Here is a 56,927-nt window from a genome sequence, read left to right on the forward strand (position 1 = left end):
CGACTTTGCCTCGCGCACGCTGGACGGTTTACTCGGTGAAGACCGGGTAGGGCTGGGCGAAGAGATTGGTCGCGCGGTGCAGCGCGACCTGCAAAAACTCGACAGTGGCGTGGAGATTCTCGCCACGGTCGTCGAAGCCATTCACCCGCCGGCCGGTGCCGCCAATGCCTATCACAGTGTGCAAGCCGCGCAGATTGGCGCGCAGGCATTGATCTCCCGCGAGCGTGGCGCCGCAGCTGAAGCCAGCAATCAGGCGCAGTTGCAGGCCAGCCTGGCTCGCGATCAGGCCAGCGCCAATGCGCGAGAAACCAGCGCAACCGCGCAGGCGGCCGACTTGAAGTTCAGCGCCGAGCAAAAAGCCTACGCCAGTGCCGGCCAGGCTTTTGTGCTGGAGCAATACCTTGGCCAGCTCGGCCAAGGCCTGAGCAAAGCGAGATTGCTGATACTCGACCACCGTCTGGGCGGCAGCAGCAATGCGCCGACCATCGACCTGCGTACGTTCACGCTGCCGGCTGACCCGACGCCTGCGCGCACCACCGCTCAACCAGGAGTCGCCCATTGAGCCAGTCGCACACACACGATCATCATGACCACGGTGGCCACGATCACGGTCACGGCGGGCATCACCATCACCACGGACATCATCACGTTGCACCGGAAGAGGCGGGGCCTTTTCCTTGGCGGCGGATGGGCTGGGCAGTCTTAGTGGTAGCGTTTGCCATTGCGGCGGCGAGCCTGGTGCAGGTGCGTTCCGGCGAGGCCACGGTTATTACACGCTTTGGCAATCCATCGCGGGTACTGCTTGATCCGGGTTTGAGCTGGCGATGGCCGGCGCCGTTCGAGGCGGCGATTCCGGTGGACCTGCGTTTGCGCACGACGTCCAGCGGCTTGCAGGATGTCGGCACTCGTGACGGTTTGCGCATCATCGTGCAGGCCTACGTGGCGTGGCAGGTGCAGGGCGATGCGGACAACGTGCAGCGATTCATGCGTGCGGTGCAGAATCAGCCGGACGAAGCCGCGCGGCAGATTCGTACCTTTGTCGGCTCGGCGCTGGAAACCACCGCGAGCAGTTTTGATCTGGCGAATCTGGTGAACACCGATGCCAGTCAGGTGCGTATCGCCGATTTTGAAGCGCAGTTGCGCCAACAGATTGATCAGCAATTACTCGCGACGTATGGCGTGCGGGTTGTGCAAGTCGGCATCGAGCGTTTGACCTTGCCGTCGGTGACGCTCACCGCCACGGTTGATCGCATGCGCGCCGAGCGAGAAACAATCGCCACTGAGCGCACAGCCATCGGTAAACGTGAAGCCGCGCAAATCCGTTCCGCAGCCGAGCGCGATGCGCGAATGGTGCAGGCTGACGCGACAGTAAAAGCGGCGGAAATCGAAGCGCAGTCTCGTGTCGAAGCGGCGCAGATTTATGGCCGTGCGTACGCCAGTTCACCGCAGCTCTACAATTTGCTGCGCTCACTGGACACCCTCGGCACCATCGTCACGCCAGACACCAAACTGATTCTGCGCACCGACGCCGCGCCATTCCGGGTATTGGTCGATGGCCCGCCGACCCTCGACAGCAAAACCGGATCGCAGCCATGAATGAAGAAGTTCCACGTGGAACACATGCGCTGAACAGTCCGTGGATTCAGGCTGGGCGTTTGGCATTTTTTGCCTTGTACGCGGTGACGCTTCTGGCGGCATTGGCCTGGGTGTTTTCCAACGTGCGGCAGATTGATCCGCAGAATCGCGCAGTGGTGTTGCATTTCGGCGCGCTGGATCGCATCCAGAATGCCGGTCTGCTATTGGCCTGGCCGCAGCCATTCGAACAAGTGATTTTGCTGCCGGCAGCCGATCGGGTAATCGAGCGTCGCGTCGAGAATCTGTTGCGCAGTGATGAGGCGCTGAAGGCCGATCGGGTCGCTTCCTTTGCCACCCCCCTGAGCGATGCGCTGGCGGGATCTGGTTATTTATTGACCGGTGACGCCGGTGTGGTGCAGCTGGATGTGCGGGTGTTTTACAAAGTCACCGACCCTTACGACTTCGTGTTGCAGGGCGAGCATGTTTTGCCGGCGCTGGATCGCTTGGTGACACGCAGCGCGGTGGCGCTGACGGCCGCGCGCGATCTGGACACCATTCTGGTCGCTCGCCCGGAGTTGATCGGCGCTGACAATCAAGCCGCGGAACGTCGGGAAAAACTGCGTGGCGATCTGGTGCAAGGCATCAACAAGCGCTTGGCCGAGTTGAAGGCAAGCGGGCAGGGCATCGGCATCGAAGTGGCGCGGGTGGATGTGCAATCGAGTCTGCCGGATCCGGCGGTCAGTGCTTTCAACGCGGTGCTGACCGCCAGTCAACAGGCCGACAAAGCCGTGGCCAATGCGCGCACCGACGCCGAGAAACTGACCCAGACCGCCAACGAACAAGCCGACCGCACGCTGCAAGTCGCTCACGCGCAGGCCGGTGAGCGCTTGGCCAAAGCCTCTGCCGATACGGCCACGGTGTCGAGTCTGGCCAACACTACCGACCCGCAAATGCTCCTGCGCCTGTACCGCGAGCGCATGCCGAAGATTCTCGGCCAGGCCGGATCGGTGACCACGGTCGACCCGAAAGACGATTCCCGCCTGATCATTCAGGGAGCCAGTAAATGACTGCGACAACCGCCGCACCGAGCCTGTTGTCTTCGGCCGAACAACGCCGCGCTGCACGGCAACTAACCTTGGCCATGCTTGCACTGGGCCTGCTTGGTCTGGGTTTGATCTGGCGCTGGCAGATGCCCGAGCAAACCGGTGTCAGTCAGTTGCTGCTTGGGTTTGCATCGTTATTGGTGGGCGTGCCGGTGATGCGATCGGCGTGGTACAGCCTGCGCTATCCGAGCCTGCACGGCATCACCGATCAACTGATCGCCCTGGCGATGCTCGGCGCCTGGGCGACCGGTGATCTGCTGACGGCGGCATTGCTGCCGATCATCATGATCTTCGGCCATGTGCTGGAGGAGCGCAGCGTCATCGGCTCGCAGGAGGCGATCCATGCCCTTGGCCAACTGACGCGCAGTCATGCGCGCAAGGTTCAGGCTGACGGCTCGATCATCGAAGTGGACAACGGCACGTTGAAAGCCGGCGACACCGTTGAAGTCCGCGCCGGTGATCGGATTCCCGCCGATGGTCGAGTCTTGTCCGGTCAGGCCAGTCTCGACACCGCGTCGATTACCGGTGAATCGGTGCCGGTCGAGGCAGGCGTCGGCCTGTCGGTGTTTGGCGGTGCGATCAACCTCGACGGCTTGCTGCGTATCGAAGTGACGCGCACCGGTGGCGAGTCAACGCTGGGCAAGGTCATTGCGTTGATGCAGAACGCCGAACGCTCGAAACCGCCCATCACCCGCTTGCTCGAACGTTACGCCGGCAGTTACATGGTGCTGGTCTTGCTGCTGGCGGCAGTGACCTGGTTTATCACTCACGATGCGCAAGCAATGCTCGCGGTACTGGTCGCCGCCTGTCCGTGTGCGCTGGTGTTGTCGGCCCCGGCCACGGCGATTGCCGGTGTGGCGGTGGCCGCACGTCACGGCATTCTGATCCGCAGTTCGGCGTTCCTCGAGGAACTGGCCGATCTGACCTCGCTGGTGGTCGACAAGACCGGCACCCTGACTTACGGCACTCTGCGCCTGCAGTCGATCAACAACCCGCGCGCAGAGTCATCCGTGATCATCGCGCTCGCCGCCAGCCTCGGCGCGGCGAGCAGCCACCCGGTCAGTCGTGCGCTGGCAGGGTTGGTCAGCCAGGAAGAGTGTTTACCCCTGACTGATATTCACGAGCGCCAAGGCCTCGGCGTGGTGGCCATGACCGCGCAGGGCGAAGCCGCGCTGGGCCGCCCGGAGTTGTTCGCGCAACTGGGCATCACCACGACAACGGTTCCCGATCACGACGGACCCATCGCCGGTTTGGCATTGAACGGTGAATTCCTCACCTGGCTGTTGCTCGCCGACACGGTTAAACCGGAAGCCCGTTTCGCCCTCGACGAATTGCGCGAGTTGGGTCTCGGCCGGCAATTGTTGCTGACCGGTGATCGCCAAAGCGTGGCGCAATCGCTGGCCAGAGACGTCGGCTTGCATGAAGTCGAAGCCCAAGCCTTGCCCGAGGACAAACTCAATCGCGTACTCAAGGAAATCGACAATGGCTTCCGGCCGATGGTGGTCGGTGACGGCATCAATGATTCCCTCGCGCTCAAGGCGGGCGTGGTCGGCGTGGCCATGGGCGCGGGCGGAGCGGACATCGCACTGGCCTCGGCCGATATCGTCTTGATCGGCAGTGACCTGCGCCGTCTCGGTACGTGTGTACGGCTCAGTCGCCAGTGTCGCAGAACGTTGCAGGTCAACGTGATCATCGGCTTGGGCTGGACGCTGGCCATCGTCGTGTTCGCTGCATTCGGTTGGCTGGGTGCTGCCGGGGCGATGATCGCTGCGCTGTTGCACAACCTCAGCACATTGCTGGTCCTCGGTAACGCCGGGCGCTTGCTGCGCTTTCAGGAACCGCTGCTCAAACTCGAAAAAGACCTTTGAAATTATTTTTCGATCCTCTGTAACGCCGTTGGGGCCGCTCTCTCTAGTGCTATGTCGGGACTGAACAACCTTCCAGCCGACACCCCTGACGATTACCGAGGATAAGAAAAATGACCATCAAGACCACTGCTGCTGGTGCCGCTCTCGCTTTGGCCGCCGCCACAATGTTTGCCGGTGTTGCTACTAATGCGATCGCTACCGATGCCCAGGTTCATTGCTACGGCGTGACCGCTTGCAAAGGCCAGAACGACTGCAAAACCAAAGACCACGCCTGCAAAGGCATGGGCGCCTGCAAAGGCCAGGGCTTCAAGGCGATGACTCAGGCGGCGTGCGAAAAAGCCGGTGGCAAGGTCGGCGAATAACTGACCGGCAAGTGTTGCCGCAGTGGCTTGCGCCACTGCGGCCACTTTTTATCAGGAGTCCGCACATGTCTGTTTCTCTTCCTTTTCTGGGTTATGGCCTCGGTTTACGCAGCGCTTACTACCAGCAGATCCTTGAGCAGTCGCCGGATGTCGACTGGTTCGAGGTGGTTTCGGAAAACTTCATGGTGCAGGGCGGCAAGGCTCTGTATTACCTCGATGCCTTCGCCGAGCGCTATCCGTTGGTAATGCATGGCGTATCGTTGTCCATCGGCGGGCCGCATGCCCTCGATCCGGATTATCTGCAACAACTCAAGCAATTGGCCGAACGGGTCCGACCGGCATGGATCTCTGATCACCTGTGCTGGAGCCGCGGCAATGCCCATCAGTTACACGACCTGCTGCCGTTGCCCTACACCGAAGAAAGCCTGGTTTACATCGCTGCCCGTGTGATGCAGGTTCAGGACATTCTGCAGCGCCCGTTGGTGCTGGAGAACGTCTCCAGTTACGTGCGCGGTGCCTCGGACGAATTCACCGAGTGGGACTTTCTCGCAGCGCTGAGCCGCGTGAGTGGCTGCGAATTGTTGCTGGACGTGAACAATGTATACGTCAGTTCACGTAATCATGGCTTCGATCCATGGGCCTTCATCAGCAGCCTGCCCGTTGATAAAGTCCGCCAACTGCATCTGGCGGGGCACAGCGATTACGGCGATTACGTGATCGACACCCACGACCATCCAGTGAGCGATCCGGTCTGGGCACTCTATCAACGCACACTCGAACATTTCGGCCCGGTGGCCACGTTGCTGGAACGCGACGATCATTTTCCGCCCTTCGAAACGCTGCTTGATGAACTGCAAAAAGCCCGTCAGCTCGGCAACAAGGTTCTGGCGGGGAGACAGCCATGCTCCTGAAAGAGTGGCAACTGGCGTTTGAAGCGTTTCTGCTCGAAGAAGTCCCCAACGCGAATCCGACGTTGAGCGAGAGCCTGATCGGTGGCCCGACACTGGATGTCGGCACGGGGCTGGCGATCTATCACAACGCTTACAAAGCGCGTTTGCTGGACGTGTTGCGCAATGACTTTCCAACGATCCTGCATTGGATGGGCGATGAGGAGTTCGACGGCCTCGCGACTGCGTACATCCGCCAGTCTCCGTCAGCGCATTTCAGCCTGCGCTGGTTGGGCAAAGGCTTCGAAGGCTTTGTCCGCGAGCATCTGGTGCCGAAACAGAGCGCACCGCTGGCCGAACTGATTGCGCTCGAATGGGCCTTCACACTGGCTTTCGATGCGCCGGCCGCCGAGCCGCTGACAATTGAGACCATGGCGGCCCTGGCCCCGGAGGAATGGCCGGAATTGCGCGTCAGAGCGGTGCCGTCGATGCAGTGGCTGAAGTGCCGCTTCAACAGCCTTTCTCTATGGCGCTCGGTAAAGGAAGAAACAGCGTTTCCTGACAGCGTGCCCCTTGAAATCCCGCAGATCTGTCTGATCTGGCGCAATGGGTTGATCTGCAATTACCGCAGTCTCGACCCGGCCCAAGCCTCAGCTCTCGATGGCGTGCTCAACGGTGGCTGGAGTTTCTCCGAACTGTGCGCCGAGTTAGCAGTCACTTATGGTAAGGGCGCATCACTTCAAGCTGTGACCTGGTTGAAACAATGGATACAGGACGGTTTGCTGGAGCGTCTGCAACGATAGACAAGGTTAATCAAATCGATAGCCTGCTATTTTTCTGTGATGGTCTACCCTCAGATCAGACGTCTGAAACAAGGGGGATTTTTCATGCTCGCGCAACTTCCACCGGCCTTACAGAATCTGCAGCTTCCGCTTCGCCTGCGACTCTGGGATGGCCATGAGTTCAATCTGGGGCCGGCGCCCAGCGTCACCATTGTGGTCAAGGACCCACAAATGGTCACCCAGTTCAGCCATCCAAGTCTTGATGCGCTCGGAGCGGCATTCGTTGAAGGCAAGCTTGAACTGGAGGGCTCGATCAGCGAAGTGATCCGCGTCTGCGACGAATTGAGCAGTGCCTTGCTTGATGAAGAAGACGGCAGTCAGCCGGTGCGTACCTTGCACGACAAGGAAACAGACGCCAAAGCCATTTCCTATCATTACGACCTGTCCAATGCGTTCTACCAGCTCTGGCTGGACAGCGACATGGCCTATTCCTGCGCGTATTTCGAAACCGGTAGCGAATCCCTCGAGCAGGCACAACAAGCCAAATTCCGCCACCTGTGCCGCAAACTGCGCTTGCAGCCGGGGGAGTATCTGCTGGATGTCGGCTGTGGCTGGGGTGGGCTGGCCAGGTATGCCGCGCGGGAGTTCGGCGCGAAGGTCTTCGGCATCACCCTGAGCAAGGAGCAACTGGAACTGGCCCGCGAGCGGGTCAAAGCCGAAGGCCTGGAAGACCTGGTCGAACTGCAATTGCTCGACTATCGCGATTTGCCTCAGGACGGGCGTTTCGACAAGGTGGTCAGCGTCGGCATGTTCGAACACGTTGGCCATGCCAATCTGGCCGAATACTGCAAAACCCTGTTTGGCGCGGTGAAGGAGGGCGGTCTGGTGATGAACCACGGCATCACCGCCAGACACACCGATGGCCGTCCGGTGGGACGCGGTGCCGGGGAATTCATCGAGAAATACGTATTCCCCAACGGTGAGTTGCCGCACCTGGCAATGATCTCGGCCGAGATCAGCGAAGCCGGTCTGGAAATTGTCGACGTCGAAAGCCTGCGCCTGCACTACGCACGCACGCTGGATCACTGGAGCGAGCGGCTGGAGGACAACCTCGAAGCGGCTGGCAAGCTGGTGCCGGACCAAGCGCTGCGCATCTGGCGCCTGTACCTGGCCGGCTGCGCCTATGCGTTTGCGCGCGGCTGGATCAACCTGCACCAGATCCTCGCGGTGAAGGCACATGCAGATGGCAGCCATGAACTGCCGTGGACTCGCGACGACATCTATAACCCTTGATCCTTGTTGAGTCCTCTCCCGGTGAGAGGACTCTCAAAGAATCGGTGAAATCAGCCGGGCGATCCGCATGCCGATCTGTTGAAGGCGGTGGATCTCCCGGCTTTCTTCTTTGGCGACTTCGTAGGCTTGCGCGAAATCGGCGACGAGCATGTTTTCCACGCTGGCGGCGAAGTCAGTGTCGACGGTCAGCAGCATCACTTCGAAATTCAGCCGGAACGAACGGTTGTCCAGATTAGCGCTGCCGATTGCGCTGATCTCGCTGTCGATCAATACCACTTTCTGATGCAGGAAACCGGGTTCGTAGCGGAATACCCGCACGCCGGCGCGTACGGCTTCAAAGGCGTAGAGGCTGGACGCGGCGTAAACGATGCGGTGATCGGGACGCGACGGCAGCAGCAATCGCACGTCGACGCCTCGCAACACGGCCAATCTCAGGGCGGCGAATACGGCTTCATCCGGGATGAAATACGGACTGGTGATCCACACCCGTTCGGTCGCCGCGTGAATCGCCTCGACAAAGAACAGCGAGCAGGTTTCGTAGGCATCCGCCGGGCCGCTGGCGAGCAATTGGCAGAGCACGCCATCATCCGGATACTCGTCGGGCAGGATCAGCGGCGGCAGGGCGCGCGCGGCCCAGAACCAGTCTTCGGCGAAGGATTCCTGCATGCACGCGACCACGGGGCCGCGCACCTTCACATGCGTATCGCGCCAAGGCGCCAGTGGTGGTTTTTCACCCATGTATTCATCGCCAACGTTATGTCCGCCGACAAAACCGACGACGCCGTCGACCACGACAATCTTGCGGTGGTTACGAAAGTTGACCTGAAAGCGATTGAGCCAGCCGCTGCGTGTGGCGAAGGCTTTGACCTCGACGCCGCCATCACGCAGCGTCTGCACATAGCCGTGGGGCAGGGCGTGACTGCCGATGCGGTCGTAAAGCAGATGAATTGATACGCCTTCAGCAGCCTTGCGCAGTAGCAGATCACGTAAGCGTCGACCGAGCCGATCATCGTGGATGATGAAGAACTGGATCAGCACGGCTTCTTTCGCTTGGTCGATGGCGTGGAAAATCGCCTCGAAGGTGGCCGCACCGTTGATCAGCAATTGCACTTCGTTGTTCGCCAGACACGGCATGCGCCCGAGTTTGGGCATTGCGCGCAGCGAGGCGTAGGCATTCGAGGCGCGCGCGGTCAACGCCTCTTCCACCCACGGGCGCCAGTTCAACTCGGAGATGGCCTGACGCATCTGTTCGTTGGCCTGGCGCCGTGCCTTGATGTAACCATCAAAAGTGCTGCGCCCGAACACCAGATACGGAATTAGCGTGAGATAGGGAATGAAGATCAGCGACAATGCCCAGGCGATCGAACCTTGGGCCGTGCGCACGGTGAGCACCGCATGCACGGCGGCGATCAGACCGAGGGTGTGTATCAGGGCGATCAGATAACCGAAAATGTGCGGTCCAAAATAATCCATGGGGCAGCCTTGCTCCGCAAGATTCTAATGCCTTAACAGACCATGTTCTGTCGCGAATGTCGCTATTTAATTGGGGCATGAACCGAAGCAATCGGCCGACGTCTAACGGCCACTACTGATCAGGAGTTTTTCGATGAACGTTCGTCTGCTGGGTTTGGCGCTGGGCCTGGGTTTGGCATTGCCGGTGGTTGCGCAGGCGCAGATGCTGCAGCCGGGACTGTGGGAAATGACATCGAGCAACGTCAAGGTCGATGACCAGCCAATGGATGTGCAATCGATCCTCGGTCAGTTGCAGGGCCAGATGACCCCGCAACAGCGCGCGGCGCTTGAGAAAAACGGGATCAATATCGGCGGCAAGGGCATTCGTGCCTGCCTGACGCCGCAGCAGGTGGCAACCAACGATATTCCATTGGCCGACCCGCAATCGGGCTGCAAACAGCAGATCACTGATCGCACCGGTAATCAGTGGAAATTCCGTTTCAGTTGCCCGAAAGCGCAGGGCACCGGGGTGGCGACATTCCTCAGTGATCGTGAATTCACCACCGTGGCCAACGGCACGTTCAACGCGATCGGGATCAACCAGAAGGGCAGTCTGGAAACCCGAGCAGTCTGGCTGGGTCAGGACTGCGGCGCCGTTAAACCCCGCGCATAAAAAGGTCGCCTGCAGGCTGGCTCCCACAGGGAAATGCATTCCACATGTGGGGCGAGCCTGCTCGCGAAAGCGTCCTCGAAATCAGCGCATGAACCTCAGCGCCAACCCCCGACACCCGTCATTCACCTGACCTTCCCGCCAGGCAATTTGCCCTGAGACAATCGTCGTACTCACCTGATGGCGAAAGCTGCGTCCGGCAAACGGTGTCCATCCGCACTGCGACAGGATGGGTTGCCGATTCACCTCCAGGGCTCGCGGCTCGACCAATACCAGATCTGCCCAGTACCCCTCACGTAGATACCCACGATCGGGAATCGCAAACAGATCCGCGACTCTGTGACTGGTCTTTGCCACCAGCGTGGTGATTGGCAGCATATCGTCCGCGACCAACTCCATCAGTGCCGGCAACGCGTGCTGCACCAATGGCAAACCCGCAGGTGCCTGGGCATAAGGTCGCTGCTTTTCATCCCAGGTATGCGGTGCGTGGTCACTGCCGATCACGTCCAGCCGATTGCTGTTCAGCGCCGTGCGCAACGCGTCGCGATCGGCCAGGGTCTTGATCGCTGGATTGCATTTGATCAAGTTGCCGAGGTGGGGATAGTCGCGATCATCAAACAGCAAATGGTGCAGGCAGACTTCAGCCGTGATGCGTTTTTGCGCCAACGGTCTGTCCTCGAACAACGCCAGTTCACGCGCCGTGGTCAGGTGTAAAACGTGCAGACGCGTGCCGTGACGTTTCGCCAGATCAACCGCCAGTGAAGAAGAGCGATAACAGGCCTCGGCATTACGGATCAACGCATGCGCCGCGGGCGGCAAGCGATCGCCGAACAACTCATGCAAGTTGGTTGCATTGGCATCGATGCTGGGCGTGTGTTCGCAGTGAGCCAAGAGGATCGTCGGCACCTCGGCGAACAGCCGCTCAAGAGTCTGCGGATCATCCACCAACATGTTGCCGGTCGAGGCGCCCATGAACACTTTCACGCCTGCCACTTCGCAAGGATTGAGCGCCGCCACCGTGTCGAGGTTGTCCTGACTCACGCCAAAGTGAAAGCCGTAATTGGCCACCGAGCTGATCGCTGCCCGGCGCTTTTTATCCGCCAGTGCGTCGAGGGTAAGAGTGGCCGGCTGGGTGTTGGGCATGTCCATGAAACTGGTGATGCCTCCGGCGACCGCCGCACGGGATTCGCTATGAATGCTGCCCTTGGCTGGCGCACCGGGTTCACGAAAATGCACCTGGTCATCGATCATCCCCGGCAGCAGCCATTGGCCCTTCGCATCGATTTCCACCTTGGCATTTTCGCCTTCGATGCTGCGGGCAATCTTGACGATACGCCCGTTGCTGACCAACAGATCGCCGTCGAGCTCGCGTCCTTCGTTGACCAGCCTTGCGTTGCGAATCAGCACGCTGCCCATGGTTCAGAACTCGTTCTGCAAGGCTTTGTAGCCACGTACCAGATCGACGTTGGTGCGCGCCACGTCTTCGGAAAACTCCGAGGCGCTGATGCTCACCGGTGGAAATTGCGAGAGATCGGTGTTCGGGCCGATGCGAGTCGTGGAGGGCACATAGAAGGCATCCGGCAAATCCCGACCGTCGACCACCGAGTTGTGCCGCACCACGCAACCGTTGCCGACGACGCAATTGAACAGCACGCTGTTGAAACCGATGAACACGCGATCGCCGACGACGCAGGGGCCGTGCACGATCGAGCGGTGGGCGATTGAACTGTACTCACCGATGGTCACTGCCGCGCCGGATTTGGAATGGATGACCACGCCGTCCTGGATGTTCGAGTTGGCGCCGATGATGATCGGCTCCATCTCGCCCGAGGCGTCCACTTCGTCGGCGCGGATGACCGCGTAGGGACCGACGAAAACGTTCTCGCCGATCACCACCTTGCCGCAGATGATCGCGGTTTTATCGACGTAGGCCGACTCGGCAATGTGCGGTAGATCACCTGAAGGATTCTTACGGATCATGGCTGGCTCAGTGCGTCGTAAAGGGTGTTGAGGTTGTATTCGAACAGACCGGTGAAAGTGCTGGCCGGACCGCTGGCCGCGAGGGCATCCGAGTAGAGCGTGCCGCCAATGTGCGCGCCGCTTTCGTCGGCGATCTGTTTGAGCAGGCGTGCGTCCTTGATGTTTTCCATGAACACCGCTTTGACGTGGGCCTGGCGAATCTGGGTAATCAGCGCCGCGACTTCGGCGGCGGAGGGGTCGCGTTCGGTGGACAGACCTTGCGGTGCCATGAAGTCGATGCCGTACGCCTGACCGAGATAACCGAAGGCATCATGGCTGGTGACGATCTTGCGGTTGCCCGGTGGCAGCGCACCGAGTTTGGCCTTGGCCTCAGCGAGCAGGGCGTAGATCTGCTTCAGGTAGGTTTGGCTGTTGCGTTCGTAGTCGGCTTTATTCGCCGGGTCGGCAGCAATCAGGGCCTTGGTGATATTGGCGACATACAACTCGGCGTTCGCCAGATTGTGCCAGGCATGCGGGTCGGGAACGGTCTCGCCGTCTTCATCCAGCGAGCGTGGAATCACGCCGTGGCTGGCACTGACGATCGTGGCTTTGGTCTCGGTGCTGGTGACCAGACGATCCAGCCATGGCTCGAAACCCAAGCCATTTTTTATGATCAGTTTGGCTTTTAGCAGGGCTTTGGCATCGTCTGGCGTTGGTTCGTAAGTGTGTGCGTCGGCGTCCGGGCCGACCATGTTGGTGATCTGGACATGCTCGCCGCCGACCTGATGGACCATGTCGGCGAGGATGCTGAAGCTGGTGACCACGGGCAGTTTTTCCGCGGCCGACAAGGACATCGACAGCATCAGGCTGAACAGCACGAGTAGAGCGCGCATCGGGAAACACCTCATTGGGATGTGAGCAAAGGCGGGCGGCGCAACAGACCGTGCACCGGTCCGAACACCACGGACAACAGATAGCCGAGGCCGGCGACCAGGACGATGGCCGGGCCGCTCGGCTGCGAGTAGTAGAACGACAGCAGCAAGCCGAAACATACCGAGAGACAACCAATGACCGCTGCGATGGCAATCAGGATCGGCAAACGGCGGCTCCAGAATCGCGAAGCCGCGGCGGGAAGCATCATCAGCCCGACCACCATCAGCGCGCCGATCGCCTGAAAACCGATCACCAGATTGAGTACGACCAGCGTCAGGAAGACACCATGGGCGAGTGGGCCGAGGCGGCTGACGGTTCTCAAAAACAACGGGTCGAGAGTGTCGAGCAACAGCGGCTTGTAGATCAGGGCCATGGCGATCAGGCTGAATCCCGACACCCACAACATGCCGGTGAGGGTCGGTCCGTCGACGGCCAGTGCTGAGCCGAACAGCAGGTGCAACAGATCGAGGCGTTTGCCGGCGATGCCGAGGATCAGCACGCCACTGGCCAGCGAAATCGGATAGATCGCAGCGAGGCTGGCGTCTTCGCGCAGACCGGTGCGGCGGGTAATCCAGGCGGCGAGACCGGCCATGCTCAGCCCTGCGCCCAAGCCTCCCAGCGTCAGTGCGGGCAAGCTCAGTCCGGCAAACCAGAAACCCAAGGCCGCGCCGGGAAGGATGCCGTGGGCCACGGCGTCACCGATCAGGCTCATCCTTCGCAGGATCAAGAACACGCCGAGTGGCGCGGTGCTGCACGCCAATACGAGGCCGCCGAGCAGGGCGCGGCGCATGAACACGAACTCATTGAACGGTTGCCAGAGGTGGGCGACGGTGAGCATCAGGCCACCTGTGTGTGAGGTGTTTGCTGAATGAGTTCTGCGCTCGCGCCAAACACGCAGTCGCGGTTTTTGATCAGCAACGTTTCGGGAATGTGTCGGCGCACGGCGGCAAGGTCGTGGCACACCACGACCAGTGTTCGACCTTCGCCATGCCAGGCGTGGATGTGCTGCCAGAGCAACTGCTGACCGAGTTCATCGAGTGCGGCGTGGGGTTCGTCGAGCAACAGCACGGGCGCATCGGTCAGGCTCAGTCGAGCGAGCAGGGCGCGTTGCAGTTCGCCACCGGACAGGGCCATGAGGGGACGGTGCTCGAGTCCGCTCAGGTGCCAGTTCGCCAGTGCGTCTTTCAGGCGCTGGCTTCGTAGTTGAGTCGATAGCCTGCGTCCCCAGAATCCGGCGGCGACCAGTTCTTCGAGACTGATGGGGAATTGGCGATCCAGATGCTGTTGCTGGGGTAGAAAGGACAATCCGCTTTGACGTGGAACACTCAGGGCGACTGTACCTGCCAGAGGCTTCTGCAATCCGGCGATCACTTTCAGCAGGCTGCTTTTGCCACAGCCGTTGGCGCCGATGATCGCCGTCAGGCTGCCGCTGTCTAGCTCAAGGTTCAGGGGCGCGGTCAGTGCTTGGCCGGGTGCGCCCCAACTCAGGGATTGGCAGCGGATCATGCTTGCTCACGCTGCCAGTGGCTTTCAGCGACGGCGTCGTGGGCGTGCAGACTTTCGGCGTGGATCACTCGCAGGTGAAAAGCGCTGACCCCCGGAGTACGACGCAACGCCAGATTCAGTCGACGTGCCGCGTCTTCGCAGAACATCAGGTTCTGCCCGTTGGCGAGGGCGAATGCTTGTTCGTCGGCGCGCTTCACGGCGGTTTGTACTGCGGTGCCGAGGGCAGCTTCAGCGTCATTGATGATCACGCTCATAGGTAACTCATCAATGAATTCGTCGAGATGAAGGTGCAGTTGTGCAGTGCTGCGTTGACTATGTGGCGTGGCAATGATGCCTTGGGTCGAGCCCAGCCAAGCCAAAACGTCTGCGTGCTGAAGGGCTTTGTTGGCGAAGTCGTCGATGAATTGTTGCTGGATCAGTTGTCGCGCCAAGGCCGCAGAGCAAGGACAAGTTGAGGAGTAGGGCACTTCGATTTTGAGTTCCACGTGGAACACTTCATTTATCAGACTGGCGAAGATGCTCGCGGGGTAAGACTTCCAGCCTGCCAATGGACTGATAAGCGCCGGCCGCTTTAGCAGTAAATCGGTATGGATATTCAGGTAGGCGCGGGTGGATAAACCCTCGTGGCTTTGCAGGAAACGCTTGAGCACCTGATGCAGTAGCGTGGGGGACAGGTTCTTCTGTTCGAGTGTTTCCAGAGCCAAATACAACCGCGACATATGAATGCCGCGTGCTTCGCCATCATCAAGACTGACGCCCGCATCAGCCTTCGCGCTCACGCGCTCACCCTCTAACAAAACAGGTAACGCGATGCCCCGCATGCCCACCCATTCAAGTGGCAAAGCCTGGCGTGCGACCTGCGCGGCGATATCCGGAAGTGTCATCGAATTCATGTTCGGGACCATCGTGTTGATTGAATTGAATGTTACATTATAACAATTCAAATCACGATGCCTTTTTCATGAACAGGTTTTCATATGCACAGACGCCATCTGCTTAATCTGATCCTGGCCAGCGCGGCCTTCGCCCTCCCTTTCAGTGCTTCTGCCGCGCAGATTCGCAATGCCCGGCTGTGGCGGTCGGATGAAAAGCTGCGATTGGTGTTCGATCTAAGCGGCTCGGTACGCTACAAAACCTTCACCCTTACGGCCCCGGAGCGGCTGATTATTGATGTGTCCGGTGCGAGCGTTGGCACAGATTTCAGCCAGCTAGCGCTGAACGGCACGGTCATTCGTTCGATTCGCTCCGGGATTTTTGGCTACGGTGATACGCGGATTGTTCTGGATTTAAGCAGTCCGGTTCTGCTGAACAGCTTTCTTTTGGCGCCACAGGATGGCCAAGGGCATCGACTGGTTTTGGATTTGGTCAGCGCAAAATCCGAGCTCAATGTCCCAATGGTTCCACGTGAAACACCTCCAATGAAGGCACATCCCCGGCGAGACATCATGGTTGTCGTCGATCCAGGGCATGGTGGAAAGGATCCGGGCGCAGTTGGCGCCAAGGGCGAAAGGGAAAAGGATGTGGTGCTTTCCATCGCGCAACTGCTTGCCAAACGCCTGAAAAAAGAGAAAGGCTTCGATGTGAAACTGGTGCGCAACGACGACTTTTTCGTGCCGTTGCGCAAACGTGTGGAGATAGCCCGTCAGCACAAGGCTGACATGTTTATTTCAGTGCATGCCGATGCAGCGCCGCGTCTGACCGCTTCCGGCGCGTCGGTGTATTGCTTGTCTGAGGGCGGTGCGACATCGGCGACGGCGCGTTTCATGGCGCAGCGGGAGAACGGTGCGGATCTGCTCGGCGCTACCAGTCTGCTCAATCTGAAAGATAAGGATCCGATGCTGGCGGGAGTGATTCTCGACATGTCGATGAACGCTACGATCGCCGCCAGTCTGCAATTGGGCAGCACGGTACTTGGTAGTTTGGCTGGCATCACCACACTGCATCAGAAACGTGTGGAGCAGGCAGGATTCGCGGTTCTGAAATCGCCAGATGTACCTTCGATTCTGGTGGAGACCGGCTTCATTTCCAACGCGCGCGACAGTCAACGGCTGGTCACGGCGCGACATCAGCAGGCCGTGGCCAACGGATTGTTTGAAGGGCTGCAGCGTTACTTTGCAAAGAACCCGCCCATCGACAGCTACCTTGCCTGGCAGCAAGCGCAGCAAAGCACGCCGGTTTAACAGCCGGTAATACGGCTGCAGGTGAATTTCGCACTGCTGCCGCCCGAGCTGGAGAAGCGATTGATGGTCGTCCAGCCGACACGTCGGGTGTAGCCAACCCAGGCTTCGCCATCAGAGGCGATCCCGGTAAAGAAGGTCAATTGGCCGAAACGGCTGTTGGTCTGCGCCCAATAACGTTGGCCATTCTTCTCAAAACCGCGCAGATACAGCGTGTTGCCGGCTGTGGTGACGCTATAAGCGTTGCCGTCGGCGTCCACGCACGCCAGCAGATTAGCGCTGCGCGTGCAGCTGGCGAGAGCGGGAAATTGAGCGCAGGCGTTGCCGGTCAGTAATAACCCAAGGCTCAACATTGAGCATTTCAGCGCATTTTTCATGGTGATTTCCGGACTCGGTATTGGCAGAGCTTCCGGCTCTTTGTCGATCAAGACAAGAGAAGGCTGGTTTCTTACTGTTGTTATACTATAACATAAATCCACATTAAGCCTGGGCAGGCCGATTTCAAAGCGTTGGTTTTCTACGTGATCCACCGTGGGAAGCGCGAAAACGCCACGCGCAGCAAAAGCGCTGATTGGCTGCTTTCTAAAGAGGATTATCCAATGTCAGCAGAGTTGCCCGTCACCGTACTTTCAGGATTTCTCGGCGCCGGAAAAAGTACACTTTTGAATTACGTACTACGTAATCGGGAGGGTTTGCGCGTCGCTGTTATCGTCAATGATATGAGCGAGATCAATATTGATGGCAGCGAAGTCCAGCGTGATGTCAGCCTGAATCGTTCAGAAGAAAAAATAGTCGAAATGAGTAACGGCTGTATCTGCTGTACGTTACGCGAGGACCTGTTGGAGGAGGTCAGCAAGCTCGCTCGTGAATCTCGCTTCGATTACCTGCTGATTGAATCCACCGGGATTTCCGAGCCACTGCCCGTGGCAGAGACGTTTACCTTCCGCGATGAGCACGGTCAGAGTCTCTCCGACATCGCGCGTCTGGACACCATGGTCACTGTAGTCGACGGTGTGAACTTCCTGCCGGACTACCAGGCAGCGGAAAGCCTCGCCTCCCGTGGCGAGATCCTTGGCGAAGAAGACGAGCGCTCCATCACGGATCTGTTGATCGAACAGATCGAGTTCGCCGACGTGCTGTTGATCAGCAAGATCGACTTGATCAGCCAGCGCGAGCGTGAGGAGTTGATCGCGATCCTCCAGCGTCTCAACGCCCAAGCGGAAATCATCCCGATGGTAATGGGCGAGGTGCCGTTGGAAAAAATCCTCAATACCGGACGTTTCGACTTCGAAAAGGCCGCCCAGGCGCCGGGTTGGCTGCAGGAGTTACGCGGTGAGCACGTGCCGGAAACCGACGAGTACGGCATCGCCTCCACAGCTTATCGCGCCCGCCGGCCCTTTCACCCGCAACGCTTTTTCAGCTTCATCGACCGTCCTTGGCTGAACGGTAAATTGCTGCGCTCCAAAGGCTTCTTTTGGCTGGCGAGCAAACCCACCGACGCCGGTAGCTGGTCGCAGGCCGGTGGTTTGATGCGCCACGGCTTTGCAGGGCGCTGGTGGCGTTTCGTGCCAAAGGAGCAGTGGCCACAAGATCAGGAAAGCACCGCCGCGATCATGGAAAACTGGACGCCGAGCGTAGGAGACTGCCGCCAGGAACTGGTGTTCATCGGTCAGAACATCGATTTCCTGCAGCTCTCAGTCGAACTGGATGAGTGCCTACTCACCGATGAGGAGATGGCACTCGGTGTAGAAGGCTGGCGTGCGCTACCGGATCCCTTTGGCCCTTGGCACGAAGAGGCTGCCTGATGCTTGCACTCAAATTGCAGCAAAACCGCACCCGCCATCAGCATCAAGGCCCGACACCCAAAGCGCTGGCGCGAATTCTCGAGGACGATACCAACCTCGCCGTCTGGCAACGCCAACTGCCGTTGCACATCAGCGAATTCGCCCACCTGCTGCTGTCGCTCAATGAGCCCTTGGCGGAATCGTTGTGCCTTGAGTTGCCGGATGAGGACGCTGAACCCGATCTCACCGGCCTGGCATCAGGCTTCCGTGATCTGGAAGGCTACGAGGGTTTTATCGCCGACCTGAAATGGCTGGTCAGCGCATTCGCCTGCTTACTGGGGGCAAAGCGTGTAGGCCTGCGTCTGCGGGTGCTCGATAAAGCCATGTGTCCACGCTTCCATGTCGATCACGTGCCGGTGCGCCTGATCACGACTTATGCGGGTGTCGGCAGCCAATGGCTCAAGGAGGGTGTGATGGATCGCAGTCAGTTGGGGCAGGTCAACGCCGAGCCACACGTGCAAATACAGCAACTCAACAGCGGCGACGTGGCGTTGCTGAAAGGCGAGAAATGGCACGGCAATGAAGGCTTCGGCCTGATCCACCGCTCGCCGCAACCGGCTGTGGGCGAACGCCGTCTGATACTGACCCTCGACTGGCTCGGCTAACGACTCAAGGCTTGAGCCACTTACCCTGGCTCTGGCCTTCGCAGTACGGCTTCAGGTACGCCGCATCCGTGGCCACACCGTAATAGTGGATGTCCTGGCGATAAGGCATATTGGCGACTTGTGCGTTGCTGCATACGCCAAATGCACCGCTCGGGCACTGGTCGACGTACTGCACTTCGACTTTCTGCCCGGCCAGCGTCGGCTGACAGAAACCGTCGTTGAACAGTTTCTCCGGGATATTGCGGTTCTGCTGACAGACCTTGACGTCGAGCCGCTCGCCCTGACTGTGCACCACGCAGGCCTGAGCCCATGCTTCACTCGACAGCAGCGCCAACAGCAACGACCATCCCCTCCAACGCATCTTCGAATCTCCCAAGAAAGCTTCCGGCCATGTTGCAGAACATTCCTACCCATGTCATTGCTGGCCCTTTGGGCGCCGGCAAGACCAGTCTGATTCGCCAACTCATGGCCCAGCGCCCGGAAGGCGAGCGTTGGGCGGTGCTGATCAACGAGTTCGGCCAGATCGGTCTCGACGCCGCCCTGTTGACGAGCGACGCCGATGGTATCGCACTGGGCGAAGTAGCCGGCGGCTGCCTGTGTTGCGTCAATGGCGCGCCGTTTCAGATTGGCCTGGGGCGGTTGCTGCGCAGGGCGAAACCGGATCGACTTTTCATCGAGCCGTCCGGACTGGGGCATCCGGCGCAGTTGATCAAACAGCTGAACGAGGCGCCGTGGCGGGGTGTGCTGACGGTGCAGCCTTGTGTGCTGGTGCTGGATGCTCAGGCGCTCCGGGCGGGGAAAGCATTGCCGGCAGCGCAGCAGGAAGCGTTAGCCAGTGCCGGGTTGTTGCTGTTGAACAAGGCGGAAAACCTTGATGAAAATGAGCGGCAGAAAATCGCCGGTCAGCTCCCGCCGGTCCGGCAGATCTGGACGCAGCAGGCGCGACTCGCCTTGAGCGAGTTACCGGGGCTGGCGGCGCGAGCGGTTATCGGTGTGGATAATCTGGTGGTGCCCCAAGGATTGGCGCAGATGCCGGCCGTCTGGAGTGACCCGACGATGCCGATTTGCCTGAGTCAGGCGCAGGAAGGCGGCTGGAGCATTGGTTGGCGCTGGCATCCGGGGCAGAGGTTCGACAAGCGGCGCATTGCCGATTGCCTAGGGAATCTCGATTGGATCAGGGCGAAACTGGTTATCCACAGTGCGGATGGCTGGGTGTCGGCGAATGCGCTGGAGAATGCAGCGTTGAGCTGGCAGGCCAGTGAATGGCGAAAAGATTCGCGAATCGAGCTGATCTTCAGTGAAGTGCAGGATGTTGAGGTGCTGCAGAGAACGCTGTCAGCGTGCCGGGAAGGTCAAGATCAATAGATCACAGCCATTGGCAGGCTTTTACGGCTTCCACTTGGTGTGTTCTTGCCGCCACTGGCTCAATTCGATCACTTCAGCCCGCGGCTTGTGCACTTCCACCACCGGCGGCGTGTCGTCGAACGGCGCCGGGTAGGGCGCCAGTTCGATCTGCGCGCTGTGTGCGCCAAACTGGGTGATGGTGCCGTTATGCCGGGTTTCGCCGGTCACGGTGAACTCGAAGTTGTACACCCGCGCCAGTCGTCGGCGACCGTTGGCGTCCTTGATGAAACCGATCTTCTTCAGGGCCACGTTGCCGTCGAGCAACTCGACCCGCACGTTCAGGCAATGCTGTTTGACCCGCTCCAGCGCGCGTTCGCGCAAGCCGTGGTTGTGCCACAGCCAGGCGCCGGCAGCGGCGAACAGTATCAGCACGAAGATGTTTTCCAAGGTCAGCATCAACATCGAACTCCAAAAGATAGCGTCAGCTTAACTGCGTCGCCGGTCTGTCGTACAGGCTGCGTTTCGTCGCATACTGCGCGGCTTGAATTTCAATCGTTTTACGGAATGACCCGAATGAAACGTACGCCTCATCTGCTCGCCATTCAGTCCCACGTGGTGTTCGGCCACGCCGGCAACAGCGCCGCGGTTTTTCCGATGCAGCGGGTCGGGGTCAATGTCTGGCCGCTCAACACCGTGCAGTTTTCCAACCACACCCAGTACGGCCAATGGGCCGGCGAAGTGCTGACGCCGCAACAGATTCCCGAGCTGGTCGAAGGCATCGCCGCGATTGGCGAGCTGGGCAATTGCGATGCGGTACTGTCCGGTTACCTCGGCAGCGCGGCGCAGGGCCGGGCGATTCTCAGTGGTGTCGAGCGGATCAAATCGGTCAACCCGAAGGCGCTGTACCTGTGTGATCCGGTGATGGGCCATCCGGAAAAGGGTTGCAGCGTGCCGACCGAGGTCAGCGATTTCCTGCTGGAAGAGGCGGCGGCCGTGGCGGACATCATGTGTCCGAACCAGTTGGAGCTGGACAGCTTCTCCGGGCGCAAGCCGCAGTCGCTGTTCGATTGCCTGGCGATGGCGCGGGCGTTGCTGGCGCGCGGGCCGAAAGCAGTGCTGGTCAAGCATCTGGATTATCCGGGCAAACCGGCCGATGGTTTCGAGATGTTGTTGGTGACTGCCGACGGCAGCTGGCATCTGCGCCGTCCGCTGCTGGCGTTTCCGCGGCAGCCGGTGGGCGTGGGCGATCTGACGTCCGGGCTGTTTCTGGCGCGGGTGTTGTTGGGTGACAGTCTGCTGGCGGCGTTCGAATTCACCGCGGCGGCGGTGCACGAGGTGTTGCTGGAGACTCAAGCTTGCGCCAGTTATGAGCTGCAACTGGTGCGGGCGCAGGATCGCATTGCGCATCCGCGGGTGAAGTTCGAGGCGACGGCGATCAGTCTGTAATCGCCTAATCGTTCAAAAAGATCGCAGCCTTCGGCAGCTCCTACATGGGAATGCAAAACCCTGTAGGGGCTGCCGAAGGCTGCGATCTTTTGCTTTTGATCTCAGGCGTCGCCCTTGATCTCCTGATAGCGCTTCTCCAGCTCCTGGCGAATCTGCCGACGTTGCTGCGCCTGCATATAGCGACGCTTGTCTTCACTGTTCTGCGGTTGCAGCGGCGGCACGGCGGCCGGCTTGCGCTGGTCGTCTACCGCGACCATGGTGAAGAAGCAGCTGTTGGTGTGGCGCACCGAGCGCTCGCGGATGTTTTCGGTGACCACTTTGATGCCGACTTCCATCGAGGTGTTGCCGGTGTAGTTGACCGACGCGAGGAAGGTCACCAGTTCGCCGACATGGATCGGCTCGCGGAAAATCACCTGATCCACCGACAGCGTCACCACGTAGCGGCCGGCATAACGGCTCGCACAGGCGTAGGCCACTTCGTCGAGGTATTTGAGCAGGGTGCCGCCGTGGACATTGCCAGAGAAGTTGGCCATGTCGGGGGTCATCAGTACCGTCATCGACAGCTGGGCGTTTCCGGGTTCCATAACGTTCTCACGGATCAAGGCTGATTACTGGAAGCACCTCTGCGGGTGCCTGGTCGCTTTTCAAAAGCACCGTTATCGGGACGCCGGGCGACTGGCCGCCGTCACGCCGGAATCGATCTGTTTCCATATATTGCACCGCCTTCCAGCCGCAAGTCGCGGTGTTAACCTGCAAAAGCCCCTTACAAAGGCAATTCCCACACGAAAAGCGGATTTTTACTTCGCTCGCCCAGACCTTTCTGACGTCTGCTGGCGAGCCTCGTCATTCAAGGAGCCCACGCCATGCATGCCATCAGCTTTATTCAGGATCTGGCAGTGATCATGTTGGTCGCAGGTGTGGTGACTGTGTTGTTTCATCGCTTCAAACAGCCGGTGGTACTCGGCTACATCGTCGCCGGCTTCATCATCGGCCCGCACACCCCGCCGTTCGGCCTGATCCACGACGAAGAAACGATCAAGACCCTCGCCGAACTCGGGGTGATTTTCCTGATGTTCTGCCTCGGCCTGGAGTTCAGCCTGCGCAAGCTGTTCAAGGTCGGCGCCACGGCGTTTATTGCGGCGTTCCTCGAGATCGTCCTGATGATCTGGATCGGCTACGAAATCGGCCGCTGGTTCGACTGGAACACCATGGACTCGCTGTTCCTCGGCGCGATTCTGGCGATCTCCTCGACCACCATCATCGTCAAGGCCCTCAATGACCTGAAGATGAAAAACGAGCGCTTTGCGCAGTTGATCTTCGGCGTCCTGATTGTCGAAGACATCCTCGGCATCGGCATCATCGCGCTGCTGTCGAGCATCGCCGTCAGCGGCACGGTCAGCTCCGGCGAAGTGTTTTCCACGGTCGGCAAACTGTCGCTGTTCATGATCGTCGCGCTGGTTATCGGCATCCTGTTGGTGCCGCGTTTGCTGGCCTACGTGGCCAAATTCGAAAGCAACGAGATGCTGCTGATCACTGTGCTCGGCCTGTGTTTCGGCTTCTGCCTGCTGGTGGTCAAGCTTGAATACAGCATGGTGCTTGGCGCCTTTCTGATCGGCGCGATCATGGCCGAGTCGCGACAATTGCTGAAGATCGAGCGCCTGATCGAGCCGGTCCGCGACCTGTTCAGTGCGATCTTCTTTGTCGCCATCGGCTTGATGCTCGATCCGCTGATTCTGCTCGAATACGCGTGGCCGATTGCGGTAATTACCGTAGCCGTCGTACTCGGCAAGATGTTGTCCTGCGGTCTCGGAGCGTTTATCGCCGGCAATGACGGACGCACCTCACTGCGCGTGGGGATGGGCCTGTCACAGATTGGCGAATTTTCCTTCATCATCGCCGCGCTCGGGATGACCTTGCAGGTGACCAGTAACTTCCTCTACCCGGTCGCCGTGGCGGTGTCGGTGATCACCACGCTGCTGACGCCGTATCTGATTCGCGCGGCGGATCCGCTGTCGATCAAGCTGTCCGGTGCCGTACCCAAACGTTTGGGGCGTGTGTTGGGCATGTACGGTGAGTGGCTGCGCAGCATCCAGCCGCAAGGCGAGGGCGCGATGCTGGCGTCGATTATCCGCAAAATCCTGCTGCAAGTCGGGGTCAATCTGGCGCTGGTGATTGCGATCTTCTTCGCCGGCGCGTATTTCGCCGAGCGCATCTCGCTGTCGCTGCAAGACTGGATCAGTGATCCGAGCTGGCAGAAGGCATTGATCTGGGGCGGGGCGCTGCTGGTGTCGTTGCCGTTCCTGATCGCAGCGTATCGCAAGCTCAAGGCGCTGTCGATGCTGCTGGCAGAGATGGGCGTGAAGCCGGAGATGGCGGGGCGTCACACGCAGCGAGTGCGTCGGGTGATCTCCGAAGTGATCCCGATCCTCTCGCTGCTGGTGATTTTCCTGCTGTTGGCAGCCTTGTCGGCCAGTATCCTGCCGACCAACAAGTTGCTGGTGCTGATCGCCGTGGTCGCGGCCGCCGTGGCGGCGCTGCTTTGGCGCTGGTTCATCCGCGTGCACACGCGGATGCAGGTGGCGCTGCTGGAAACCCTCGACAACCACAAGGAGTCGTCGGGACATTGACCTGCCGGGGCGGCTGGCCGATCAGCTTTCCAGCCAGACGTCCCGCGCCCAGTGCCACACCGACTCCCAGGTTTCTTCGGCAATCAGCTCTTCTTCTGCCTGCCACAGCACTACCGTGCCATCTTCTTCGACGCAGTAGTAGTCATCACCGTCCTGACAGATCGGGATCAGGCTGCGATCAACACCGACATCCCAAGCGTTGGCGGCAACATCCGGCAAATAGGTGTGGGATTGCGGGTCGGTGACGGTCACCGGCTCGAGGCTGCCGTAAACCACATCGCTGACGGTCAGCAGAAACTCTTTGAAGACAAACGGAATGTCGATGAACAGTTGTTCTTCGATTTCAACCAGCAGATCTTCGTCAGGCAACTCCAAAGGAACCGGCACGGGTTCGTTGGCTTCACGCAGTTGTTCGATGATTTCTTCCACGTCCGGGATCCTCTTGCTTGAATGGCGCGGTTTATATGGGCCGGTTTATACAGTAGCTCGCTATAGATGCAACCGCGAAATAGAAAACCCCAGCCGAGGCTGGGGTTTTTATTACCGCAAGTGAAGCGTGAACAGGGATCAGCCGTTCTGGCGGATACCGGCCACCAGCCAAGGCTGGTTGTCGCCCTGCGGACGTTCCATGTTCCAGCTTTCGCTGAACACTTCGCCCTGGTCGAAGCGCGAGGTTTTCGACACACCGCTGAAGGTCAGGGTGGCGATGGTTTTGTCGGCACGATCATCAACGCCGTCCAGTTGCACCTGGAGGTTGTCGATGTAGGTCGACTGGAAAGCGTCACCCAGATCTGCACGCTCACGCTTGAGGAACTCAAGCATTTGCGGGGTCACGAACTCGGCGATCTTGTCCATTTCGTTGGCATCCCAGTGCTGCTGCAGCGACTGGAAGTGGCTGCGTGCAGCTTCAAGGAAGTTCTGCTCGTTGAACCAGGCCGGCGCGTTGATTACCGGACGGGCGGCAGCAGGCGCAGCCGAACCACCGAAGATCGAACCCATGGCAGCAGGTTTCTGCTCGAACACTTCACGCTGCATCGGCGCACCGGCCGGAGCGAATTGCTCTTGCTGCTTGCGGCGACGCGCGGCGATGAAGCGGAAGATCACGAACGCGATCACGGCCATGATCAGGATGTCGAAGATCTGCATGCCCTGGAAGCCACCGCCCATGAACATGGAAGCGAGCAAGCCACCGGCGGCGATACCGGCCAGAGGGCCGAGCCATTTCGAAGCACCACCGGCCTTGGCGGCAGCGCCAGCGGCACCGGCAGCACCAGCGGTCGCTGCTGCGCCGCCGACACCTGGAGAAGAAGGAGCCATCTGGCTGGTCTGGTGCGTCGGCGCAGCGCCGGCGCTTTTGCCACCACCAAAGCGCTTGGCGTTGGCGTCGAGGCTCATCGTCAGGCCGATGCACAACGCCATGGCGATGCTAAGAAAACGTTTCATAAAGGGTATTCCCGTTTGTGGAGACACGCGCGCCATGTTGCACAGCTGAAGTGTTACTGGCTAGCGAGAGAGTGTTTCGGGCTTTTGCCTGACAGGTCGCGTTCAGCTTCGCGAGGCAATCAGCCTATGTACTTTTGTCTGTAGGAAAAGGAGATAGGTTCAGCGGGATTGATGCACTGTGCGCCGTATTACCTGTGGGAGCGAGCCTGCTCGCGAAAGCGCCGTGTCAGACATATGAGTGCTGAATGACACACCGCTTTCGCGAGCAGGCTCGCTCCCACATTTGTTCAGTGCAGGTCGTCAGATTGCTTCCAGCTTGGCGTAACCGAGCATCAGCCACTTGCTGCCTTCGCTGAAGTTCACCTGTACCCGTGCCTGGGCGCCGGCACCTTCAAAGTTGAGAATCACGCCGTCACCGAAGATCGAATGGCGTACCGCCTGACCGAGGCTGAAACCTGTTTCCGGGATTTCGCTGCCACTGAACAGGTTGCTGCCGCTCATCGACTGGTTGCCGCCGAACGGTCGGCTGACGCTGTTCGACAAGCGCACTTCCTGAATCAGTCCTTTCGGTACTTCGCGTACGAAACGCGAAACCTTGTTGTAAGTCTCGCTGCCGTAAAGGCGTCGGGTTTCAGCATAGGTCATCACCAGATTCTGCATCGCCCGGGTAATGCCCACGTAAGCCAGACGCCGCTCTTCTTCGAGACGCCCCGGTTCTTCCAGGCTCATCTTGTGCGGGAACAGGCCTTCTTCCATGCCCACGAGGAACACGTAAGGGAATTCCAGGCCTTTGGCGCTGTGCAGGGTCATCAGCTGAATGCTGTCTTCGTGCTCGTCGGCCTGAGTATCGCCAGCCTCCAGCGAAGCATGGCCGAGGAACGCCGCCAGTGGCGTCAGTTCTTCGTCCTCTTCGGTGTTCTCGAAGTTGCGCGCGGCGCTGACCAGTTCCTCAAGGTTTTCTACCCGGGCCTGGCCTTTCTCGCCTTTTTCCGCTTCGTGATAAGCGATCAGGCCGGACTGCTCGATGACGGTTTGCGTCATCAGGTGCAGCGGCATCTCGGTGCACTTGGCAGCGAGGTTTTCGATCAACTCGATAAACGCACCCAGCGCACCGGCTGCTCGACCGGTCAGGCCTTTGTTGGCGACCAGTTGGCGCATGGCTTCCCACATCGAAACATCGCTGTGCCGGGCGTGCTCGCGAATGGCTTCGACGGTTTTTTCGCCGATGCCACGAGCCGGTACGTTGATCACCCGCTCAAGCGCCGCATCGTTGCCACGACCTTCAAGCAAACGCAGGTAGGCCATGGCGTTCTTGATTTCGGCACGTTCGAAGAAGCGCTGACCGCCATAGATGCGGTACGGAATGCGCTCACGCAGCAAGGCTTCTTCGAGAACGCGCGATTGGGCGTTGGAGCGGTACAGAATCGCGATATCGCTGCGAGCGAGGCCGGTTTTCAGCGCGCTTTCGATGGTTTCGACAACGTAGCGTGCTTCGTCGTGTTCGTTGAACGCGGCGTACAGATTGATTGCTTCGCCATCACCACCGTCGGTCCACAGCTCTTTGCCCAGACGCCCGGTGTTGTTGGCGATCAGTGCGTTGGCGGCCTTGAGGATGCCGGCGGTGGAGCGGTAGTTCTGCTCCAGACGAATGGTCACCGAATCCGGAAAGTCGGAGGAGTACTGATGAATGTTCTCGATCTTCGCGCCACGCCAGCCGTAAATCGACTGGTCGTCGTCGCCCACCACCATCAGGCTGTCGCCACCCTTGCCGAGCAGACGCAACCAGGCGTATTGCACGGCGTTGGTGTCCTGGAACTCGTCCACCAGAATATGCCGGAAGCGCTTTTGATAATGCGCCAGTAGGCCCGGGTGATCGCGCCACAGGTCGAGGGCACGCAGGAGCAATTCGGAGAAATCGATGACGCCGGCACGCTGGCACGCCGCCTCGTAGGCTTCGTAGATGCCGCGCATGGTCGCCAGATACAAATCGCCGCTGGCCTGGATATGTTGCGGACGCAGACCTTCGTCTTTCTGGCCATTGATGAACCACTGCGCCTGACGCGCCGGCCAGCGTTGCTCGTCGAGGCCCAGCTCGCGGATCACCCGCTTGACCAGCCGTTGCTGATCGTCGCTGTCGAGAATCTGGAAAGTCTGGCTCAGGCCCGCTTCCTGCCAGTGCGCCCGCAGCAAGCGGTGCGCCAGGCCGTGGAAGGTGCCGACCCACATGCCGGCCGGGTTGATCCCCAGCAATTGCTCGATGCGGTGACGCATCTCGGCAGCGGCCTTGTTGGTGAAGGTCACCGACAGGATGGAGTGGGGCGAGGCGTTTTCGACCTGGATCAACCAGGCGATACGGTGCACCAGCACTCGGGTTTTACCGGAACCGGCGCCGGCCAGGACCAACTGACGGCCAACGGGGGCTGCTACGGCCTGACGTTGGGCATCGTTGAGGGAGTTCAGCAGAAGGGAGAGATCATCGCGCATCGGGGCATTCTAGGGTGCGCCGCAGGCCCGGGCAAACCGAGCTTTGCATTAGCCGATGAAACTCCCGTCGATGACGACCGGTCGGTCACTGGCTACAGGCATCGGCCCGCCGCGCTCCAAGGGTTTGGCCAGTGGCAAAGGACGGAAAAGTTTCGCGGAAATTATGATGTGGAGCAGTTTGGCAACGGGATCGGCTTGTGTATGCTCCGTCCACGTTTCGGGCGCACGCCCTCCTTATAAGAACAAGAACGTTGCCCATGACCCTCAGCTCCGAACTGTCGGGCCCCTCCGTGGAACCCCGGGTTATCCGCAAGCACTATGCTGTCGAGATGGCGGTCGAGCGCACGCGTCTGCTGTATCAGGGCTCGTTGTTGCCCACGCTGTTCATGTTGATCAATGGTCTGGTCTGCGCCGCTTTGCTCTGGAGCCCGCAGCGCTACTTCGTGGTCAGCGTCTGGCTGGTGTGGTTGCTGTCGCTGGTGGCATTGCGGGTGATTCAGGTGGCGGCGTTCGATTCGGCGATCCCTGATCGTCAGGCGCAACCGATCTGGCGGCGGATGTTTCTGCTCGGCTCGACCATGACCGGTCTGACCCTGGCCGGTGCCGGCATCGCTCTGGTACCCGCCGACAACTTCATTCAGCAGGCCTGGGTGTTCGGCCTGATCGGCGCCGCGACCCTCTCGGCCAGCGTCGCCTACGCGGTGAGCCTGCCGGCGTTTCTGTCGTTTACCTTGCCCTGCCTGTTGCCGGCGATCGGTTATCTGTTCTGGGGCGGTGACGAGCAGGCGCGCGGTTGGGGCTGGCTCGGTCTGATCCTGCTCGGCTCGCTGAGCGTGGTCGCGTGGCAGGTCAATCGGCTGATCGATCGCGGCTTGCTGCGGCGCTTCCAGAATCAGCACTTGATCGAACACCTGCAACAGACGCAGTCGCGCAGCGAACTGCTCAATCAGGAACTGGCCAAAGAAATCGACCAGCGCCGCTGCGCCGAGGGCAAATTGCGTGAAGCGCAGGTTGAACTTGAAGACCGCGTGGCCCAGCGCAGCCTTGAACTGGACGCGGCCAATCAGGCCCTGAGCAAAAGCGAAGCGCGGCTGGCGCTGGCGTTGAAGGCCAGTGAGCTGGGGCTGTGGGACTGGAACCTGCAAACCGACGAAGTCCACCACACGCAGATTCAGGAGCTGTTCGGCCTCGCTCCGGAATACGTCACGGCGCTTTTGCGCGACCTCAAGCCACGTCTGCATCCGGACGATGTGCCGACGCTGAAATACGCGTTGATCGAGCACTTGAAGGGACGCACCGAGGACTATCAGATCGAATACCGCGTACGTCACGGCGATGGCCATTGGGTCTGGATCGAAGACCGTGGCCGCGCCGTTGAGCGCAGCGACAGTGGCCGCGTGATCCGCATGGTCGGCACCCGCCGCGACATCAGCGCCAGCAAAAGCCTCGAAGAGCAGCAGCGCCTGGCGGCAACCGTATTCGAAGCGGCCAGTGAAGGTATCGTGATTCTCGACCCGAACTATGCGCTGATCGCGATCAATCAGGCGTTCAGCCGCGTCACCGGCTACGACATTGAAGACATGCTCGGGCGCAATGTCGTCGAATTGCCGTGCAGCCGCGATGCTCGCCGCCATTACCTGGCGATCCGTCATGCGCTTGAGCAGCACGGCAGTTGGCAGGGCGAACTGGTGGAGACGCGCAAGAACGGCGAGCTGTATCCGCAGTGGCTACAGCTGAATGCGGTGCGCGATAGTCGGGGAAATGTCAGCCATATTGTGGGCTTCTTCGCCGATCTGTCGGCGCGCCGCGAATCTGAAGAGCGCATGCGTTACTTGACCCACTACGACGAGCTCACCGGGTTGGCCAACCGCTCACTGTTCCGCGAGCGTTTGCATGAAGCGCATCAGCGCTCGCGTCAGGGCCGGCGCAGTCTGGCGTTGCTGCACATCAATCTCGATCGTTTCAAATTGCTCAACGACAGCCTCGGCCATGAGATTGCCGACCAGTTGCTGCAAAAAATGGCGCGCCGCCTGGTCAACGCCTTGCCGGAAGCGGACACAATCGCCCGTTTGTCCGGCGACGAATTCGCCGTGCTGTTCGATGCCTACGGCAATCTGTCGAGTCTGGCCCGGGTCGCCACGCGCCTGTCGAGCAAATTACGCCTGCCACTGACAGTCGAAGGGCATGAGCTGGTGGTCAGCGCCTCTATGGGCATCAGCATGCTGCCGGACAACGCCCGGGAAATCTCCGCACTGGTCAGCCAGTCGAACATGGCCATGCAACATGCCAAGCACCTGGGCGGGAACAACTTCCAGTTCTACACCGACAGCCTGCAGGCCAGCACCCTTGAGCGCTTGCAACTGGAAAACCAGTTGCGCAAAGCCATCGAGGAAAAACAGTTGAACGTGTTCTATCAACCGAAGCTGTGCCTGCAAACCGGACGGCTGAATGCGGCGGAAGCGCTGGTGCGCTGGGATCATCCAACCATGGGCCGGGTGCCGCCGGGGGAGTTCATCGGATTGGCGGAGGAAACCGGTCTGATCGGGCCGATCGGCGAGTTCGTCTTGCGCCAGGCGTGCTGGCAGGCCTGCGAATGGCAGCGGCAGGGGCTGGAACCGATCCGTGTTTCGGTGAACCTGTCGGTGCATCAACTGCGTCAGGGCAAACTGGTCAGTCTGGTGCGGCAGGTGTTGGAGGAGACCGGTCTGGCGGCGCATTTTCTCGAGCTGGAATTGACCGAAAGCCAATTGCTCGACAGCGTCGAGCACATCATCGCAACGTTCCAGCAACTGCGTGATCTGGGGGTGAAACTGGCCATCGATGATTTCGGCACCGGATACTCCTCGCTGAGTTACCTCAAGCGTATTCCGGTGGATTACGTGAAGATCGATCAGGCGTTCATACGCGGTTTGGGGGAGGGCAGTGAAGATGCGGCGATCACTCGCGCGATCATTGCCATGGCCCATGGCTTGTCGCTGAAAGTGGTCGCCGAAGGTGTCGAGCGCCAGGAGCAGCTGGATTTTTTACGCGCCGAGCGTTGCGATGAAGTGCAGGGTTATCTGATCAGTCGCCCGGTCGAAGCCGCTGCTCTGGCTGGGCTTTTGCGCGAACAGGACAAACCGCTTTAAGGGCTACATGCGGTCCATCGCGCCTGATACGGGGACATGGAGTTACGCATTGAGCAGGCAAAAAGCCAATTCATGTAGTATAACTACAAGCGTGCTACATCCTTGCCCATAAGAAGAGTCCAGCCCCTTGAATCTGCTGCAACACATCGCCCAGTCACGTCACCTGTTACGCAAGTCGGAGCTCAAGGTCGCCGACCACGTGCTGCTTGACCCTGCGGCAGTGATGCACAGTTCCATGGCCGACCTGGCCCACAGCGTTGGCATCAGTGAGCCGACCATCGTGCGCTTCTGTCGCGCCATTGGTTGCTCCGGCTTCCAGGATCTCAAGCTCAAACTGGCGCAAAGCCTGGCCGCCGGTGCCAGCTTCGGCCAGTTCGCGATCCATGAAGACGACTCGGTCGCCGATTACAGCCTGAAGATTTTCGATACCACATTGCACACCTTGATGGAGGTTCGCGAGAAGCTCGATCCGGTGGAGTTGCAGCGCGCGGTGACGTTGATGTCGCAGGCGCAGCGGGTCGAGTTCTACGGCTTCGGTGCGTCGGGCGCTGTGGCGGCGGACGCGCAGCACAAGTTCTTCCGGTTGCTGCTGACGGCGGCGGCGTATTCCGATCCGCACATGCAGGCAATGTCGGCAGTGACGTTGAAGCCGACCGATGTGGCGATCTGCATTTCTCAGTCGGGGCGTTCCAAGGATCTGCTGATCACCGCCAATCTGGTGCGTGAGAGCGGCGCTTCGCTGATTACCTTGTGCCCGAGCCAGACGCCGTTGGCCGAACTGTCGACGGTCAATCTGGCAATCGATGTACACGAAGACACCGAGATCTATACGCCGCTGACTTCGCGTATCGCGCATCTGGTGGTAATCGATGTGCTGGCGATGGGCGTAGCGATGGCGCGCGGGCCGAGTCTGGTCAATCACCTCAAGAGCGTGAAGCGCAGTCTGCGCAGCTTGCGCTTGTCGCCGAAAGCCGTGAAAGCCCTCGATGACTAAGATCAAAAGATCGCAGCCTTCGGCAGCTCCTACGGGGAAATGCATTCCAATGTAGGAGCTGCCGAAGGCTGCGATTTTTGCTTTTCGAAGTAAACCTTCATCAGTTTGTAACCCCGAAGAAGCCAAACCGTCATCCCTCCCGCCTATCGTGAAACTCCCGTACTCGCCTTGGGAGAATCGAAATGGCTCAGCCCTACGAAGAACGCAACAGCGCCGCGAAAACCCGTCGTCAGCAGGAAGACCAGCGCCGCATGGAGTTTCGCCGCGCAATCGAAGATCGCTTCGAACTTCGCCAGCTTCAAGCCGAAATCGGCGATTTTCCCGAGATCAACCACTGGCAGGCGGCTCCCGCAACTTCCCGTCGAAGCGCTCAACCAGCGCGCTGATCTGCACCCGTTCGCTGCGGATAAACGCCAGGAAGGCGTGTGCCACCGGTGACAAGCGCTTGGCTTTGGCTTGTACCAGGCACCAGCTACGGAACAGTGGCAATTCTTCGACCGGCAGTTCGACGAGTCCGCCGGTCGCCAGCTCCAGGTTCAGGGCGTGGCGCGTCAACAGCGCCAGGCCCAGCCCCGCCTGCACGCATTCACGCTGAGCTTCGGCTGAGGCCACTTCCTGAGTCTGGGTGAAGTGCACGCGTTTCTCTTTGAAGTACTCTTCGCACGCCAGTCGGGTACCTGAACCCGGTTCGCGGATCAGCAGCGTGTAAGGCTCAAGATCTTGCAGGCGCAGTGGCCCCATGTGCGCCAACGGGTGATCCGGGCGCGCCACGGCAACAATCGGGTTGTTGAGGAAGGGCAGGAATTCCAGGCCCATGTCCTGCGGCACCATCGACATGATCACCAGATCGTCGCGGTTGTCCGACAGCCGTCGAATCACTTGGCCACGGTTGACCACCGTCAGTTGCAGATTCACTTCCGGGTGCTGGCGCTTGAACGCGGCGAACAGATGCGGCACGAAGTATTTGGCGCTGGATTCCACCGCGAGTTTCAGCTGACCTTGCAGCGACCCCTGCATGTCCGACAGCTGCATATCGAGGTTTTCCAGCCGCCCGAAGATGTCCCGACTGGCGCGCTGAAGGGCTTCGGCGGCCTCGGTCATATAGAGTTTTTTGCCGACATAATCGAATAATGGCTGGCCGATCAGCTCTTCGAGCTGACGAATCTGTAGGCTGACGGCCGGTTGGGTGAGGGACATTTCCTCGGCGGCGCGGCTGTAAGAGCGTAAATCACACACTTCGTTGAAGATCTGCAATTGACGCAATGTCATACGCATCAGGGACTTACGCATTTCTTATAGGCTCTGACGGCAGGCTGATCACTCAACTATAAGTCTTTACTTATGCATGACCCAATTTTTATTCATTTTTGTTAATCCCTCATGAGCGCTAGTGTGGACCTGCGACCAAATTGAAACATTTGGTCACGCGTCGACCTGGTCTAGCAGGTCGTGGTGCTACCGGCTCAAGGGAACCTCCAAGTGATAACAAAGATCCTGATCGCCAACCGTGGTGAGATTGCCGTACGAATCGTACGAGCCTGCGCCGAAATGGGCATTCGCTCGGTTGCGATTTTTTCCGACGCCGACCGCCATGCCTTGCATGTGAAGCGTGCGGACGAGGCTCACAGCATCGGTGCCGAGCCACTGGCCGGTTACCTGAACCCGCGCAAGCTGGTGAACCTGGCGGTGGAAACCGGTTGCGATGCACTGCACCCCGGTTACGGTTTCCTTTCGGAAAATGCCGAACTGGCCGACATCTGCGCCGAGCGCGGAATCAAATTCATCGGCCCGTCGGCAGAAGTCATTCGCCGCATGGGCGACAAGACCGAAGCGCGCCGCAGCATGATCAAGGCGGGCGTACCGGTGACGCCGGGCACCGAAGGCAATGTCGCCGACATCGAAGAAGCCTTGGCCGAAGGCGACCGCATCGGTTACCCGGTGATGCTCAAAGCCACCTCCGGTGGTGGCGGTCGCGGTATCCGTCGCTGCAACAGCCGCGAAGAACTTGAACAGAATTTCCCTCGGGTGATTTCCGAAGCGACCAAAGCCTTCGGTTCGGCGGAAGTGTTCCTGGAAAAATGCATCGTCAACCCCAAGCACATCGAAGCGCAGATCCTCGGCGACAGCTTCGGCAACGTCGTGCACCTGTTCGAGCGTGATTGCTCGATCCAGCGCCGCAACCAGAAGCTGATCGAGATCGCCCCGAGCCCGCAACTGACCCCGGAACAGCGCGCCTACATCGGCGACCTCTCGGTACGCGCGGCCAAGGCTGTGGGTTACGAGAACGCCGGCACCGTCGAGTTCCTGCTCGCCGAGGGCGAGGTGTACTTCATGGAGATGAACACCCGGGTGCAGGTGGAACACACCATCACCGAAGAAATCACCGGGATCGACATCGTCCGCGAACAGATTCGCATCGCCTCCGGCCTGCCGCTGTCGGTGAAGCAGGAAGACATTCAGCACCGGGGTTTTGCGTTGCAGTTCCGCATCAACGCCGAAGACCCGAAAAACAACTTCCTGCCGAGCTTCGGCAAGATCACCCGTTACTACGCCCCCGGCGGTCCGGGCGTGCGCACCGACACGGCGATCTACACCGGCTACACCATTCCACCGTTCTACGACTCGATGTGTCTGAAGCTGGTGGTCTGGGCACTGACCTGGGAAGAGGCAATGGATCGTGGCCTGCGCGCCCTCGACGACATGCGTCTGCAGGGGGTGAAGACCACCGCCGCGTACTACCAGGAAATCCTGCGCAACCCGGAATTCCGTAGCGGCCAGTTCAATACCAGCTTCGTTGAAAGCCACCCTGAACTGACCAATTACTCGATCAAGCGCAAACCCGAAGAGCTGGCCCTGGCCATCGCCGCCGCCATCGCCGCCCACGCAGGCCTGTGAGGAATACAACAATGTCCAAGAAGATCTTTGTCACCGACACCATCCTGCGCGACGCTCACCAATCGCTGCTCGCCACCCGCATGCGCACCGAAGACATGCTGCCGATCTGCGACAAGCTCGACAAAGTCGGCTACTGGTCGCTGGAGTGCTGGGGCGGGGCGACATTCGACGCTTGCGTACGGTTTCTGAAAGAAGACCCGTGGGAGCGTCTGCGCCAGCTGCGTGCGGCGCTGCCTAATACGCGCCTGCAAATGCTCCTGCGCGGGCAGAACCTGTTGGGCTACCGCCACTACAGCGACGACGTGGTCAAAGCCTTCGTCGCCAAAGCTGCAGTAAACGGCATCGACGTCTTCCGTATCTTCGACGCGATGAACGACATGCGTAACCTGCGCGTGGCGATCGAGGCGGTCAAGGCTGCCGGCAAACATGCCCAAGGCACCATCGCTTACACCACCAGCCCGGTGCACACCATCGACGCCTTCGTGACTCAGGCCAAACAAATGGAAGCCATGGGTTGCGACTCGGTGGCGATCAAGGACATGGCCGGTCTGCTGACCCCGTACGCCACTGGCGAACTGGTTCGCGCGTTGAAAGCCGAGCAATCGCTGCCGGTGTTCATCCACTCCCACGACACGGCCGGTCTGGCGACCATGTGCCAGCTCAAGGCGATCGAAAACGGCGCTGACCACATCGACACCGCGATCTCCAGTTTTGCCTCGGGCACCAGCCACCCAGGCACCGAGTCGATGGTCGCAGCGCTCAAGGGCACCGAGTACGACACCGGCCTGAACCTGGAACTTCTGCAAGAAATCGGTCTGTATTTTTACGCCGTGCGCAAGAAGTACCACCAGTTCGAGAGCGAATTCACCGCCGTCGACACCCGTGTGCAAGTCAACCAGGTGCCGGGCGGGATGATTTCCAACCTCGCCAACCAGTTGAAAGAGCAGGGCGCCCTCAACCGCATGGCCGAAGTGCTCGCGGAAATCCCACGGGTGCGTGAAGACCTCGGCTTCCCGCCGCTGGTGACCCCGACCTCGCAGATCGTTGGCACCCAGGCGTTCTTCAACGTGCTGGCCGGTGAGCGCTACAAGACCATCACCAACGAAGTGAAGCTTTACCTGCAGGGCGGCTACGGCAAGGCGCCGGGCGTGGTTAACGAGAAGCTGCGTCGCCAGGCCATCGGCAGTGAAGAAGTCATCGACGTGCGTCCGGCCGATCTGCTCAAGCCGGAAATGACCAAGCTGCGTGCTGACATCGGCGCTTTGGCCAAGTCGGAAGAAGACGTGCTGACTTTCGCCATGTTCCCGGACATCGGTCGCAAGTTCCTCGAAGAGCGTGCCGCCGGTACCCTCACCCCGGAAGTGCTGCTGCCGATTCCTGAAGCCGGCAGGGTCGCCTCGGCGGGCGGCGAAGGCGTGCCGACCGAGTTCGTCATCGACGTCCACGGCGAAACCTACCGCGTCGACATCACGGGCGTCGGCGTGAAGGCCGAAGGCAAGCGTCACTTCTACCTGTCCATCGATGGCATGCCGGAAGAAGTGGTGTTCGAACCGCTCAACGAATTTGTCAGCGGCGGTAGCAGCAAACGCAAGCAGGCGTCGGCACCGGGCCACGTCAGCACCACCATGCCGGGCAACATCGTCGATGTCCTGGTCAAGGAGGGCGACACCGTCAAGGCCGGCCAGGCTGTGCTGATCACCGAAGCGATGAAGATGGAAACCGAAGTCCAGGCTGCGGTTGCCGGCAAGGTCACCGCGATTCATGTGGCCAAGGGTGATCGGGTGAATCCGGGTGAAATTCTGATCGAGATCGAAGGCTGAGATAACCGCCGCGAACCAACGCTTTAAACCTCGGGGGGGCATGTGCTCCCCTTTTTTTTGTCTGAATTTTTCACCTGTAGGAGCTGCCGAAGGCTGCGATCTTTTGATGTTGTTTTGGGTTAATAAAAACAAAGATCAAAAGATCGCAGCCTTCGGCAGCTCCTACAGAAAATGTTGTGTCAGTTAAAACTCCATGCGCCATTGGCCCATCACGCCGTGAGTGCGGCTGTCAGTGGCCATTTCACCGGTGAGACCAACACCGATCATGTGATTGGCTGACAGCCCTAGGTCGAGGCCGGCGTCCACGGACAGGCTGTTTCGATCCAGCGCCGCACCGGCAATTTCAAAGCGTTTTCCGCCCTTGACCAGTTGCTGGCGGGTGTCGCTTTCGATCTCGCCAAAGGTGTGTTTCCAGCCGGCACTGAATCGCGGTGTCAGCGTCATGCCGTTATCCAGCCGACTGATTTTTGCCGTACGCAGGCCAAAGGTGCTGCTGAGGTTGTCGCGGGTTTGTCCGAAGACGTTCAGCGCCGCATCCCCACCTTTTTCACTGTAGCTGTCGCGCTGATAGCGCTGATAGCCAACACTGGCAAACGGCTCGAGCGTCGCGTTGTGTCGGCCAATATTGACCGCCAGTTCGGCAAAGGCCTGTTGGGTGTTGGCGTCGTAATTGCCCTTGAGGCGATCACTGAAACCGTTGAAGGCCACGCGACGTTTGCTGTCGCCGTCATGGCTGGCGTAGGTCGCCCCGAGACGCAGTGAGATCGGTCCGTCCTGGCGCACGGCATAGGCGCCAAGATGCCAGCTGTCGAGATCACCCTCATATTGGCGGGCGTCGAGTCGGGTCTGCGATTTACCGCCGATCAGGCCGACATGCCATTGCTCGTTGAGCCGCCAGTCCGCGCCCATGACCAGACCTTGGGTGGCGTGTTTGAGGGTACTGTCGAAGTCGCGGTCGACCTTGCCGCCATGACCGAGCGCCTGAATCCACACTCGCCCGGAATCGGCAGCGCCGGCAGCCTGACGCGGCGAGGTGCCGGAACTGTAAGCCGAGCCGTAACGGCTATTCAGCTGCTGCATGGCCGAAAGCATGCTCGCGCTCACCGGAGTGATGCTGCTCAGGGTGGCTTTGGCGAGATTGGCATTGCTGCCGGCGGCGAGTTGTTCGAGGGCGACCGGTGCGGAGGTTTTGTCGCTGGTCAGCAATGCCGCGACGGCGGTGTTTGAAGGCTTTGTTGTTTGAGATGTTGCCGGTTTGTCGGCAGCGTCAGTGCGTGCAGGTACTGTTGCTGCGCGCGCCGTCGGTTCGACAATACTACTGGCGACTGAACGTCCATTGCGGGTCTTGGCAAGTACTGCGAGCGCTACATCACTGCGGGTGTAATTGAGGTTCACCCTTTGTTCTTCATAGGACAGCGTCGGAATCATGTAGGCGAGGTTGGTGGTGACCTCGCCGAATTCTCCTTCAATCATGTCGGCGGTCAGAATCAAGTGCTCCGTGTTGTCCGCGTAATTTCCGGGCATCCCGTGAACCTGAACCTGAGCGCCTCCCAAGGTTGCGGTGCCTTCGACCATTACGGGGTCTGACCCACCATCAGTAGAGACGCCATAGGAAAATACTGCGTCCTTAGCGAACTCCAGATCACCCTGGATTCTCGGCGCTCCATGCGCCCGGGACGCCACCAATGATCCGCCGACGTATAAGTTGGCAACGTGGCCGGAACCACCGAATACCGCCCCCTTGTCTACGGTTACCCCTCCGATCGAGCCATAGTTGACCAGTGCCGCCCCCGACTTGACGTCTGCGTCACCAGCAAATTCATGGCTGAGCGTCCATAGGCCACGGGCGACACGCAGACTTGAAAAATTGCGCGTCTCACCAATTTCACCGCCCTCGGTTCCGTTCAGTTGCAGGCCGTTGATGCCAGCGCCGCCGTCCAGGCGTCCACTCCAGCGGGCGCCGTTGTTGATCACCAGTAAATCGTCTCCTTCGCCCAGTTGCAGGGACACACCACCGACGCTCTCAACCGGACTGGAAAGAAACGAAATTGCCGTTGTGTAGGCATGCATGTCCCGATCAAAGGGATCGACGAGGTCAAACTCCTGGTCATCGTGTTCTTCCATGACGATCTCGGGAAATTCCAGATCCGCGTAGAAAGCATCGTCAAAATTCACCGTTGCGACGGCGGGCTTTCCAAGACTCCTGAGGAACGGTGCAGAGTGTTCGAGCGGTCCGATAAATTCCTCCACCGCAAAGAGGTCTTCGATCGGTTCCATCACGTTATCTGGAATAGCCGGAGCCACTGTTTTGGGGGCGCGAGTTTTTTTTCGCGGCTTGCTGTCTTCTGTTTCTGCAGCGACGGGTGATTCGGGTTGTTGCGCTAGCGAGGTTTCTACACAGCCGATTGCCAGTGCAATCGCCAAAGCCAGATGTTTCGGTTTGCAGATGTGTTGAGCGGGCATTGAATCGAGCCTCTGTTAGCAGGAGACCCAACTCTATTGATGCACCGAAAAATCCGATGTCGGCTGCTTCCCGCAGGCTTGCAGGCGACATCGCATCGTTTTGTAGAAAATGACCGTGTGATCTTGAACCCGAAGTTTTACTCGGCTTCAGCAGTGCCGTTTCCTACACTCAATCAAGACCCCGCCGACTGTTCAACCTCAAAAACTCATCTGCCACTGCCCGATCAGACCGTGATTGCGGCTATTACTGCCGATCTCACCGCTGTATCCCACACCCAAGGTATGCCGCGCCGAGATTCCCACATCCAGCCCGGCCTCCAGCACCAGGCTGTCGCGATCCAGCGAGCTGCCATCGACACTGAACGCTGTGCCGCCGGTCACGAACGCCTGGCGCGTGGAGCTGCTGACATCGCCATAGGTGTGTTTCCAGCCAGCAGCCATGCGCGGGGTCACGCTCATGCCGTTGTCCAGGCTGTTCAGGTGCGCCAGGCGCAGGCCGAAGGTGCTGCTGAAGTTGTCCTGGGTCTGGCTGTCGACTTGCAGCGCGGCGGCGCCACCCTTTTCCTGGTAGCGGTCGCGGTGGTAGCGCTGATAGCCGAGGCTGGCGAACGGCTCGGCGCTGAGGCGGCCGCTGCCCATGGCGTAGCCGAGTTCGGCGAAGGCTTGCTGACTGTCGGCGTCGTAATCGCCTTTGGGGCGGTCGCTGAAACCATTGAAGGCGATGGTGCGTTTGCTTTCACCCTGATGGCCGCTGTACGCCGCGCCCAGACGCAGCGACATCGGGCCGTTCTGATGCAATGCATAGACACCGGCGTGCCAGCTCTCGACGTTGCCGTCGACGCCGGTCGCGTCCAGATCGGTTTTCGAATAGCCGCCCAGTACGCCCAGGCGCCATGCCGGGTTCAGTGACCAGTCGGCGCCCAGCACGCTGCCCTTGGTGCGTTGTTCGAGACCACTGCTGCCGTGTTCGCCATCGAGCTTGCCGTAGCCGCCGATGCCTTGCAGCCAGAGGCGCCCGCGAGCATTCGGATCATTCAGATTGCGCGCCTCGGACGGCACGCCATTGGCTGCCAGTACGGGTGTGTCGCGCTGATCAAGGCCGACCAGCAGTCCCGGGCTGACGCCCATTTGCTGCATTGCCGAGAGCATGCTGCTGCCGACCTGACTGCTGGCGCCGAGGGTGGCGCTGGTCAGGTTGGCGTTGCTGGTGCCGGCCAGTTGTTCGATCGCCGCACCCGCACTGCTTTGGCTGGTATTGAGCAAGGCGTTGTACAAGGCGTTGTCTTTGCCGATCGAGGCGAGGCTGTTGGCGGCGTTGCTGCCGTTGCCGGACGTGGCGAACGCATTGAACGCTACGTCATTGCGGGTGTAGGTCAGATCGACCTGCGTCGGCGTGTAGGCGAGGGTCGGCGTCAGGAACGCATAGTCGCTGCTGACCTTGCCGAAGGTGCCGTTGACCTGCGCCGCTTGCAGCACCGTGTAGTGGCTCTGCCAGGGATAGGTGCCAATGCCGGGATTGACGGCGAGCGTTGCGCCGTTGAGGTTGGCGATGCCGCCGACCTGTACCGGCGCGCTGCTGCCGTCGGCGTTGACGCCATAGGCGAGGGTGGCTGCGCTGCCCATGTTCAAATCACGAACGATCGTGGCGCGGCCGAGGCTGGTGTCGGTGCGCAACGTGCCGTTGACGTTCAGATTGCCCACCGAACCGCCACCGGCATACACACCGCCGGCATCCACGCTCAGGTTGCCAGCGATGCTGCCTTGGTTGATCAGGGTGGCGCCGTTGCGCACCGCGCCGCCGTCGCTGAAATCATCATGTCCGGTCAGCGTCCACGCGCCTTGCTTGACCTCCAGCCATTCGAAATTGCGACTGGCGCCGAAGCTGCCACCGGCCGCGTCATCCATCACCACCCGGTCGTAACCGCTGCCGCCATCCACCACGCCGACAAAGCGACTGCCGTTGCGCAAGGTCAGGCTGTCGTTACCGCCGCCCAGATCCAGCGCCAGGCCATTGCTGCCGCTGATCGTGCCGCCGTTGATGACGTTGTCGGCGAAATCACCGACGAACTTCACGCCGAAACCGTTGAGGCCTTGAATGGTGCCGAAGTTTTCCAGGGTGGTCGCCGCCAGCCCCGAACCGCCACTGCCATCGTCGACCAGAATGGCGCTGTCAGCCCCGCTGATCAGCGCGCCGCTGGCGTTGAGAATGTAGCCGCCACCCAGCGCGATACCTTCGCTGCCGTTGGCGAAACCGCCCTTGTCCACACCGCCCGCACCGACGCCCTGAATGGTCCCGTAGTTTTCGATATGGGCAATCTTGTCGATGTCGACACCGTCGCCGTCACCGTTCGCTTGCAAGCCTGAGTAGGCCCCGGTGATGGTGCCGTGGTTGATCACCGTGCCATCGCCGTCGGAACCGAAGCCGGAACCGTTGCGGCCAGTAATCTGCCCGTAGTTGGTCAGCGTCGCGCCAAGATCGGTGGTGATGCCATGCCGGCCGCCGGAAATCACCCCGTAGTTGGTCACGCTGACACCGCTTGCAGAATCGATATCGATGCCGTCGAACTTCTCGTCGGTATTGTGCGAATCGCCGGACGAAATCTCGCCATAGTTGCTGATCGTCGCATTCGCGCCGGTCTTCATGCCGTCGCTGGCGTCGCCGCGAATCAGCCCGCCGACGCGGTTGATAATGGTGGTCTTCACGCCGTCACTGCGCAGCGCATCGAGATCCAGTCCCTGGCCGGTGGTGGAGCGAATCACGCCGCTGTTGTCGATCAACAGGCTGCCGCTGACAAAGTTGCTGTCGATACGCAGCGCGTCGTTGGCACCGAGAATCTGCCCGCCGCTGCGGTTGTAAATCGTGTAGTTGCGCGCCTGGGTCAGGTCGCCACTGCTGTCGATGGCCCGGCCACCGCTGGAAACGATTTTGCCGGCGTTGTCGATCACCACACCGGCACCGCTGGTCTTGTCTTTCAGGCTCACGGCCTTGCCGCTGTTGGTGATGCTGCCCGGCGCGGAAATCGTCAACGTGTCGCTGCCACCCAGGGTTTGCGCTGCAGTGGTGGCGGTGTCGATCTGCACGGTTTTAGCGTTTGCCGACGTAGCGGTGATCAATAGGGCAATGGCGAGAGACAGACGCTGAGGCGGGAACGGCATGGGTGGACGGCCTTTTTGTTATAAGCGGGCCGTCCTGTATAGCGAAGGGTTTTTACAGAATGATGTCTTTGAGGTGATGAGTCACTGATCACGACGCACGTAAGCCTTACCGTAATGCCGCTCCATGCGCGCTTGAATCAACTCCAGGCCAATCGACATCAGCCAGTAAATGATCGCCGCCGTCGTCAGCATTTCGATGTAGCGGTAGCTTGAGCGTCCGTAGGACTGGGCGAGAAACATCACTTCCCAGACCCCCATCACCGAAATCAGTGACGAGTCCTTGAGCATCGAGATGAACTGGTTGGTCGTGGGCGGGATGATCGTGCGCATGGCTTGCGGCAGGGTGATGCGCCAGAAAATCACCGTCTCGCGCATTCCCAAGGCCAGTGAAGCTTCGCGCTGGCCGTGGTCGACACCGAGGATGCCGGCGCGGAAGATTTCGCTGAGATAGGCGCCGTAGTTCAACGACAGGGCAATGATGCCCGCGACGATGGCGCCAGGCACGATGCCCAGTTGCGGCAAGCCCAGGTAGATCAGCAGGATCTGGATGAGCAGTGGCGTGCCGCGAAAGAACGAGGTGTAAAAACTGGCGATGCCGAACGCCACGGCGCTTTTCGACAGCCGCGCCAATGCCGTGACGAAGCCCAGCAGGGACGAGGCAACAATCGAGCACATACACAGGAAAAGCGTCAGCGCCGCACCCTGCAAAAAGCCGTTGGGCGCGAGGTGCAGGCCGACCAGATTCGGCAGTTTGTCGAGGATGATCGAGAACTTCAGGTCGAAGCTCAGGAAGAACCCGGCGAACAGACAGAACAGCGCTGCCCACGTCAGGTACAGCCGCGTACGAAAACCGAACAAGCGTTGCAGGCGTGATTCAGCCACCGGTTGCGGTGGCTGTGGAGGTGTCGGGAAAGAAGTCATTGGCTGATATCAGCACCGATCCATTTTTGCGACAGCTTGCTCAGGGTGCCGTCCTGTTTCAGTTGCGCGAACACCTCGCGAACTTTGGCATCCCATTGCGCGTCACCCTTTTCGATGGCCACCGAATTCGGTTCCGAATACAACGGCGCCCCCGCCAGTTTGAAGCGTTTGTCCTCGTTAAGGCGTGGTTGCGCGGTGACGAGGTTGGTGAGGATGGCATCCAGGCGCACGCCGGCGCCCAGACCCAAATCCTGGAAGGCGACGTTGTCGGTGTCATACGGCGCGATCTGCACATCGTCGAACGGATACTGCAACTGCGTGTCTTCGGCGCCTTCGATGACCAGGTTCTTGTTCAGATAGCTTTCGTAACTGGACGCGCTGGTGAGGCCGACTTTTTTGCCGCTCAGATCTTTGGCAGCGTGGATCCGCTCATCCTTGGCGTTGACCACAATCACTGCCGGCGAGGCGTAGTACTCGACCGGGAAATCGAACACTTCGGCGCGGGCCTTGCTCGGTGTCATCGAGCAGATGCAGATGTCGTAGCGCCCGCTCCAGCGGCCGGCGGCAATGACGTCCCACGACGGCGTTTCGAGTCGCAACTTGACGCCTAACTTGTCAGCCACGGCTTTGGCGACATCCACGTCGAAGCCATCGAGCTGGTTTTGGTCATTGAGAAACGAGAACGGCGGATAGCTTTCCATCAGTACGCCAACCAGTTCTTTCTTTTGCTCGATACGGTCCAGCGTAGTGCCACCAAAGGCTTGCGTGGAGGCGGCCAGAATGGTCAGGCCCAAGGCCAGTAGCGGTTGAAATTTCACAGTCGATCCCTGAGCAAAAAAGAGGTTGTTATTAACCGGATGGTGCGTATTAAATAGTTATAAGAACGACTCTGATAGTGAGTTATTTTCATAAGCATATGAGTGAAAAGCATATGGGCGCAGGAAGCACGATTATTCTCGATGGCGGCATGGGCCGTGAGTTGCAGCGCGCCGGGGCGCCATTTCGTCAACCGGAGTGGTCAGCGCTGGCGTTGAGCGAGGCGCCGCAAGCGGTCGAGGCGGTACATGCCGCTTATATCGCCAGTGGCGCCAACGTGATTACCACCAACAGTTACGCCGTGGTGCCGTTCCATATTGGCGAAGAGCGTTTCGCCGCTGAAGGGCAGGCGCTGGCAGCATTGGCCGGTGAGCTGGCGCGGCGTGCGGTGCAGGCCTCGGGGAAATCCGTGCGAGTGGCCGGCTCATTGCCGCCGCTGTTTGGCTCCTATCGTCCGGATCTGTTCAACGCCGAGCGAGTGACCGAGTTGCTGGCGCCCTTGGTCGATGGCCTGGCACCGCACGTTGATCTGTGGCTGGCGGAAACCCAGAGTTCGATCGTCGAGGCGCGCGCCATTCGCGCCGGGTTGCCGAAGGATGGCAAACCGTTCTGGTTGTCGTTCACCTTGAAGGACGAGGACACTGATGAAGTGCCGCGCCTGCGCTCTGGTGAGCCCGTCGCCGAAGCCGCTGCAGTGGCGGCCGAGTTGGGCGTCGAGACATTGTTGTTCAATTGCAGTCAGCCGGAAGTGATCGGTGCCGCGATTGATGCCGCGCGTGACACCTTCGAGCGTCTGGGGGTGAACATTCACCTTGGCGCCTATGCCAATGCGTTTCCGCCGCAGCCAAAAGAGGCAACCGCCAATGACGGACTCGATCCGTTGCGCGATGACCTGGATCCGCCGGGTTACTTGCACTGGGCGATTGACTGGCAGCAGCGCGGTGCCAGCCATTTGGGCGGTTGCTGCGGGATCGGGCCGGAGCACATTGCGGTGCTGGCGCAAAAGCTGGGCTGAAAATAGATCAAAAGATCGCAGCCTTTGGCAGCTCCAGGGTCAACGTCAATCCCGTGTAGGAGCTGCCGCAGGCTGCGATCTTTTGCTTTTCAGATAATCAGGAACGGCACTCGACCAAACCTTTCACCTGCCCGTCGGGCGTCTGATTTTCATCCGACAGCCACCGCTCGAAACCTGCCGCAATTGCCGGCCACTCGCCATCCAGAATCGAGTACCACGCGGTGTCGCGGTTCTGCCCTTTGACCACCATATGCTGGCGAAACACACCCTCAAAGCTGAAACCCAAACGCTCGGCGGCGTACTTGGAGCGGGCGTTGCCGTTGTTGCATTTCCATTCGAGGCGACGGTAGCCGAGGTCGAAGGAATATCTGGCCAACAGGTACACCGCTTCGGTGCTTCTCGGCGAGCGTTGCATCGGCGCGCCGAAGGTGACGTGACCGATTTCGATGCGGCCCTGGGCCGGGACAATCGACATCAGGCTGAGGATGCCTTGCACCTGACCGCTGGCGCGATCAACGACGCTGAAGAAATACGGGTCGCTGGCCGCCGCGTGGTTGTTCAGCCATGCGTCGAACGCTGTGCGCTCCGGGAATGGGCCATAGGGCAGATAATCCCAGAGTTTCGGGTCGGCACCGGGGCCTTCGAGGGCGGCGAACAGCTGGTCACCGTGGCGCGCCGGGTCGAGTCTTTCCAGACGAATGAAACGCCCTTCAAGCAATGTGGCAGTGGGGGCGGGGACGCCTTTCCAGTCAGCGAGTGAAGCGGTCATGCGTGCGTCTCCTTAAAGGGCTTTGCGAAACTGGATGAAGCCCGGGCGTTCGGCGATGCGCTCATAGAGCTGGATCGCGGTGGCGTTGGTTTCGTGGGTCAGCCAGTGCACTTTGCAGCAGCCGTCAGCCTTGGCCGTGGCGTAAACGTGTTCGATCAGCAGACGGCCGACGCCAGTGCCGCGAGTTTCTGGCGCAACCAGCAAGTCTTGCAGGTAGCAGGAGTTTTCAATACTCCAGTTCGAGCGATGGTAGATGTAATGCACCATGCCCACCGCTTTGCCATCGGACCAGGCGAGGGCGGCGTGCGTTGGTTCGTTCGGGTCGAGAAAGCGCTGCCAGGTGCTTTCCGTCACCGCTTCTGGCAGCTCGGTGTTGTAGAAACGCAGATAGGCCTGCCACAGCGGCAACCACGCGGCGTGGTCGTCGACGCTGACCGGGCGAATATCGATCTGACTCATGGTGATTTCCTTAGCGCATCAGTCGGGCGAGGGTTTGATCATTGATTTCCGGGCTGGCGGCCAGGCCTTCGCGCACGCCGGCAATGTCTTCGGCGCTGCGGTTCTGGCTGAGCTTGCGCTTGCCTTCGAGACGGTCGATGGGAATGGCAAATCCGACGATCGCTTTGAGCATGCCGTCGATGTAGTCGGCGGGCGCATCGGCGACTGCCCACGGCTGTGCGCGGCCGGCTTCATGGCGGTCGGTGAGGGTGCAGACGATGTCGAGCAGGCGCCCGCCATCGCTGAAGGTTTCGGCGTGGCCATAGGCATGCACGGCGATGTAGTTCCAGGTCGGCACGACTTTGCCGTGTTCGGCTTTGCTCGGGTAAAAGCCCGGGCTGACATAGGCATCGGCGCCGGCAAAGATCAGCATCGCTTCGGCGCCGTCGCGCAGGTCTTTCCACTGTGGGTTGGCGCGGGCCAGGTGCCCGTACAGCGTGCCGTACTCGCCTTGTTCGCAATGCAGCAGCACCGGTACATGACTGGCCTGCAGGCCGCTTTCGCCATGGGTCACCAGAATGGCGAGACGAGTAGCGAGGATCAGTTCGTGCAGTTGGGACAGGTCTTCGATGGCAAAGGCGCGTGGCGTGTACATGGACAGATTTTCCTTGGCGAATGCCAGCATCGTAGGCAGGCTATTGGTCTGTTGTAAGAGCCATTGATGACCAATTTCATAGGTCCATTGTCATGCCCGAGTCGCCGCCGCTATCCATGCCCTTCAACCCTGCCGGAATCGAGCTTGATCGACGCCAGGGTTTGAGCCGTCAGCTGTATCAGGCTTTGCGCCTGCGCGTACTGGATGGACGGCTGGCAAGTGGCACACGGTTGCCGGCCAGTCGCGATCTGGCGGCGGCGTTGGGGATTTCGCGCAACAGCGTCGTGCGCGCCTACGATCAACTGTATGCCGAAGGCTTTATCGAAGGGCGAGTAGGGGACGGGACCTACGTCGCACAGTTGATGCCGGCAGGGACCTCGTCAGAAAAACTATCCACAAAAGTATCCACAGGGTTTTCAACAGGCTTACCCACAGACTTATCCACAAATTGGCTGGATTTACCTGTGATTCCATCCAGTAAAGTTATCCACAGTGGTGGTTTTTCCCGCATCGAAAACAACCATTTACCCAGACCGCCGAGTGGTCCACCGCGCGCTTTTCGGGTCGGGGTTCCAGCGTTTGATCTGTTCCCGTTTGAGGTGTGGGCCAAGCTGAATGCGGCTTTCTGGCGCAAACCGGATCTGGAGCAATTGTGCTATGGCGATCCGTCTGGCGATGCGCGTTTGCGCGCGATGATCGCCGCCTACTTGCGCAGTTCGCGTGGCATGCAGTGTTCGGCTGAACAAATTGTGATCACCAGCGGCGCCCAACAAGGCATCAGCCTTTGTGCACAGTTGCTGGTGGAGCCCGGCGATGGCGTGGCAATCGAGAATCCGGGCTACCGCGCGGCCGGTCATGCGTTCGCGGTGGCGGGAGGTCGTTTGCATGGTATTGCGGTGGACGAAGAGGGCATGGACTGCTCGGCGCTGTCGGCCACCCACGATTGTCGAGTGGTCTATGTGACGCCCTCTCATCAGTACCCGACCGGCGTAGTGATGAGCCTTGCCCGGCGCCTTGAGTTGCTTGCCTGGGCCGAGCGCAACCAAGGCTGGATTGTCGAGGATGACTACGATGGCGAATACCGCTACACCGGTGCACCGCTGGCGCCGTTGGCGGCACTCGATCGACAGGGGCGAGTTCTGTATGTCGGCACCTTCGGCAAGGTTGCCTTTCCGGCATTGCGCCTCGGTTATCTGGTGCTGCCCCCGGCGCTGGTGGATGCCTTCTCGCAACGCCGGGCAGTGGATGTCCGCCATTCCGAGGTGAGTACCCAAGCGGTGATGGCCGAGTTCATGGCAGCCGGGCATTTCCAGCGGCATATCCGGCGCATGCGCCGCGCCGCCCTGAGCCGCCGCAATACCCTGCTCGAGGGTTGGCCGACCGTCCTCGACGGGGTGGGCGATTTGCCCGCTGTCTCGGCGGGGCTGCACCTGACCGTGGCCGTGGACAGCATCGAGCGTGAGCAGCAATTGATTGCGCAAGCGGCTGGCGTCGACGTCGAGATCAACGGCTTGAGCCGTTACTGGCTGCCGGACTCCACGACAGCGTCGGACCAGCGCGCCGGGCTGGTCCTGGGCTTTGCGGCCGTCCCTGAACCTGACATTACAGCGGCGCTGAAGCGCTTGCGGCAGGTTTGGCAGGCGTGAAGAACAGACGCTCGGCTGACTGCCGGGAAACCTCGCTGCGATGGATTTCGATGAGCTGCGTACTGCTGAGATTGCTCGGTTCGTAGGAGCCGCCCAAGTGTCGTTGCGCAACTGTTTTCATATGCCCGGCGGTGAACGAAGCGGCGGAAGCGTCGGCACTGTTGTAGTGGAAATGGGCGTAACACAGCACCTTGCCGGTGTGGGTATCGCGTACTTCGTACTCGTCTAGAAAATCTTTTGTACGACCTTTGAGCCGGCGACGGGTGATGGTTTGAGTGATCTTCACTTCACCTTTGTCTTTGAGCCATTGGACCCCCGCCGCACTCGGCGGCTGTTGCTTGATCAGTCTGATGCGGGTGCTGGTACCTTTTTCGTCGAGGGCGTTAGCGGCCTGATCAAGCTTGTGCCCGAGTTCTTCGGTGGGTTTTTTGAGGTCCGCAGTCAGATTGCTCGCGGTCAGGGCTTCATCGAGAGCCGCATTGGCTTCGCGCAAGGCAGCGGCATGTCTGTGGTATTCCTCCTCGACTTCGACCGGTATCCGCCGCCCTCGTTTGAGCTGAGCCTCGATCCGTCGATGGAACGCCGCCAAGCCATCGATCAGGGCCTGGCCTTCACGAATGCTGGTATTGAGCGTGGGGCTGGCCTTGGCCGGTTTGGGTTGGGTCTTGCGCTGTTCCACCCAAACACCGGGTGACTCTTCCTGGAATGTGGCGATGACCCCGGTCAGGGTGGTTCGCACCTCTACCTGGTCGGCGTCCTGACCTTTGATGCGCTGTTTCCGTTCGCCGACCACCGTGCCTCTGGACTTGGTTTTGATGATCCGCCGCGTCGAAGATGATGCAGGTCGGGATCTGGAAGTCCCGGGCTCTTGCTCCAGCAAGTGCTTGTAGCGCAGCAGCTCGACCAATTTTTCATCTGTGCGGACCTTGAACGCGATCACCCGGTTGCGCACATGCTCAAGTCGTGCGGTATTGATCTGCTCGGGATAATCGATGAGCAGATCGCCAAAGCGTTGATCGATGGCGGAAAATCGTTCGGCCACGTTGCTCAGGACAGCCGTGCGTTCGCGTAGGTTGTCGAGGCTTTCATCCGCGGTCAGATTCAGCGTGCTCTGGATGCTCAGCGCAGCGTCTTCGATGAGATTGGCCAGTGTCCGATAGGCATTGGCGGTGTTCGCTGTTGCACCGGCCTTGATGCAGATCTCCTGGCCGAGACTGATCTGCAAGAGTTTGAGGTCGTTCAGATCATATTCAGGCAACGAGTTGCGATAGGTGTGCACGACCTCGACAGCTTTTTTCCCCAACAACTTCAGTTCGTCAAAACGGCTCTGCGCCAACTCCGTTTTTTCAATGATGGCTTGGGTCTGTTCGGTCATTTCTTCGAAGATCCGCACAAACGCCTGTGGTGCGAAGCCGGCTTCATTGGCAAGCATTACCTTCATTATGCTCAGGTTGGCGTCGAACTCCGTGGCATGCAGGTCGAGCCATTCCTGCCCAAGAAACAGCTGCATCTGCAGCCGTTGAATCATGACGGTGCGGTAGTTGGGAATGGGCTCCATTTGGTTCAACTCCTTGATCTGCTCAATGTTCGCACCGTACGCCTTGTGCTGTGAATCGAGCGTCGTCAGGTATTGCTCGCGCGCCTGTGCGCGTGCTGGCGCGAGCGCTGCATTGAAGTTGTCGTGGTCGGCGTCACGTTGAATGCTCTTGGCTTCCATCGTTGCGTCGAACGCACTGATTTCGGCGGTCAGTTGCCTGGCATGAGGTTTGTTGGCGCTTTGAGCGTTCTCGAGAGCGCTGTCGAGTCCGCCACCGCGCAAGCGCAATCGAAGGTCGACCACCCATTGGCCGTTGGCAGTGCGCGCCAGTGGCGGGCCGTTACGCGGCAATTGCTGGCGCGAGTCGATGATCTGCACTTGATCGTGTTCATTGATCACCACCTCAAACCAGCGCGTGCCCACGGGGGCGTACCATTTGTTCTGATGAGCGTAGAGGTGCTGGTGCGTGCCCTCTCTGGCGGCGTCGCCGATGTCTTTGGGTTTGGCGATCTGCAAACCGTCGAGCAGCGCTGCCAGCGCGACCGGAGATCGTTTCAGTGCGGTAAAAGGGTTGACCACCATCTCATGCGCGATGGGCAGCTCGGTGCTGGAAATGTCCGGCAATTGCAGCGGTTTGCTGACAACGAGGTCGGTTGTGACGGTGGGTGTCGGTTCTTCCACAGGGATCGGCTCGCTGCGTGGCTTGTCGCCCACCGCTGCGCGATGAGCGAGCACCATGCCCAACGCCAGCAGCATGTCAGCGAGGGCTGTCCAGGCCATCTTGCCCGGTTGCTCATTAGCGACGTCGCTGATTTCCTGCAGGTCGTCCATCATCTGCCAGATCCACGCCGCCGTGCCGACGCTGCGCCCCAGGAACGGTAAAGCCGCGTTGAACATCAGCCAGCCGCCGTGTTTAAGGGTGGCCCAGCGTGCTTCTGCATCAGAGACCGATTGGCGGTCAGCCTGGGTAATGACCGCTTGCACATTGCTGTTATGCAGAGTCGCCAGTACATCGTAACCAATCGCAGCAGTTGCCAGTGCGACAGGGCCGGACATGTCGAGGGCGGTGAACGGATTCACCAGCAATTGCGGGATCGTCCAGACCGAAGGCAGTCGGGCGGTGAAGACGAACTGGCTGTAGTTGAAGCGCACATCGTCCGGCAACCAGGCCAGGATCGATTCGCGCAGATCGCGTGAATGCTGGATCTCGTACAGCAAGTTGGCGTGCGAGGGGAATTGCATCAACGGCGTTTCGAACAGCGGTCGATAGAGCACGCACGGTCCTTTATCGACTTCGCGCGGACCAATGACGAACATGTTCATGACGGTGTCCGCCCGTGAACCGCTGCGATGGGCGAGGAACGCCAGCGGGCGAATAACGATTTCGTTGCGATCGACATGACGCTCATCGTCAGTGCTGGCCAGTGCCGCAACGACATAGCGGTAACCCTGGTCGGTGATGCCGGCCTTGCCCTGTATTTTGTGCTGCAACGCCAGCAGCGGCAGTTCGATGGGCAACTGGCTGGTGTAAAGCCCCTGTAGCGTCGAGGCCTGTTCGCTTTCGTCGATCAGCAGGTTTTTCAGGTGCGCCGGGTAGGTCTTGCCGATATCGACGCGGGTCACCAGTTGTTCCAGATAGCTGGCGGTCATCCACTCAGGCAACACACCGCCATTCTTGTAACGTACGATTTTGTTGCCTGCCGGTTGTCCCGCGAGGTTCTGCAATGCCAGTTCAATGAGTGACAGCGTCTGGGTCTGGGTATTGCCCGGCAAGACGAATGTGCCCCAGACCACCAGACTGGTGATGCTGATTTCGATGTCATCGATCCTTACCTCGCCGGCCTGTGGATGATCCTTGGCGATCAGTCGTTGCAATGCATCGCGGGCAAACGCTTGCAGACTGATGACTTCGTTCTGGAATGATTTTCCCTTGTTCTCATGCTGCACCGTGGTCAGGTCCAGCAAATGCCGGCTGTAACGGGTCTGGTCTGCGGGGGAGGCGTTATCGAGCCAGGCCGGCAGCATCGGCCGCAGGCCCTCGAAATGAGGTTTGAGGCGCGGTGTCGGTGTGCGCGGATCGCCGCCGGTTCCGGTGTGCGGGTACAGCTCGGTGGCGTTCGAGCCCTGAAAGAAATTGATGGCCCCCAGCGCTTCGGCTTCCAGTGCGATCAGCGTGCAGGCCTGGTAGTCGAAGAAATGGCCCTGCGGTTCCACCAGTCGCCATTGCAAACCGGCCCCGGAGGCGCCTTTCCAGTAACGACGGGGCAGGGCTTCTCCGAGTTTTTCCAGTGATTCAAAGCTCTCGAATCCGTGGATCACCGAATGGGTCATGACCAGCGTGCGCTTGCCGCTGGTGCCGATCAGCACGGCGGTATCGAGCAGGGTCACGTGGCTTTGTTGATCGCCCTCGCCGCGATCAAGATCAATCAGGCAGGTACGTGTCTTGTATCTGTCGGTGGGCAGTCGCTGATGTTTCTCGGGATGCTTGTACACCGCTTCGACCATGGCGCGCTGGTCGGCATCCCAGCCATGACTCGCATCGACCTTCCACAAGTTGTGCAAGGCCTGTGACAACTGCTGCCAGCGCGGTTGACCCGGGTAGGTGAATTCGTCCCAGTAATGGACCTGATGTTCCTTGAAGGCAGTGAACAGCAACGGCGCCAGCTCATTGAGCAGTTTGCCGATCGCGCTGATTTTCACCGGTAACTGGATGGCTGACGGCAGGTCGGGCTGCAGGGTCAGATAATGCTCACCGTCGAGATACGCCACGGTGGTGCCGGAAAGACCCAGACGTACCAGTGTGTCGGTCAGCGATTCGATGAGGTGGCGGCCGGGGACGACCTGATCATCCTCAATGACCCAGGTCGGTCTCACGACCATGGCCAATAGCGGGTCGAGATCGAGGTCGGGGTACAACTTCCTGAGCGCCGGGCGCAGCGTTTTCGAGGCGACTTCGCGCAGCGAAGGGCCGGTCACCAGTTGGGTCACGACATCGATGGCACTGGGCGAGGGTATTTCGGGCATGGGCAACTCCTGCTCTGATGGGCGCGCCCAAGGGCGACGGTTTCGAGCACGGTAGCGGCGGCCAGCGGGAGGCGTGCGGTACATAGGTATTACGGGCAAAAAAAGACCCGCACGGGCGGGTCTGGTTTTATGCGTGTGGCTTGTGCCTGGTTATTGTTCGAAGCCTTCCAGCACGTTCACCGCGTTGATGCCGATTTCTTCCACGGCGTAACCCCCTTCCATGACGAACAGCGTCGGTTTGCCGAGTGCGGCAATGCGCTTGCCCATCGCCAGATAATCGGGGCTGTCGAGTTTGAACTGCGAGATCGGGTCATCCTTGAAGGTGTCGACGCCCAGCGACACAACGATGACGTCGGCGCCGTAGCGATCGATCTCGTCGCAGGCCTGATCCAGCGCCGCACTCCACACCTCCCAGCCGGAGCCGGCGGGCAGCGGGTAGTTGAAGTTGAAACCTTCACCGGCACCTTCGCCACGCTCATCGTCGTAGCCGAGGAAAAACGGAAATTCTGCTTCCGGGTGGCCGTGGATCGATGTGAAGAGCACGTCGCTGCGCTCGTAGAAAATCGACTGCGTGCCATTGCCGTGGTGATAGTCGACGTCGAGGATCGCGACTTTTTTGTGGCCTTGGTCGAGAAACGCCTGCGCGGCGATCGCAGCGTTATTGAGGTAGCAATAACCGCCCATCAAGTCGCTCGCAGCGTGGTGTCCCGGTGGTCGGCACAACGCGAAGGCACTGCGCGCACCGCGCTGGATCTCTGCTTGTGCGGTCAGCGCGACTTGCGCTGCGCTGTACGCCGCTTGCCAGGTGCCGGCGGTGATCGGTGCGCCACCATCGAAACTGTAATAGCCGAGCTGGCCATGCAGGCTGGTCGGTTTGATTGCACGCAGGGTGCGTGCCGGCCAGGTGTAGGGCAGCAGATCACCGTCGGTGTTGAATTCAGTCCAGCGCGCCCACGCGCCTTGGAAAAAGTCGAGATAGTCGCGGCTGTGGATGCGGGCGATCGGCTCCAGACCAAAATCCTTCGGCGCCTCGACCGGGCCCAGGCTCTGTTTTTTAACGCGTTGCAGCACGTGGTCGGCGCGCGACGGCATCTCGAAACACGGCTTGAGCTGGCCATCGATAAGCTCGCAGCGGCCATGGTGCAGGTGGTGATCGTCCGAGTAGATCGTCAGCATTTGTTGTTCTCCGCAGGGCTGATTCAGTTGCCCCCAGTGTTGCGGCGCGCGGCGAATCGGAGAACGGCAGGAAAGGCCAAAAGGGGATGGATATGGCCAAAAACACTGACCGCAATTCGCCCCTCAGGCCCTGAACTGGCTGGGCGCCACGCCGCTCCAGCGCACGAAGGCATGGCGAAAGCTTGCGGTCTCACTGAAGCCGAGGGTTTCGGCGATGCGGTAGATCGGCAACTGATCCTCGCACAACATCTGCTTGGCGCGCTCGAAGCGTAATTCATCGAGCAGCTCCTGATAGCTGCTGCCCATGTCCTTGAGGTGCCGGCGCAAGGTGCGTGGTGAACACTTCATCTGTTGCGCCAGACCTTCCAGCCCCGGTGCCGCGTTCAGTTGAGCGCTGAGCAACTGGCGGATGCGCCCCAGCCACGCCTGACGCCCGGTGAACTCAAGGTTCTGCTTGCGGCAGCGTTCGGCCATGGCTTGATGGGTGATGGCATCGGCCAGCGGCAGCGGTTGATCGAGCCACTGGCGGTCGAAGGCGAAGGCGTTGTCCTTGGCGCCGAAATGCAGCGGGCTGTCGAAATGCTCGGCATAACTGTCACGATAAACTGGAGCGGCGTGTTCGAAGCGCGTGGCGAGCAAGGGCAGCGGATGCCCGAGCAGGTCATCGCAAATGACTTTCAGCGACACCAGGCAGAACTCGGCATTGAACACCGCCATCGCCGGGCTCTCGCGATAATCGGCGGCGACGAACCAGATGCGCTCGCCGTCGTCTTCCAGACTCAGTTCGAAAAGTGTTCCCAACAGCGCCGGATAACGGATTGCCAGACGCAGAGCGTCACCGAAGGTGGCACAGGTCAGCAGGGCGTAACCGAGGATGCCGTAGCAGGAAACATGCATGCGCCGTCCCAGTTCCAGGCCGATGTCATGCTTGAGCGCGACCGCGTTGGCGCAGACCTGCATCTCCTGATTGGTGGTGATCCGGGTGTCGGCACGGCTGAGGTCCGCCGCACTGATGCCGCTGCCGGCCAGCAACGCCTCGCTCGACAAGCCTTCGGCCTTGAAGGTGTTGAGCACCAGCGAAACAGCGTTGAGGGTGGTGAGGTGGGAGTGGAGCATAAGATCTTCCAGCCTGTAGATGGCAGGAACGCAGCAAGTTGCATGCCGCAGTAGCCCCTCACCCCAGCCCTCTCCCAAAGGGAGAGGGGGCCGATTGGGGGATATTGGCCAGATACGCCGACCTGAAAAAGCTCTGCCGAATCCATAATCGACAACTTTTTTCAGGTCGTCGCATAGCGCAAGACACTAAGGTCAGTCCCCTCTCCCTCTGGGAGAGGGTTAGGGTGAGGGCCGATCCAGAGTCATGCTCAGAGCAGCTCACCACACAGATCCAGTTCGATCAGCCGACGCACTTCTTGAGTTTCAAGGCCAGCACCGAGCAAGCCATGCAACTTGCCGAACGCCGCTTCGCGAGTCATGCCACCACCGGACAACACGCCCACACCGCGCAAGCGGCTGCCCGCCTCGTACACATCCAGCTCGACGCCACCTTCATGGCACTGCGTGACCGCTACCACCACCACGCCGTTATCCCGCGCGCGGCCGAGGCTGGCCAGGAATTGCGGGTTGTCGCTCGGCCCGGTGCCGCTGCCGTAGCACTCCAGCACCAGACCCTGGATGCCGCTGTCGAGAAGGCCGTCGAGCACTTCGGCACTGATACCCGGGAACAACGGCAGCACGGCGACCTTGGCCAGTTGTTTCGGCTGGTTGTAGTTCAACGGCGCTGGAATCGAAGGCGCTTTCACGCCGCCGCCCTGACGCTCCAGTCGTTTGAACGGATGACGGCCAGAACTGCGCACTTTCGCGCAACGGGTTGGCGCCAGCAGCTCGCCGTGGAAGTACAGGTGCACGCCCGGCGCAAGGCCTTGGCCGAGGGCAACCAGCGCACCGCCGAGGTTTTCCCAGGCATCGCTGTCGGTCACGCCCGCCGGCAGCATGGAACCGGTGAAACACACGCGAGCATTCAGCCCCAGTAACTGGAAGCTCATCGCCGCCGCACTGTAAGCCAGGGTGTCGGTGCCGTGCAGGATCAGCACGCTGTCGCAGCCTTGCACATC

Annotated in this window: 48 protein-coding genes (2 of these 48 cut by a window edge); 22 read left to right on the plus strand and 26 right to left on the minus strand. The window is 60.0% G+C overall.

Translation table 11 applies throughout. The features are described 5' to 3' along the window. The 8 genes from hflK (QZR14_RS02795) to cfaB all read left to right on the plus strand — a co-directional run. A protein-coding gene (gene hflK, locus QZR14_RS02795) for a protease modulator HflK (protein WP_311995844.1) crosses the window boundary here: on the plus strand, positions 1-562 show its 3' end. The gene continues 1,400 nt to the left of window position 1, outside the view; only the last 562 of its 1,962 coding nucleotides appear in the window; its start codon lies beyond the left edge, outside the window; the stop codon is at positions 560-562. Next, positions 559-1,596, plus strand: coding sequence for a protease modulator HflC (gene hflC / locus QZR14_RS02800; RefSeq protein WP_311995845.1), 1,038 nt, complete (start codon positions 559-561; stop codon positions 1,594-1,596). Before hflK (QZR14_RS02795) ends, hflC begins: the two co-directional genes overlap by 4 nt. Further along, positions 1,593-2,642: a protease modulator HflK gene (hflK, locus tag QZR14_RS02805; protein WP_194935714.1), complete on the plus strand. Its 1,050-nt coding sequence runs from the start codon at positions 1,593-1,595 to the stop codon at positions 2,640-2,642. Before hflC ends, hflK (QZR14_RS02805) begins: the two co-directional genes overlap by 4 nt. Continuing rightward, complete coding sequence (locus QZR14_RS02810; protein WP_311995846.1) at positions 2,639-4,546, plus strand: heavy metal translocating P-type ATPase; 1,908 nt, start codon at positions 2,639-2,641, stop codon at positions 4,544-4,546. The genes hflK (QZR14_RS02805) and QZR14_RS02810 overlap by 4 nt, the downstream gene beginning before the upstream one ends. Before the next feature lie 110 nt (positions 4,547-4,656). Further along, complete coding sequence (gene bufA2, locus QZR14_RS02815) at positions 4,657-4,908, plus strand: BufA2 family periplasmic bufferin-type metallophore (RefSeq protein ID WP_311995847.1); 252 nt, start codon at positions 4,657-4,659, stop codon at positions 4,906-4,908. A gap of 65 nt (positions 4,909-4,973) precedes the next feature. Further along, positions 4,974-5,819: an MNIO family bufferin maturase gene (bufB, locus tag QZR14_RS02820; RefSeq protein ID WP_250605596.1), complete on the plus strand. Its 846-nt coding sequence runs from the start codon at positions 4,974-4,976 to the stop codon at positions 5,817-5,819. Continuing rightward, positions 5,810-6,598 (plus strand): DNA-binding domain-containing protein, encoded by a 789-nt coding sequence (locus QZR14_RS02825; RefSeq protein ID WP_311995848.1) that lies wholly within the window; start codon positions 5,810-5,812, stop codon positions 6,596-6,598. The genes bufB and QZR14_RS02825 overlap by 10 nt, the downstream gene beginning before the upstream one ends. 84 nt (positions 6,599-6,682) lie before the next feature. After that, positions 6,683-7,870: a C17 cyclopropane fatty acid synthase CfaB gene (gene cfaB / locus QZR14_RS02830; protein ID WP_250605598.1), complete on the plus strand. Its 1,188-nt coding sequence runs from the start codon at positions 6,683-6,685 to the stop codon at positions 7,868-7,870. Positions 7,871-7,903: 33 nt separating this feature from the next. Here cfaB and cls read toward each other — a convergent pair whose 3' ends face one another. Next, entirely contained in the window at positions 7,904-9,343 is a 1,440-nt protein-coding gene (gene cls, locus QZR14_RS02835; protein ID WP_311995849.1) for a cardiolipin synthase, read from the minus strand. 133 nt (positions 9,344-9,476) lie between these two features. Between cls and QZR14_RS02840 the strand changes: the two genes are divergently transcribed. Beyond that, the gene (locus QZR14_RS02840; protein WP_038359480.1) at positions 9,477-9,995 is read left to right on the plus strand and encodes a DUF3617 domain-containing protein; all 519 of its coding nucleotides are present in this window, start codon (positions 9,477-9,479) and stop codon (positions 9,993-9,995) included. 81 nt (positions 9,996-10,076) lie between these two features. Here QZR14_RS02840 and QZR14_RS02845 read toward each other — a convergent pair whose 3' ends face one another. The 6 genes from QZR14_RS02845 to folE2 are packed head-to-tail and all read right to left on the minus strand — an operon-like array spanning position 10,077 to position 15,283. After that, positions 10,077-11,408, minus strand: coding sequence for a dihydroorotase (locus QZR14_RS02845; RefSeq protein ID WP_311995850.1), 1,332 nt, complete (start codon positions 11,406-11,408; stop codon positions 10,077-10,079). 3 nt (positions 11,409-11,411) lie between these two features. Further along, positions 11,412-11,972 carry a gamma carbonic anhydrase family protein gene (locus tag QZR14_RS02850; protein ID WP_250605601.1) on the minus strand — a complete coding sequence of 187 codons (561 nt, stop codon included), beginning with the start codon at positions 11,970-11,972 and terminating at the stop codon, positions 11,412-11,414. Beyond that, complete coding sequence (locus tag QZR14_RS02855) at positions 11,969-12,844, minus strand: metal ABC transporter substrate-binding protein (RefSeq protein WP_311995851.1); 876 nt, start codon at positions 12,842-12,844, stop codon at positions 11,969-11,971. Before QZR14_RS02855 ends, QZR14_RS02850 begins: the two co-directional genes overlap by 4 nt. Before the next feature lie 11 nt (positions 12,845-12,855). Beyond that, positions 12,856-13,722: a metal ABC transporter permease gene (locus QZR14_RS02860; RefSeq protein WP_250605603.1), complete on the minus strand. Its 867-nt coding sequence runs from the start codon at positions 13,720-13,722 to the stop codon at positions 12,856-12,858. After that, complete coding sequence (locus QZR14_RS02865) at positions 13,722-14,390, minus strand: metal ABC transporter ATP-binding protein (RefSeq protein ID WP_311995852.1); 669 nt, start codon at positions 14,388-14,390, stop codon at positions 13,722-13,724. Before QZR14_RS02865 ends, QZR14_RS02860 begins: the two co-directional genes overlap by 1 nt. Then, the gene (folE2, locus tag QZR14_RS02870) at positions 14,387-15,283 is read right to left on the minus strand and encodes a GTP cyclohydrolase FolE2 (protein ID WP_250605605.1); all 897 of its coding nucleotides are present in this window, start codon (positions 15,281-15,283) and stop codon (positions 14,387-14,389) included. The genes QZR14_RS02865 and folE2 overlap by 4 nt, the downstream gene beginning before the upstream one ends. 84 nt (positions 15,284-15,367) lie before the next feature. On the opposite strand from folE2, the gene QZR14_RS02875 reads away from it, so the two are divergent. After that, entirely contained in the window at positions 15,368-16,570 is a 1,203-nt protein-coding gene (locus QZR14_RS02875) for an N-acetylmuramoyl-L-alanine amidase (protein WP_311995853.1), read from the plus strand. Here the strand turns inward: QZR14_RS02875 and QZR14_RS02880 are convergent. Beyond that, on the minus strand, positions 16,567-16,944 hold the full coding sequence (locus QZR14_RS02880) for a glutamine synthetase (protein WP_311995854.1): 378 nt from the start codon (positions 16,942-16,944) through the stop codon (positions 16,567-16,569). The genes QZR14_RS02875 and QZR14_RS02880 overlap by 4 nt on opposite strands. Positions 16,945-17,166: 222 nt before the next feature. Here QZR14_RS02880 and zigA point away from each other — a divergent pair, with 222 nt between their 5' ends. After that, on the plus strand, positions 17,167-18,372 hold the full coding sequence (gene zigA / locus QZR14_RS02885) for a zinc metallochaperone GTPase ZigA (RefSeq protein ID WP_311995855.1): 1,206 nt from the start codon (positions 17,167-17,169) through the stop codon (positions 18,370-18,372). After that, positions 18,372-19,016 carry a DUF1826 domain-containing protein gene (locus tag QZR14_RS02890; RefSeq protein ID WP_311995856.1) on the plus strand — a complete coding sequence of 215 codons (645 nt, stop codon included), beginning with the start codon at positions 18,372-18,374 and terminating at the stop codon, positions 19,014-19,016. The genes zigA and QZR14_RS02890 overlap by 1 nt, the downstream gene beginning before the upstream one ends. A gap of 4 nt (positions 19,017-19,020) precedes the next feature. Here the strand turns inward: QZR14_RS02890 and QZR14_RS02895 are convergent, their stop codons facing one another. Further along, positions 19,021-19,377: an NADH:ubiquinone oxidoreductase gene (locus QZR14_RS02895; RefSeq protein ID WP_250605609.1), complete on the minus strand. Its 357-nt coding sequence runs from the start codon at positions 19,375-19,377 to the stop codon at positions 19,021-19,023. Positions 19,378-19,406: 29 nt separating this feature from the next. On the opposite strand from QZR14_RS02895, the gene QZR14_RS02900 reads away from it, so the two are divergent. Then, positions 19,407-20,381, plus strand: coding sequence for a CobW family GTP-binding protein (locus QZR14_RS02900; protein WP_311995857.1), 975 nt, complete (start codon positions 19,407-19,409; stop codon positions 20,379-20,381). A gap of 21 nt (positions 20,382-20,402) precedes the next feature. On the opposite strand, the gene QZR14_RS02905 is transcribed toward QZR14_RS02900, so the two are convergent. Then, positions 20,403-20,816, minus strand: coding sequence for a DUF3301 domain-containing protein (locus QZR14_RS02905; RefSeq protein ID WP_026000521.1), 414 nt, complete (start codon positions 20,814-20,816; stop codon positions 20,403-20,405). Between the two features lie 117 nt (positions 20,817-20,933). On the opposite strand from QZR14_RS02905, the gene pdxY reads away from it, so the two are divergent. Further along, entirely contained in the window at positions 20,934-21,806 is an 873-nt protein-coding gene (pdxY, locus tag QZR14_RS02910; protein WP_311995858.1) for a pyridoxal kinase PdxY, read from the plus strand. 101 nt (positions 21,807-21,907) lie between these two features. Here the strand turns inward: pdxY and QZR14_RS02915 are convergent, their stop codons facing one another. Beyond that, positions 21,908-22,390, minus strand: coding sequence for an acyl-CoA thioesterase (locus QZR14_RS02915; protein WP_003229693.1), 483 nt, complete (start codon positions 22,388-22,390; stop codon positions 21,908-21,910). Positions 22,391-22,669: 279 nt separating this feature from the next. Between QZR14_RS02915 and QZR14_RS02920 the strand changes: the two genes are divergently transcribed. Beyond that, on the plus strand, positions 22,670-24,433 hold the full coding sequence (locus QZR14_RS02920; RefSeq protein ID WP_250605612.1) for a cation:proton antiporter: 1,764 nt from the start codon (positions 22,670-22,672) through the stop codon (positions 24,431-24,433). A 21-nt stretch (positions 24,434-24,454) separates the two neighbouring features. Here the strand turns inward: QZR14_RS02920 and QZR14_RS02925 are convergent, their stop codons facing one another. The 3 genes from QZR14_RS02925 to uvrD all read right to left on the minus strand — a co-directional run bounded on the left by QZR14_RS02925 (position 24,455) and on the right by uvrD (position 28,360). Continuing rightward, the gene (locus tag QZR14_RS02925) at positions 24,455-24,862 is read right to left on the minus strand and encodes an SMI1/KNR4 family protein (RefSeq protein WP_038359443.1); all 408 of its coding nucleotides are present in this window, start codon (positions 24,860-24,862) and stop codon (positions 24,455-24,457) included. A 138-nt stretch (positions 24,863-25,000) separates the two neighbouring features. Next, positions 25,001-25,876, minus strand: a complete 876-nt coding sequence (locus tag QZR14_RS02930; RefSeq protein WP_095049619.1) for a Tim44 domain-containing protein — start codon at positions 25,874-25,876, stop codon at positions 25,001-25,003. Between the two features lie 300 nt (positions 25,877-26,176). Beyond that, positions 26,177-28,360, minus strand: a complete 2,184-nt coding sequence (gene uvrD / locus QZR14_RS02935; protein ID WP_250605613.1) for a DNA helicase II — start codon at positions 28,358-28,360, stop codon at positions 26,177-26,179. A 257-nt stretch (positions 28,361-28,617) separates the two neighbouring features. On the opposite strand from uvrD, the gene QZR14_RS02940 reads away from it, so the two are divergent. The 3 genes from QZR14_RS02940 to QZR14_RS02950 all read left to right on the plus strand — a co-directional run bounded on the left by QZR14_RS02940 (position 28,618) and on the right by QZR14_RS02950 (position 32,868). After that, positions 28,618-31,488: a putative bifunctional diguanylate cyclase/phosphodiesterase gene (locus QZR14_RS02940; RefSeq protein WP_311995859.1), complete on the plus strand. Its 2,871-nt coding sequence runs from the start codon at positions 28,618-28,620 to the stop codon at positions 31,486-31,488. A gap of 127 nt (positions 31,489-31,615) precedes the next feature. After that, on the plus strand, positions 31,616-32,482 hold the full coding sequence (gene hexR / locus QZR14_RS02945; protein ID WP_007962240.1) for a transcriptional regulator HexR: 867 nt from the start codon (positions 31,616-31,618) through the stop codon (positions 32,480-32,482). A 182-nt stretch (positions 32,483-32,664) separates the two neighbouring features. Continuing rightward, the gene (locus QZR14_RS02950; RefSeq protein ID WP_123454772.1) at positions 32,665-32,868 is read left to right on the plus strand and encodes a PA3496 family putative envelope integrity protein; all 204 of its coding nucleotides are present in this window, start codon (positions 32,665-32,667) and stop codon (positions 32,866-32,868) included. Here the strand turns inward: QZR14_RS02950 and QZR14_RS02955 are convergent. Then, the gene (locus QZR14_RS02955; RefSeq protein WP_250605615.1) at positions 32,810-33,772 is read right to left on the minus strand and encodes a LysR family transcriptional regulator; all 963 of its coding nucleotides are present in this window, start codon (positions 33,770-33,772) and stop codon (positions 32,810-32,812) included. The two genes, QZR14_RS02950 and QZR14_RS02955, sit on opposite strands and share 59 nt — an antisense overlap. A gap of 189 nt (positions 33,773-33,961) precedes the next feature. Between QZR14_RS02955 and QZR14_RS02960 the strand changes: the two genes are divergently transcribed. Together QZR14_RS02960 and oadA are read left to right on the plus strand one after the other, a co-directional pair. Further along, entirely contained in the window at positions 33,962-35,377 is a 1,416-nt protein-coding gene (locus QZR14_RS02960) for an acetyl-CoA carboxylase biotin carboxylase subunit (protein ID WP_025112637.1), read from the plus strand. Positions 35,378-35,388: 11 nt separating this feature from the next. Beyond that, complete coding sequence (gene oadA / locus QZR14_RS02965; RefSeq protein WP_311995860.1) at positions 35,389-37,197, plus strand: sodium-extruding oxaloacetate decarboxylase subunit alpha; 1,809 nt, start codon at positions 35,389-35,391, stop codon at positions 37,195-37,197. A 183-nt stretch (positions 37,198-37,380) separates the two neighbouring features. Here oadA and QZR14_RS02970 read toward each other — a convergent pair whose 3' ends face one another. The 4 genes from QZR14_RS02970 to QZR14_RS02985 all read right to left on the minus strand — a co-directional run bounded on the left by QZR14_RS02970 (position 37,381) and on the right by QZR14_RS02985 (position 44,555). Continuing rightward, on the minus strand, positions 37,381-39,660 hold the full coding sequence (locus tag QZR14_RS02970; protein WP_442967371.1) for an autotransporter outer membrane beta-barrel domain-containing protein: 2,280 nt from the start codon (positions 39,658-39,660) through the stop codon (positions 37,381-37,383). 198 nt (positions 39,661-39,858) lie between these two features. Continuing rightward, positions 39,859-42,816: an autotransporter outer membrane beta-barrel domain-containing protein gene (locus QZR14_RS02975; RefSeq protein WP_311995862.1), complete on the minus strand. Its 2,958-nt coding sequence runs from the start codon at positions 42,814-42,816 to the stop codon at positions 39,859-39,861. A gap of 81 nt (positions 42,817-42,897) precedes the next feature. Further along, a complete protein-coding gene (locus QZR14_RS02980; protein WP_311995863.1) occupies positions 42,898-43,737 on the minus strand; it encodes an amino acid ABC transporter permease in 840 nt (279 codons plus the stop codon). Then, positions 43,734-44,555: an ABC transporter substrate-binding protein gene (locus QZR14_RS02985; protein ID WP_064389623.1), complete on the minus strand. Its 822-nt coding sequence runs from the start codon at positions 44,553-44,555 to the stop codon at positions 43,734-43,736. The genes QZR14_RS02980 and QZR14_RS02985 overlap by 4 nt, the downstream gene beginning before the upstream one ends. A gap of 113 nt (positions 44,556-44,668) precedes the next feature. Here QZR14_RS02985 and QZR14_RS02990 point away from each other — a divergent pair, with 113 nt between their 5' ends. After that, a complete protein-coding gene (locus QZR14_RS02990) occupies positions 44,669-45,568 on the plus strand; it encodes a homocysteine S-methyltransferase family protein (RefSeq protein WP_311995864.1) in 900 nt (299 codons plus the stop codon). Between the two features lie 97 nt (positions 45,569-45,665). On the opposite strand, the gene QZR14_RS02995 is transcribed toward QZR14_RS02990, so the two are convergent. Genes QZR14_RS02995 through QZR14_RS03005 form a run of 3 tightly spaced genes read right to left on the minus strand, consistent with a single transcriptional unit; the run spans position 45,666 to position 47,430 of the window. Then, positions 45,666-46,337, minus strand: coding sequence for a GNAT family N-acetyltransferase (locus QZR14_RS02995; protein WP_250605621.1), 672 nt, complete (start codon positions 46,335-46,337; stop codon positions 45,666-45,668). Positions 46,338-46,349: 12 nt separating this feature from the next. Next, a complete protein-coding gene (locus QZR14_RS03000) occupies positions 46,350-46,796 on the minus strand; it encodes a GNAT family N-acetyltransferase (RefSeq protein ID WP_250605622.1) in 447 nt (148 codons plus the stop codon). A gap of 10 nt (positions 46,797-46,806) precedes the next feature. Then, positions 46,807-47,430: an FMN-binding negative transcriptional regulator gene (locus tag QZR14_RS03005; protein WP_311995865.1), complete on the minus strand. Its 624-nt coding sequence runs from the start codon at positions 47,428-47,430 to the stop codon at positions 46,807-46,809. A 92-nt stretch (positions 47,431-47,522) separates the two neighbouring features. Here QZR14_RS03005 and pdxR point away from each other — a divergent pair, with 92 nt between their 5' ends. Then, positions 47,523-49,076, plus strand: a complete 1,554-nt coding sequence (gene pdxR, locus QZR14_RS03010) for a MocR-like pyridoxine biosynthesis transcription factor PdxR (RefSeq protein ID WP_311995866.1) — start codon at positions 47,523-47,525, stop codon at positions 49,074-49,076. Here pdxR and QZR14_RS03015 read toward each other — a convergent pair. The 4 genes from QZR14_RS03015 to QZR14_RS03030 all read right to left on the minus strand — a co-directional run. Continuing rightward, the gene (locus tag QZR14_RS03015) at positions 49,033-53,637 is read right to left on the minus strand and encodes a dermonecrotic toxin domain-containing protein (RefSeq protein WP_311995867.1); all 4,605 of its coding nucleotides are present in this window, start codon (positions 53,635-53,637) and stop codon (positions 49,033-49,035) included. The two genes, pdxR and QZR14_RS03015, sit on opposite strands and share 44 nt — an antisense overlap. 150 nt (positions 53,638-53,787) lie before the next feature. Next, on the minus strand, positions 53,788-54,813 hold the full coding sequence (locus QZR14_RS03020) for a histone deacetylase family protein (RefSeq protein ID WP_250605626.1): 1,026 nt from the start codon (positions 54,811-54,813) through the stop codon (positions 53,788-53,790). Between the two features lie 123 nt (positions 54,814-54,936). Continuing rightward, positions 54,937-55,929, minus strand: a complete 993-nt coding sequence (locus tag QZR14_RS03025) for an AraC family transcriptional regulator (RefSeq protein ID WP_311995868.1) — start codon at positions 55,927-55,929, stop codon at positions 54,937-54,939. A 248-nt stretch (positions 55,930-56,177) separates the two neighbouring features. Next, on the minus strand, positions 56,178-56,927 hold the 3' portion of the coding sequence (locus QZR14_RS03030) for an asparaginase (protein ID WP_311995869.1). The gene runs 255 nt beyond the window's last position; the window shows 750 of its 1,005 coding nt (coding positions 256-1,005); its start codon lies off the right edge, out of view; the stop codon is at positions 56,178-56,180.

Origin of the sequence: Pseudomonas sp. rhizo66, from assembly GCF_031931925.1 — a bacterium.
In the GTDB taxonomy this organism is placed as follows: Bacteria; Pseudomonadota; Gammaproteobacteria; order Pseudomonadales; family Pseudomonadaceae; genus Aquipseudomonas.

What these genes read in the sequence shown, in the direction of transcription:
- hflK (WP_194935714.1), top strand. Translation starts at nt 1,593, where the DNA reads ATGAATGAAGAAGTTCCACGTGGAACACATGCGCTGAACAGTCCGTGG.
- QZR14_RS02810 (WP_311995846.1), top strand. Translation starts at nt 2,639, where the DNA reads ATGACTGCGACAACCGCCGCACCGAGCCTGTTGTCTTCGGCCGAACAA.
- bufA2 (WP_311995847.1), top strand. Translation starts at nt 4,657, where the DNA reads ATGACCATCAAGACCACTGCTGCTGGTGCCGCTCTCGCTTTGGCCGCC.
- bufB (WP_250605596.1), top strand. Translation starts at nt 4,974, where the DNA reads ATGTCTGTTTCTCTTCCTTTTCTGGGTTATGGCCTCGGTTTACGCAGC.
- QZR14_RS02825 (WP_311995848.1), top strand. Translation starts at nt 5,810, where the DNA reads ATGCTCCTGAAAGAGTGGCAACTGGCGTTTGAAGCGTTTCTGCTCGAA.
- cfaB (WP_250605598.1), top strand. Translation starts at nt 6,683, where the DNA reads ATGCTCGCGCAACTTCCACCGGCCTTACAGAATCTGCAGCTTCCGCTT.
- cls (WP_311995849.1), bottom strand. Translation starts at nt 9,343, where the DNA reads ATGGATTATTTTGGACCGCACATTTTCGGTTATCTGATCGCCCTGATA.
- QZR14_RS02840 (WP_038359480.1), top strand. Translation starts at nt 9,477, where the DNA reads ATGAACGTTCGTCTGCTGGGTTTGGCGCTGGGCCTGGGTTTGGCATTG.
- QZR14_RS02845 (WP_311995850.1), bottom strand. Translation starts at nt 11,408, where the DNA reads ATGGGCAGCGTGCTGATTCGCAACGCAAGGCTGGTCAACGAAGGACGC.
- QZR14_RS02850 (WP_250605601.1), bottom strand. Translation starts at nt 11,972, where the DNA reads ATGATCCGTAAGAATCCTTCAGGTGATCTACCGCACATTGCCGAGTCG.
- QZR14_RS02855 (WP_311995851.1), bottom strand. Translation starts at nt 12,844, where the DNA reads ATGCGCGCTCTACTCGTGCTGTTCAGCCTGATGCTGTCGATGTCCTTG.
- QZR14_RS02860 (WP_250605603.1), bottom strand. Translation starts at nt 13,722, where the DNA reads ATGCTCACCGTCGCCCACCTCTGGCAACCGTTCAATGAGTTCGTGTTC.
- QZR14_RS02865 (WP_311995852.1), bottom strand. Translation starts at nt 14,390, where the DNA reads ATGATCCGCTGCCAATCCCTGAGTTGGGGCGCACCCGGCCAAGCACTG.
- folE2 (WP_250605605.1), bottom strand. Translation starts at nt 15,283, where the DNA reads ATGAATTCGATGACACTTCCGGATATCGCCGCGCAGGTCGCACGCCAG.
- QZR14_RS02875 (WP_311995853.1), top strand. Translation starts at nt 15,368, where the DNA reads ATGCACAGACGCCATCTGCTTAATCTGATCCTGGCCAGCGCGGCCTTC.
- QZR14_RS02880 (WP_311995854.1), bottom strand. Translation starts at nt 16,944, where the DNA reads ATGAAAAATGCGCTGAAATGCTCAATGTTGAGCCTTGGGTTATTACTG.
- zigA (WP_311995855.1), top strand. Translation starts at nt 17,167, where the DNA reads ATGTCAGCAGAGTTGCCCGTCACCGTACTTTCAGGATTTCTCGGCGCC.
- QZR14_RS02890 (WP_311995856.1), top strand. Translation starts at nt 18,372, where the DNA reads ATGCTTGCACTCAAATTGCAGCAAAACCGCACCCGCCATCAGCATCAA.
- QZR14_RS02895 (WP_250605609.1), bottom strand. Translation starts at nt 19,377, where the DNA reads ATGCGTTGGAGGGGATGGTCGTTGCTGTTGGCGCTGCTGTCGAGTGAA.
- QZR14_RS02900 (WP_311995857.1), top strand. Translation starts at nt 19,407, where the DNA reads ATGTTGCAGAACATTCCTACCCATGTCATTGCTGGCCCTTTGGGCGCC.
- QZR14_RS02905 (WP_026000521.1), bottom strand. Translation starts at nt 20,816, where the DNA reads ATGCTGACCTTGGAAAACATCTTCGTGCTGATACTGTTCGCCGCTGCC.
- pdxY (WP_311995858.1), top strand. Translation starts at nt 20,934, where the DNA reads ATGAAACGTACGCCTCATCTGCTCGCCATTCAGTCCCACGTGGTGTTC.
- QZR14_RS02915 (WP_003229693.1), bottom strand. Translation starts at nt 22,390, where the DNA reads ATGGAACCCGGAAACGCCCAGCTGTCGATGACGGTACTGATGACCCCC.
- QZR14_RS02920 (WP_250605612.1), top strand. Translation starts at nt 22,670, where the DNA reads ATGCATGCCATCAGCTTTATTCAGGATCTGGCAGTGATCATGTTGGTC.
- QZR14_RS02930 (WP_095049619.1), bottom strand. Translation starts at nt 25,876, where the DNA reads ATGAAACGTTTTCTTAGCATCGCCATGGCGTTGTGCATCGGCCTGACG.
- uvrD (WP_250605613.1), bottom strand. Translation starts at nt 28,360, where the DNA reads ATGCGCGATGATCTCTCCCTTCTGCTGAACTCCCTCAACGATGCCCAA.
- QZR14_RS02940 (WP_311995859.1), top strand. Translation starts at nt 28,618, where the DNA reads ATGACCCTCAGCTCCGAACTGTCGGGCCCCTCCGTGGAACCCCGGGTT.
- QZR14_RS02950 (WP_123454772.1), top strand. Translation starts at nt 32,665, where the DNA reads ATGGCTCAGCCCTACGAAGAACGCAACAGCGCCGCGAAAACCCGTCGT.
- QZR14_RS02955 (WP_250605615.1), bottom strand. Translation starts at nt 33,772, where the DNA reads ATGCGTAAGTCCCTGATGCGTATGACATTGCGTCAATTGCAGATCTTC.
- oadA (WP_311995860.1), top strand. Translation starts at nt 35,389, where the DNA reads ATGTCCAAGAAGATCTTTGTCACCGACACCATCCTGCGCGACGCTCAC.
- QZR14_RS02970 (WP_442967371.1), bottom strand. Translation starts at nt 39,660, where the DNA reads ATGCCCGCTCAACACATCTGCAAACCGAAACATCTGGCTTTGGCGATT.
- QZR14_RS02975 (WP_311995862.1), bottom strand. Translation starts at nt 42,816, where the DNA reads ATGCCGTTCCCGCCTCAGCGTCTGTCTCTCGCCATTGCCCTATTGATC.
- QZR14_RS02980 (WP_311995863.1), bottom strand. Translation starts at nt 43,737, where the DNA reads ATGACTTCTTTCCCGACACCTCCACAGCCACCGCAACCGGTGGCTGAA.
- QZR14_RS02990 (WP_311995864.1), top strand. Translation starts at nt 44,669, where the DNA reads ATGGGCGCAGGAAGCACGATTATTCTCGATGGCGGCATGGGCCGTGAG.
- QZR14_RS02995 (WP_250605621.1), bottom strand. Translation starts at nt 46,337, where the DNA reads ATGACCGCTTCACTCGCTGACTGGAAAGGCGTCCCCGCCCCCACTGCC.
- QZR14_RS03000 (WP_250605622.1), bottom strand. Translation starts at nt 46,796, where the DNA reads ATGAGTCAGATCGATATTCGCCCGGTCAGCGTCGACGACCACGCCGCG.
- QZR14_RS03005 (WP_311995865.1), bottom strand. Translation starts at nt 47,430, where the DNA reads ATGTACACGCCACGCGCCTTTGCCATCGAAGACCTGTCCCAACTGCAC.
- pdxR (WP_311995866.1), top strand. Translation starts at nt 47,523, where the DNA reads ATGCCCGAGTCGCCGCCGCTATCCATGCCCTTCAACCCTGCCGGAATC.
- QZR14_RS03015 (WP_311995867.1), bottom strand. Translation starts at nt 53,637, where the DNA reads ATGCCCGAAATACCCTCGCCCAGTGCCATCGATGTCGTGACCCAACTG.
- QZR14_RS03020 (WP_250605626.1), bottom strand. Translation starts at nt 54,813, where the DNA reads ATGCTGACGATCTACTCGGACGATCACCACCTGCACCATGGCCGCTGC.
- QZR14_RS03025 (WP_311995868.1), bottom strand. Translation starts at nt 55,929, where the DNA reads ATGCTCCACTCCCACCTCACCACCCTCAACGCTGTTTCGCTGGTGCTC.